Source organism: Ferrovibrio sp., assembly GCF_019636075.1.
Lineage (GTDB): Bacteria > Pseudomonadota > Alphaproteobacteria > Ferrovibrionales > Ferrovibrionaceae > Ferrovibrio.
This window is the reverse complement of sequence record NZ_JAHBYG010000010.1, coordinates 57672-98161: the sequence shown is the minus strand read 5'-3', so window position 1 is coordinate 98161 and position 40490 is coordinate 57672. Positions and strand designations below refer to the sequence as shown.

The following is a 40490-nucleotide window of genomic DNA, read 5'->3' as shown; positions in this document are numbered from 1 at the left end:
AGTTTTATGGGCTCAGGTCAGCAACAACAATGTTGGATGTCGAGAGGCTTCTTACTGCTGAAAACTATCCATGTATTTCGTATATCTTTGCACCCCCTTTATCATATCCTAATTGCTCAATGCGTTTAATCGGGGCTACAGAGCATCAATACTTTTTTTACAATGCGATAGACCGAACTGCAGTGGTACTTCCAACTGACAAAGTTGAGCTGCGCTCGTCGGATGTCGAAGACTCGCATGGACTATTTGATATGATATGGGCGGTTATCCGATTTCCATCGGAGGTTTGGTCAAATTTAAAACTGATCTGGTCGCTAATCATCGAATAGATACAAAGATGTTAGCATTGGACAATATTTAATGATTGATATCGCGCCGGTTGGCTTCGGTTTCTATATATTGATTATAAAACACAGATTTCCTTGGCAGTGTCTCACAGAAGCCCTAACCTGTTGGCATTCAAGGGGGAGGCTGCATGCATAGCGAGCATAACGCTAAAAGGGCGCGCAACTGCAAGATTGTTGCTACCTTGGGTCCAGCCAGTTCGCGGCCGGATCAGATCAAGGCCTTGGTGGAGGCCGGCGCGGATGTGTTCCGGCTCAATTTCAGCCATGGCAGCCACGACGATCACCGCCAGCGCATCCATGCCGTGCGGGCGCTGGAGCGCGAACTGAACCGCCCGATCGGCCTGCTGGCCGATTTGCAGGGGCCGAAGCTGCGCGTGGGGGTGTTTGCCAAGGGTGGCGCCGACCTGCCGGCGGGCAAGCTGTTCCGCCTGGATTCCGATCCGGCGCCGGGCGATGCCAACCGGGTCTGCCTGCCCCATGGGGAGGTGCTGCAAGCCCTGCAACCTGGCACCGATCTGCTGTTGGATGACGGGAAGCTGCGGCTCAGGATACGCCGGACCGGTGGCGATTGGGCCGAAGCCGAGGTGATCGTCGGCGGTTATCTGAGCGACCGCAAAGGCGTGAACCTGCCTGGCGTGGTGATTCCGATGAGCCCGCTTACGCCCAAGGATCGTGCCGACCTGGCGGTGGCGCTGGATATGGGTGTGGATTGGGTGGCGCTCAGTTTCGTGCAGCGCCCGGAAGATCTGATCGAGGCGCGCGGTTTGATCGGCGGGCGTGCGGCCTTGCTGGCCAAGATCGAAAAGCCGGCGGCGATTGCCTGCCTGGAGGAATTGGTCGCCCTGGCGGATGCGCTGATGGTGGCGCGCGGCGACCTGGGCGTGGAATTGCCGCTGGCCGAAGTGCCGGGCCAGCAGAAGCGTATCGTGCGGCAGGCCCGCCGGGCCGGCAAGCCGGTAGTGGTGGCCACCCAGATGCTGGATAGCATGGTGAAGGCGCCGGTACCCACGCGCGCCGAAGTGTCGGATGTGGCCACGGCGGTGTATGACGGCGCCGATGCGCTGATGCTGTCGGCGGAAAGCGCGTCTGGCGATTATCCGGTGGAATCGGTGGCCACCATGAATGCCATCGCCGAGCAGGTGGAGCGCGACCCGCTCTATCGCGGCATCATGGATGCCGAACATGCCAGCCCCGATGCCACATCCGCCGATGCCATCACGGCCGCCGCTCGCCAGGTGGCGGAAACCATCGGGGCTGCGGCCATCGTTACCTATACGATGTCTGGTTCCACGGCCCTGCGCGCGGCACGCGAGCGGCCGAAATCGCCCATCCTCTGTCTCACGCCTTCGCTGGCCACGGCCCGGCGATTGGCGATTGCCTGGGGCATCAATCCAGTGGTATCGCCAGATGCGGTGAATTTCGCAGACATGGTGATGCGTGCAGTGGGGCGGGCGCGTGAGAGCGGCCTGGCCAAGCTGGGCGACAGCCTGGTGGTTACGGCCGGCGTGCCGTTCGGAACCCCGGGCGCTACCAACGTGTTGCGGATCGCCAAAGTGGAATAGGCCAAACCCAAACACCTAAGGTCCAACGATGACCACGATCCTGATGCTGCTCGGCTCCAATGTGCTGATGACCTTTGCCTGGTATTGGCACCTGAAATATCCCGAGCAGATTCTGTGGAAGGTGATCCTGATCTCCTGGGCTATCGCCTTCTTTGAATATTGCCTGGCGGTGCCGGCAAACCGCATCGGATTTTCCAGCGGGTTCAGCGCGGCGCAATTGAAGATCACGCAAGAGGTGATCACACTGGCGGTATTCGCGGTGTTTGCGATTTTCTATCTCGGCGAACCGCTGAAATGGAATTACTTCGCGGCCTTCGCCTGCCTGGTGGCGGCGGTGATCTTCATCTTCAAATTCTGAAAGCCGCGGCCACCGCGTAGGTGGGGGCATCGCCGCAATCGCCTAAATCGTCACCACCGGGCTTGTCCCGGTGGTCCATGCCTGACCCAGCAAAGCTGTTGAAGGATGGATGCCCGTAACAAGTACGGGCATGACGGCTGTTGGAATGGCCGACGATTTTCCTGTGCGGCATGGCGCCGCATCAATACATATGCTGGCCGCCGTTGATGCTGAGCGTGGAGCCGGTGATGAAACCGCCTTCATCGGCCACCAGGAACAACACGCCGCGCGCGATTTCCTCGGCGCGGCCCAGGCGGCCCACCGGAATCTTCGCCACGATCTTTTCCAGCACATTAGCCGGCACGGCGGCCACCATCTCGGTATCGATATAGCCCGGCGCGATGGCATTCACGGTGATGCCGCGCGCCGCGCCTTCCTGCGCCAAAGCCTTGGTGAAGCCATGGATACCGGATTTGGCGGCGGCGTAATTCACCTGGCCATACTGGCCGGCCTGGCCGTTGATCGAGCCGATATTCACCACGCGGCCAAAGCCGCGTTCGCGCATGCCGTCGATGGTGGCGCGGCACATGTTGAAGCAGCCACCCAGATTGGTGTCGATCACTTCCTGCCATTGCGGCGGGGTCATGCGATGCATGGTGCCGTCGCGGGTGATGCCGGCGTTGTTCACCACAACATCCACCGGGCCGAGCTCGCGCTCCACTTTCTTCACGCCTTCCACGCAGGCGTCGTAATCGGCGACGCTCCACTTATAGGCCTTGATGCCGGTCTCGGCCTCGAAGGCGCGGGCCTTCTCCTCGTTGCCGGCATAATTGGCCGCCACCTTGTAGCCGGATTGGTGCAACAGTTTGGAAATGGCAGCGCCGATACCTCGGGTACCGCCGGTGACGATTGCTACGCGCGACATGAAGCCTCCTCGGGTTTTTTATTTGGCGTCGCAGTTACAAAACGATGGAGGCGCTCCCCAGCGCCCCTTCGCAGGGTGCAGCGCTTAATCGCGCTGCACGCACATGGCAATGCCCATGCCGCCGCCGATGCACAGCGTGGCCAGGCCCTTCTTGGCATCGCGGCGCTGCATTTCATACAGCAGCGTTACCAACACGCGAGCGCCGGATGCACCGATCGGATGGCCGATGGCGATGGCGCCGCCATTCACGTTCACCTTGTCGGTATCCCAGCCGAGTTCCTTGTTCACGGCGCAGGCCTGGGCGGCGAAGGCTTCGTTGGCTTCCACCAGATCCAGATCCTTGGTGGTCCAGCCGGCTTTCTTCAATGCCGCGCGGCTGGCCGGGATCGGGCCGGTGCCCATGATCTTCGGGTCCACGCCGGATTGCGCCCAGCTGACGATGCGGGCCAGCGGCTTGATGCCGCGCTTCTTGGCTTCCTCGGCGCTCATCAGCACCACGGCGGCAGCGCCATCGTTGATGCCAGACGCATTGGCGGCGGTCACCGAGCCATCCTTGGCGAAGGCGGGGCGCAGCTTGGCCATGGTATCGATGGTGGCGCCATGGCGGATATATTCATCGGCATCCACCACCACATCGCCCTTGCGGCCCTTGATGGTGACGGGCACGATTTCGTCCTTGAACTTGCCGGCCTTCTGCGCGGCCTCGGCCTTGTTCTGGCTTTTGACGGCGAATTCGTCCTGCTGTTCGCGGGTGATCTGGAACTGCATCGCCACATTCTCGGCGGTGTTGCCCATGTGATAGCCGTTGAAGGCATCCCACAAACCATCCTTGATCATGGTATCGACGAAGCCGAGATCGCCCATCTTGTGCCCGGCGCGCAGATAGGCGGCATGGGGCGCCTGGCTCATGCTTTCCTGGCCGCCGGCAACCACCACGGCGCTGTCGCCGTTCTTGATCGCCTGGAAACCCAAGGCCACGGCGCGCAGGCCCGAGCCGCACAGCATGTTCACATTCCAGGCCGGCACTTCATTGGGCAGGCCGGCATTGATCGAAGCCTGGCGGGCGGGATTCTGGCCCTGCGCTGCGGTGAGGATCTGGCCCATGATCACTTCCGACACATCGGCAGGCGCCACGCCGGCGCGCTGCAGCGCGCCTTCGATCGCCACCTGGCCGAGATAATGCGCCGGCACGCCGCTGAGCGAGCCGTTGAACGAACCGACCGGGGTGCGGGCAGCCGCTGCAATAACGATCTCAGTCATGACGAGTTCCTCCAAATAATGACTGGCTGTGGGATTGCTGCAACGATACCGGGTGTGATGGTGTTGCGGCAAGCCCCGGGGATACGTGCTGCAGCCGACCAAGGTCGCAGATTTATGCAGGTTTCGCGGTTTCCAGCAGCCAATCAGCCAGGGGTTGCCATAAACCCTGCTCGGCGCGCGGGCCCACCACCATGCCGATATGGCCGCTGGGCGCATCATGGCGCCGGGCATCGGGCAGGGCGCGCCACAGCGCTTCCGCGCCGGCTTTGGGCACCAGCTTGTCGCGTTCGGGCAATACCACCATGGCAGGCTTGCGCCATTCCGCCGGTTGCACAGGCTTGCCGGCCACCAGCCATTTGCTGGCTGCCGGTGTATTCTCGCCATACCATTCCAGCAGGCATTCGCGTGCCACCGGGCCGGCCAACGGGATGCCGTCATTCAGCCAGTCTTCCATCGCGGTGAAGCGCAAGGCGGCGTCTGAATCCGGTTCCAGCCGCGAGAACTGGCTGAATTTCTTCAGCGCGGTGAGGGGATCCAGCGCCCAGAAGAAGCTTTGCAGCATGTCCACTGCCATGGGCTGCGGTTTCTCGCCTGGTTTGGCGGGGGCAGGAGCCAGGATCGGCGCCAAGCTTTTCACCAGGGCCGCCTGATGCGCGCCGCCGGCATGGAAATCCCACGGCGTGGCCAGCAGCGCCAGAGCCTGCACGGCTTGCGGCGCGCGCAAGGCGGCAGCCAGCGCGAGATTGCCGCCCATGCAATAGCCCAGCAGCAGCACGGGCTTTCCATTGTCGCGCTTCAATCGTCGCAGCCAGCGCGCGATGCGTTCGATATAGGCGGTCAGGTCGAAATCCAATTCGGCTTCGCCCGGCTCGCCCCAATCCACCAGCAGCGGATGCAGGCCGCGCCGGGCCAGATAGGCCGCCAGGCTCTGGCCCTGGTTCGCACCTTGGCCGGGCGCCAGGTCCAGCACGTAATGCCGGTTGACCAGGGATGGCACCATCAGCACCGGCTGGCCATCGCTGCCGTAATGCCGGCCCAGATCCAGCACCCGCGCGCTGCCTTCAGACAGGATCGCCGGCGCGGTATCGGCGGGTCGGCGATAGGGCGTGTCGCGGTAGGCCTGAATGCCGGTATTCAGGGCTGTAAGGCGGTTCAGCGCTTCTTCGGCCAGGGCCTTGGCGAAGGCCTCAGCCGGCTGGCTGGCGAGGTTTTGGCGGAGCGCGTCTGCGGTGTCTGGGTGCGGGCCGCTGCCCGGCTTCCAGAGCGGCCAACCGAGCTTCACACTCGGCCAGGCGGCGAGCGAGCTCAGCAGGATCAGGTTGGCCGTTGCCAGATGCAGCGGCAGCGGGCGCGGGCCCGGCCTGGTTTTCGCCTGCGGTGGCGGATTCGTGGGGTTTTCCGGGCGCGGCATGGGGTGTCACCGCCGCCGCATGATGCTGCCAGAGGCCCATCCACAGTCCGGCCATCTCCACCAATTTCGGATCGGTGGCGATGAGGCTGGCCTGTTCCTGCCAGAGGTCGAGGAAACGTTTGGCAAGTGCGTTGGCATCGCTGGTTTCATCCATGGGCAGAGTATAGCCAAAGTGACCCGGGCTGCCAGCCGGAAAGCCCGGTTTTCGCATTGCGGGGGCCCGACCCTTGCGCCGCAGCATGATTGCGGGTGATATATGAGTAATCGTGCGACCTAGGGGAGCGAAGACTCGTGGCAGAGACGCAAAATCCGACCGCGGCGCCGGCAATCAAGATCAAGAAATATGCCAACCGGCGGCTTTATAACACCGCAACGTCGTCATACGTGACGCTGGAAAATCTTTGCCAGATGGTGAAGGACGGCCAGGATTTCGTGGTGGAAGATGCCAAGACCGGCGAGGATATCACCCGTTCGGTACTCACGCAGATCATCTTCGAGGAAGAGGGCAAGACCGGGCAGAATCTGCTGCCGATCGGTTTCCTGCGCCGCCTGATCAGCTTTTACGGCGACAGCCTGCAAACCCTGGTGCCCAGCTATCTGGATGTTTCGATGGCATCCTTCCAGCGCAATCAGGAACAGATGCGGCAATACATGGCCGAAGCCTTCGGCGAGATGTTTCCGTTCCGTGGCCTGGAAGAAATGGGCCGGCAGAACATGGCGATGTTCCAGCGCGCAATGAGCGTGTTCAATCCGTTCGGCACCATCGGCGGCGAGGCAGGCACCATGCCCGGCTCTGCCTCTGGAAATGCATCCAGTGCCTCACCGGGATCGGCGCCGGGTGCGCCCATCGCCGCGCGCCCGGAGCAGCGTTCGGCTCAGCAGCCGCCCGAAGTGGACGCGCTGAAACAGCAATTGGAAGAGTTGCGCCGGCAGGTGGAAACCCTTGCCCGCATCAAACCCTGATCCCCGGCCCTGATTTCAGGTTGCCTGCCGCCATATGACCGGTCATAGAGCGCCAAGTTGGCGGATTAATATAGCCCTTGCGCTGGGCCTTGGCTTCGGCGTGCTGATGCTGCTGTCTGCGGTGGCCTTCGGCATCGCCATGTTTTCCGGCCGTGCCAATACCGTCGATCTGCTGCGGGATCGCAACGAACGCATCATCGACCGCGCGGTGGAGCGGGTGCGCAGCCAGCTCGATCCGGTGCGTGAGCATGTGATCGGCCTGCGCAACCGCGTCGATCGCGGCGATATCGATCTCAACGATACGAACCGCCTGGCCGATTACATGACAGCGGTGCTGGATGGCCTGCCGCAGATCGATGCCGTGGGCCTGGTGCGCGAAGACATGACCGCCACGCGCGTGGTGCGCCATCTGAATGGCGGCACCCAGGTGATGCAGGGCGGGCTGTATGATTATCCCGGCGCCGAGGGCCGCGTGGCGGAAACCCGCAAGATGATCGAGCGCATGCGGGATGCCGGCCTGTCCAGCGACCAGGCGGTCTGGGGCGATTTGATCTGGGAGCCGGCGATACGCCAGCCGCTGGTGAATCTGCGCGCGCCGCTGCTGCGGGATGGCAAGTTCCTTGGCGCGACGGCGGCGGTGTTTTCGATCAATACCCTGTCGCGCCAGCTCAGCGCCGACAGCATCGCCGGCGAAAGCATGAATTTCATCCTGGTGGATCGATATTCGGTGTTGGCGCATCCCAGCCTGGTTTACGAGGATTACCACCTGTCGGTGGAAAAACCGATGCCGAATCTGGAGGAGATCAACGATCCGGTGCTGGCTCGGATATGGAGCGGCCGCAAGGATGTGGCGTCGGCGCGGGCCATCGTGCGCGATCGTGGTGCGCATCTGGCGGAAGCCGAGGGCCGGCTGTGGATGTTCGTCTATCGCGAATTGCCCGGCTATGGTTCGCAACCCTGGCTGATCGGTCGTTATTTCCCTCTGGAAGAGGTGGATAACGAGGTCGTGCGTCTGCAATGGGCGGCGGCGGTGGGCGCGGTGGGGTTGCTACTGTCTATCTTGGTGGCCTGGCGGCTGGGCCGCGCCATCGGCAAGCCGATCCGCGCAATGGCGGAAGCCGCCGATAATCTGCGCAGCCTGGAATTCAATTCGGCGCCGCTGCCGCGTTTGCGTTTGCGCGAACTCGACGAAGCCGCCCAGGCGCTGAATGCCGCGCATCAGGCGCTCAACTGGTTCGGCAATTACGTGCCGCGCAAGCTGGTGAACCGCCTGCTGCGCGAGGGCGAAGAGGCAGTGAAGGTTTCCAAGCAGCGCGATGTAACCGTGCTGTTCACCGATATCGTCGGCTTCACCGCGATGTCTGAAAACATGTCCGCGCAGGAAACCGCCGATCTGCTCAACGAGCATTTCGCCTTGATGGCGGCATGCATCGAGGCGGAAGGCGGGGTGATCGACAAATTCATCGGCGATGCCGTGATGGCGATCTGGGGGGCGCTGAAGCGCGACGAGGATCAGGCCGCCCATGCCTGCCGCGCCGTGGCCGCCATCCATACGGCGCTGATCGAGGATAATGCCGCCCGCCGCGAACGCGGCCTGCCGACGCTGCGCGTCCGCTGCGGCCTGCATACCGGGCCGGTGGTGGTGGGCAATATCGGCGCGCCGGGCCGGCTGAACTACACCGTGGTGGGCGACACGGTGAATATCGCCCAGCGGCTGGAGCAACTGGGCCGCGACCATATGGCGGATGAAGACGAAATCCTGGTGCTGGCCAGCGGTGCCACGGTGCGGGCCGCGATGCTGGAACCCGAACCGCCGCTGGTGGGGATGCTGGCTGTGAAGGGCCGCATCGGCGAGGTGGAGGTTTACCGGCTGAATGGGCGGTTGAAGGAGCCGTTGGGCGAAGCGCCCGAATGCAAATGAAGGGGGCTTAACCCCCTCTTAAGAGATTCAGGGCATGAGTCCGAAACCCGCCATGCTCGATCGTGTCGCAACAATATCGCAAACCCCGGTTCGGCCCGATGAAAGCCGGGCCAGGGTCAATCATGGCCCGCCGCGCGGGCCCAAGGTGGATTTCGCCGCCGCCGCCAAGCCGCAATCCGAGCCTGAGGCCCAGGCGGAAACCGCATCCCAGGCCGCACCGGATACCGCCGCCCAGGCCGCGACCGGTTTTCCCCATCTGCGCCGCCGCACTGACCTTGCGGAAACCGGCCTGGCTGAAACCGGCGCACCCGCCAGTAAGGCCGAAGCCGCCGATCTGCCGCCGCATCTGGAACGCCGCCGGGCTTGGCGCGAGGCCAAGGGCATCGGTACCTTCCATGCGCAGAATTTGGCCCAAAACCAGGAGAGCGTGCCCGATGCCGAACAGCGCGCGGCGGCGCATGGCCTGTATCGCCAATGGGGCGGGCGCGGGCAACTGGATATCGACCTTGCGCAGCGGATCAGCGTAACCGTATAAACGCGGTTCCTGTTCCTGGTTTTTTGCGGTTTTCAAATATGCAGTCTGAGCCTGTAGACCTTTTGGTCATAGGTGGCGGAGTGAACGGCACCGGCATTGCCCGCGATGCCGCCGGCCGCGGCCTGAAAGTGGTGCTTGCCGAACGCGGCGATCTGGCCGGCGCCACTTCGGCCGCCGCCACCAAGCTGATCCATGGCGGCCTGCGCTATCTCGAGCAATATGAATTCCGGCTGGTGCGCGAGGCATTGGGCGAGCGCGAGGTGCTGCTCAAGCTGGCGCCGCATATCATCTGGCCGTTGCGCTTCGTGCTGCCGCATCATCCCGGCCTGCGCCCGGCCTGGATGATCCGCATCGGGCTGTTCCTCTACGATCATCTGGCCCGCCGGGTCAGCCTGCCGGGGTCGGTCGGGCTGAAACTGACCGGGGATCCGCGCGGCGCACCGCTGAAGCCGGAATTCCGGCGCGGCTTCGAATATTCCGATGGTTGGGTGGACGATGCCCGCCTGGTGGCGCTCAACGCCATGAGCGCGCAGGAATTGGGCGCCGAAATCCTCACCCGCACCGCCGTCACCGCCGCGCGGCGCGAGAATGGCCAATGGCAGGCCACGCTCACCGATGCAGGCGGCAATACCCGCCAGGTGGCGGCGCGCGGCATCGTCAATGCCGCCGGGCCCTGGGTGCGCGACACGCTGATCGGGGCCTTTGGGCAACAGCCGAAAAACGGCATCCGCCTGATCAAGGGCAGCCATATCGTCACGCGCCGGCTGTTCGAGGGCGAGCATTGCTACATCTTCCAGAATGCCGATGGCCGCGTGCTGTTCGCCATCCCCTATGAACAGGATTTCACCCTGATCGGCACCACCGATGTGGCGCTGGATCATCTGGACGGTGCGGCGCATATCTCGGAGGCCGAGACCGACTACCTGATCGCGGCGGCCGGCGAATATTTCAAGGCGCCGATCACACGCGACATGATCGTATGGTCGTTTGCCGGCGTGCGGCCGCTCTATGATGATGGCGAGAACGATCCTTCCGCCATCACCCGCGATTACGTGCTGGACCTCGAAGGCGGCGCCGCGCCGCTGCTCTCGGTCTATGGCGGCAAACTCACCACCTATCGCCGCCTGGCCGAACATGCGATGGAAAAGCTGCAGCCTTTCTATCCCAAGCTCGGTCCCGGCTGGACGCATGGCAAGCCGCTGCCGGGCGGCGATTTCACCAGCTTCGAGGCATTGCTGGCCGATCTGCTGGCGCGCTATCCGCAACTCGATGCCGCATGGCTGCGTCGTCTGGCGCGTCGCCATGGCAGTCATCTGCCGGCCTTGCTGGGGGATGCGAAAACCATTGCCGATCTGGGTGAGGATTTCGGCGGCGGCCTGTATGCCATCGAAGTGGATTGGCTGATGCGGCGCGAATGGGCGTTAGATGCCGACGACGTATTATGGCGCCGCACCAAATGCGGCCTGCGGGTCACAGCCGCGCAGCGCGAAAGGCTGGCGGCCTGGATGGCGGATCGTGCGAGCGAAGGAGCGCGCCGATGAAGATCGCTATCGTCGGCGCAGGCGCGATCGGTGGCTATTTCGGCGGTGTGCTGGCCCGTTCGGGTGCGGAGGTAAGCCTGCTGGCGCGCGGCCCGCATCTGCAGGCGATCCAGGCCAGGGGGCTGCGGATACAGACCGCCGATGGCGAGGATTTCACCGTGCATCCCAAGGCCAGCGACGATCCGGCGGCGCTGGGCCGGCAGGATGTGCTGATCATCAGCGTGAAGGCACCGGCCTTGCCGGCCCTGGCACCGCAACTGGCGCCCATGCTGGGGCCGGATACCGCCATCGTCACCGCGATGAACGGCATTCCCTATTGGTATTTCCATGCCTATGCCGGGCCGGTTGCCGGGCGGCATCTGAAAGCCGTGGATCCCGATGGCGCGATTTGGCGCGCCTTGCCGCCCGAGCGGGTGATCGGCGGCGTGGTGCGGCTGCCATCCTCGGTGCCGGAGCCCGGCGTAATACGTGGGCTGACCAGGGCCAATCTGGCATTGGGCGAACCCGACGGCACGCAATCGCCGCGCCTTGCCAGCATTTCCCAGGCCTTGATGGCGGCGGGCATCAATGCGCCGATGCGCAGCGATATCCGCCACGATATCTGGGTGAAGCTGCTGGGCAACATGGCGTTCAGCCCGTGTTCGGTGCTCACCGGCGGCACCCAGGCGCAGGTCGCGGCCGATCCCGCCATGCGTGCGGTGCTCACGGCCCTGATGCGGGAAGGCCAGAGCGTGGGCGAGGGGCTGGGCATCCGTTTCGAGGTGAGCGTGGAGCAGCGCGTGACCGAAGGCGGCGGCGTGGCTTTGCATAAGCCATCCATGCTGCAGGATTGGGAAGCCGGCCGGCCGATGGAAATCGAAAGCATCATCGGCGCGGTGGCCGAACTTGCGGCCATGCAGGGCATCGCCACGCCCACCATCGCTATCGTTCTGGCTTTGCTGCGCCGCAAGGCGGCCCTGCAGCAGGCATAGCAGCAGCAAGCAAAGCATAGGAACGGCTCATGGATTGGCGCAGCCTTTCACCGGCGGAACTCGAGGCCCATTACAATCCGCGCATTGCCGTGCCGGATTTCGCGGTGCATTTCGAGGCCTACAAGACCCGCTCGGCGGAAACCCATAAACGCATCGGCGGGCAATTCGATCTGCGCTATGGCCCCGGTCCGCTGCAAACCTACGATCTGCATGTTCCGCCGCATGCCTTGGCAGGCGCCAAGGATGCGCCGCTGCTGATCATCGTGCATGGCGGCTATTGGCGCGGGCTGGATAAAAGCCTGCATGGTTTTCTGGTAGAGCCGTTTCTCAAGGCCGGCGCGGTGGTGGCGAATATCAATTACGATCTCTGCCCCGCTGTGTCGCTGGATGTGATCGTGCGGCAGACCCAGGAAGCCATTGCGCATCTGGCCGGCCAGGCGGCTGGCTTCGGCGCCGATCCGGCCAGGCTGTTCCTGCTCGGCCATTCCGCTGGCGCGCATCTTGCGGCTGCCGCCTATGCCTTGCCCTGGCCCAAGGATCTGGGCGCGCGGCCCAAACCGGCCGGTCTGGCGCTGGTATCGGGCGTTTACGATCCCGAGCCGGTGCTGCATGTTCCGGTGAATGCCGAGATCGGCCTGGATGGTGCCACCGCCAGGCGCAACAACGTGGTCGCCCAGCCGCTGCGCCTGCCGCAATCCCGTGTGCTGGTGGCGGTGGGCGATGCCGAACCGCAGGCCTGGATCGAACAGAGCCTGGATTTCCATTCCGCCTGCCGCGATGCCGGCACGCCGGCCGATCTGATGCGGATTTCCGGCGGCAACCATTTTTCCATCCTGTATGCGGCGGCCGAAGCGAACCAGCCGCTGGCATCGGCGCTGATCAGGATGATGGGTTTGTGATCGGCTTCAGTTGATCAACTGCGCATAAACCTCGCGCGCGATCGGCAGCATGGCATCGCGGCGCAACGGCCCCACCAGGGCATAGCCATAGCCGTTATCCACCCAGTAGAAGCCGGTGGCGCCATTCTCTTCCGTTACGCGGAAGCTGCTATCCTCGCCGGGCTCGCCATCGCGGATATACAGCGTCAGCCGTTCGCCGCGCGGATTTTCGTACATGAATTGCGCCGCCAGATCCTTGCGGCCTGCGGGCAGCAGGCGGCCGCCCACCAGATTGAAGCCGGCATTGCCCAGATAAGGCGCCTTCAACTGCGTGCCCAGCCGCTTCGACAGCCAGGCCACCAGATGCTTTTCTTCCGAGGCCGGCACCTCCACCGCATGCAAAACCTCGGCGGTGTAGATGGCATGGGCGCGCGCTGCCTCGCGCGGCAGCGGCGGCAGTGGATTGCCGCCGAAGCGAGCATGGCCCCACCAGCCCGCGCCGCCGCCGAGAATGGCCACCAGCAACAGCGCGGCCAGGCGCGGCGCGATGCTGCGGGCATGGTCCAGCAGGCTGGGCCGGGCAAATACCGCGCGCATCGCCGCCGGCACCGGCTCGGCTTCGTCCAGCGGGAAGGCGGCGCGCAAGGCATCGGCCTGCGCCGCCCAGGCTTCCACCTTGCGGCTCGCCTCGGCATCCTGCAGCAGATGCGCTTCCACGCGGGCGCGGTCGGCGGCTGTCAGTTGGCCATCCACATAGCCATGCAGCAGGGCGTCGTCGATGATGCTTTCGGGCTGGCTCATTTCACCCTCTTCAATCCTGGCCGCAGGCGCGGGCGGTTCGGATCGGCGCCGCTCTCGCCCGCCATCAGAATGCGCAGTCGCTCGCGCGCCCTGGTCAGGCGCGACATCACGGTGCCCAGCGGCACGCCTTGCGCCCGCGCTGCTTCTTCATAACTCAAACCCTCCACGCCGATCAGCAGCAACAGGCTGCGATGTTCGGGCGCCAGCATGTCCAGTGCGTTTTGCAGATCCTGCAATTCCAGTTTTTCCCATTGCCCGCCGCTCACCGCCGGGCCGGGATGATCCTCGTCCAGCATCGCCGCATCGGGGCGGATCGCCTCGCGCCGCAGCCGGTTGCGCCATGTATTGTGCAGAATGGCAAACAGCCAAGGCCTGAGCGCGCCATCATCGCGGCGCTGGTTCCAGGCCGCCAGGGCTTTGGTCAGGCAATCCTGCACCAGATCGTCGGCCGCCGCCGCATCGCGCAGCAGGCCGCGCGCATGCCGGCGCAGCCGGGGAATCTCGGCTTCGATGGCATGCGGGGCAGGGCGGCGGAAAGGCAGCATTGCGGGCATCTTACAAGGTAAGACAACCGAATGCCGGGTTTATTCCCGCCGCCCGATGATTGGCCCCGAAATCAGGGCCGCGCAATCAGGGCCAGAATCAGGGCCGCGCCACCCGCCAGATATTGTTGAAACCCTCTCCGGTGGTGTCGCCCGGCTTCTGATCCCGCATCCAGGTATAAAGCGGCTTGCCCTTGTAGGCCCATTGCTTGCCGCCATCGTCGCGGGTGATCACGCTCCAATCGCCGCTGGCGCTGGCGCCATCCGCTGCCATCAACGGCGGCCAGTTCTGTGCGCAGGGGCCGTTGCAGGCGGATTTTCCGGGCGTGCTGTCGCGGTCGAAGGTGTAGAGCGTCATGCTCTTGCCATCGACCAGCACCTGGCCGATGCCGGTATCGGCGGATTTGGCAGGCGCCATGCTGCCGGCACAGGCGGCAAGGCTGAAGGCCAGCATGGCGGCGGCCAGAATGGGTGCGGTTTTCATCGGGTGGGTTCCTTCCCAAAAAATGCAGTTGCCTATGGTTAGACAGTCCGACGCACAAAAAATTCCTCACCTCTCGCAAAAGAGTGAACTTGCCGAAAGGCCGAGGGCGGCCTACCATCATCGTCATGCGCAGACTCGCTGTCCTGCTGGTTTCGGCCCTGTTCATGCTGCCCTTGCCGGGTGTTGCGGCGGAGGCGGAAGGCCTTGATGCGCTGTTCGACAAACTCTACGAAACCGAAAATCCCATCGAGGCGCGCCAGATCGAACGCAAGATCTGGGAGGCCTGGAGCCGCTCGGAGTCCGATACGCTGAACACGCTGCTGGCCTCCGGCACCGAGGTGATGAATAGCGGCGATTATGCCCGTGCGGTCGCCATCTTCTCGGCGATGATCGACCTGAAGCCGGATTTCGCCGAAGCCTACAACAAGCGCGCCACCACCTATTTCCTGGCCGGCAATTACGCCGCTTCGGTTGCCGATGTTGAGCGCACGCTCAAGCTGGAGCCCCGGCATTTCGGTGCGCTCAGCGGCCTCGGCCTGATGATGGAGCGGCTGGATAACCTGCCCGAGGCGATCCGCGCCTATCAGCGCGCGCTGGCTGCCAATCCGCATATGCCGGAATTGCCAAGCCGGCTGAAGGATGTGCGCCGCAAGCAGGATGCCAGGGAATTGTAAGCGGGAATTGCCGCTGAACGTTTTTGCTGAAAATCTTTCGCCTCAGCCGTGATTTCGCCATGATTGCCGCGCAGGATCACACCCGTCATCACTCACGTGTCATGCGCCGGAGTTGCCGCGATGGCCAGGAATGTAGCGAACACCCAGAAAACCTCGAAGCCAGCCCTGGCGCTTATGGCGCTGGCTGCAACATTGTTGCTGTTGAGCGCCGCGCCGGCCAAGGCGGATAGTTTCTATTTCGGCTATTCCGGGGGCTATTACGGGCCGCCCGGGCATCGCTATCGCGGTCCGCCGGATCGTTATCGCTACAGCAATTGGGGCCCGCCGCCGGTCTATTACCGCGCGCCGCCGCCCCGGGTGGTCTATGTAGAGCCACCGCCGCCGCGCGTGGTTTATGTGCAGCCGCCCGTTCAGTATCAGCCACCTGTGCAATACCAGCAGCCGGTCATCTCAGCCGTGCCCAGCAGCCCGGTCTACCAGGCCAGCAACGGCCAGTATTGCCGCGAATACCAGAGCAGTGTGATGGTTGGCGGCGTGCCGCAGCCCAGCTACGGCACCGCCTGTCTGATGCCCGATGGCGTCTGGCGCGTGGTGAATTGATTCCGATCAGGTGATTCCGATCAGGGCCGGAAATCCATCGCCATGGTGTATTGATCGGCACGGGGCTGATGTTTCAGCCCATGTCGTACCGCCCAGCTTGCCATTTCGTGGTGCAGAGGAATCAGCGCGAGATCGTCCATGGCGATTTCCGTGGCCCGGATCAGCGCCAATTCCCGCTTGCCATCCTCCACCGTTGCCAAGGCTTCACCCAGCAAGCGATCGAATGCCGGGTTAGACCAACGGCCGCGATTTGAGCTACCCATTCCGCTCGCGCGGTCATATGTGGCAAGCAGGCCGCGCAAGGGTGAGGAAGGTTCGCCGGTGCCGGCGCCCCAACCCACCAGAAACAGGCTGAATTCCGGCTTCGACGCGCGGGTGACGAAGACATTCCACGGCATCACCTCCACCTTCGCATTGATGCCGGCCCGCGTCAGCATTGCGGCCACCGCTGGCAGAATCTGGCCGTCATTCAAGAACCGGTCGTTGGGGCCGTGCAGGGTGAGGGTGAAGCCATCCTTGTAGCCAGCTTCGGCCAGCAATCTGCGGGCTGTGCTCTGATCGGCCGGCATCGCCTTCAGGCGCGGGCTTACGCCAAACATGCCTTCGGGCAGCAATTGCGCGGTGGGGATAGCCTCGCCCTGCATGATCTGGCTTGCCAATGCATCGCGGTCGATGGCTTTTGAAATGGCCTGTCGCACTTTCAGGTCGCGCAGGGGATTCTTCGTCAGCGGAGTGCCGGTACCATCGGTGGCAAAAGGCGTGGTTTCCCGGCCGGTATCGGGAAACAGGAAAACCACTTTGTTGGATGTGGTGGCCGATATGGCAACTTTCTGATGTTGGCGCAGTTCGGATAGCATGGCCGGCGGCGGGGCTTCGATGGCATCCACATCACCCGCCAGCAGGCCGGCCACCCGGGCCTGGCCGTTGCGCATGAAGCGCAGTTCAACGCGCTCCCATGGCGGAGTGCCGCCCCAATAGCCAGGATAGGCCTGCAATTCGATGGCTTCGCCGCGCTTGAAGGAAACCAGGCGATATGGGCCGGTGCCGATGGCGGCACTGCCGCTGTTGAAATCCTCCGTGCTGGCCTGTTCGGCCCGCGCCGATATGATCGGTACCAGGCTAAGATCGTTGGGCAGCAGGGGATGCGGCTGCGCGGTGCTGAGCCGCAGGGTGAGGGGATCGACGATTTCGGCGGTTGTCACCGCGCGGGTATAAAGCGCGAAGCTGGAAGGGCTGTTAAGCACTTTCGGTGCGCGGGCCAGGCTGGCAACCACATCCTTGGCCGTGAAGTCGCTGCCATCGTGGAATTTCACGTTGGGCCGCAGCTTGATTTCCCAGGTCGTCGGATCGACGGGCGTCCAGCTCAAGGCCAGGCCAGGGCGCAGTTGCTGCCGTTCGTCCTGCCGGATCAGTGTATCGAATACATGGCGGGATGCGGCGTTGTTGGAACTGGTATTGTGGAAATGCGGGTCCATTGCAGTGATGTCGGTAGCCAGGCCGATACCCAGCCGGCCGCCATCAGCGCGGGCATCCGCGCAGGTAAGTCCCGCAAACAGCAATGCAACGCCGACCATCCCCGCAAAACCGCGCATCTATCGTCCCCCTTATTCTGTCTGGGCAAGGCAGACGGCAAAGTAATACGATTTTTTATTTTTTCATACATTAATTCGATAAGGCCGGCCGCATGGTATTCTGCCCGGGCACTTACCGGGGACCGGACATGGAACGTTTCACTGTTTCGCTGGATGGCGATTTGCTCGCCGAGTTCGACCGCTATATCGAAGGCAAGGGCTACGAAAACCGCTCCGAGGCGGTGCGGGATATCCTGCGTGAGCGGCTGCGTGCCGAGCAATTGGCGCCGAAGGCGGCGGTGGGCGATTGCGTGGCCTGCCTGTCCTATGTCTACAACCATCATGAACGCGAATTGCCCAAGCGGGTGATGGATGCCCAGCATGCCAGCCATGACCTTGTGCGCTCCACCATGCATGTGCATCTGGACCATGATTACTGTATGGAAATCGCCGTGCTGCAGGGGCCGACGCAGGCCGTGCACCGTTTCGCCGACGCGTTGATGGCGGAAACCGGTGTGATGCATGGCAAGCTGTCGGCGATCCCGGTCGACATGCATGTTGCCGGCGGGCAGGGCCACAAGCATCGCGGCCATGCTCTCCACAGCCATGCTAGGCCGAAGGTCTGATCCTGATTTTCCGGAAGGATTGCTGGCTGGGGCGGGAGGATTCGAACCTCCGCATGGCGGTACCAAAAACCGCTGCCTTACCGCTTGGCTACGCCCCAGCAGGCGGGCCGGAAGATAATCGGATCATTCCGGGATTTCCAGCCTCGGCACGGGGCTAAATAGGCCTTAAATCGCCGTTGCGGCTACCCACCAGGCGGGATGTGCGCGGCTCAGGCTCTGGGCGGCGATCTGCGCCAGGCGAGCCTCGCCGAACAGCCCGAAACAGGTGGCGCCGGAGCCCGATAGCCGGGCCAGCAGGCAACCGCCCTGGCCGCGCAAGGCCGCCAGCACGGGGTCGATTTCAGCCGCCAGGAAACGCGCCGGCGCTTCCAGGTCGTTACGCCGCGCGCGTAACTGGATCGCCAGATCGGCGGCGCTGGCCGGCGCTTCGCTGAGCGGTTGCGATGGCCCGAAGCGGCCACCCAGCGCCGCGAATACATCCTTGGTGGCCAGGCTCACACCGGGATTGGCCAGCACCAGCCAGCAGGCGGGCAGGGCGGGGGCGGGCTGCAATATGTCGCCGATGCCCTGCATCAGCATCGGCCGGTTTTGCAGGCAGACCGGAATATCCGCGCCGAGCCTGAGGCCGATGGCAGCCAGGGCTGCGTCATCGAGATCGAGGCGCCAGAGCCGGCGCAGGGCTTTCAGCGCAGCCGCTGCATCCGCCGATCCGCCGCCGATGCCGGATGCCACCGGCAGCCGCTTGGTGAGCGTGAGTTTGGCATGCGGCGCGATGCCGGCCTGTTCGGCCAGCGCGCGGGCGGCGCGCAGCACCAGATTGTTTGGCGTATCGCTGTTCAGCGCTGTGGCGAAAGGCCCGTCGATGGTCAGCGAGAGCTGATCGGCCGGCTCGGCAAGCAGGCTGTCGCAGGCGGCTTCATCTTGGGCGAACACCGCCAGGCTTTCCAACTGGTGATAGCCCCGGTGAGGGTCGTTTTGCCGCTTGCCGACGACATGCAGGAAAAGGTTGATCTTGGCGGGCGCGGCGAGGGCTAGGCCGCCGCTCACTTCGCCGCGACCGGATCGAGGCCGACTTCCAGCTTGCGCTTCACCTGTTGCTCAAGCTCGGCATCGGGCTTCAGGCCCAGGGCGCGGCGCCACTGGAATTGCGCCTCGGCGCGGCGGCCGACTTTCCAGTAAGCATCGCCCAGATGATCGGTGATCACCGGATCCGAGCCTTTCAGTTCCACCGCGCGTTCCAGATTCACCACGGCTTCCGGATAGCGGCCCAGCCGGTAATAGGCCCAACCCAGGCTGTCCACGATGGCGCCATCATTGGGCCGCAACGCCACGGCGCGCTTGATCATATCGGTGGCCACGTCGATATTGCGGCCCATATCCACCCAGGTATAGCCCAGATAGTTCAGCACCATCGGCTGCTCGGGCTGCAATTCCAGCGCCTTCTGCATGTCGGGCTCGGCCTTGGGCCATTGCTTCGAACGTTCATAGGCGATGCCGCGGGCGAACAGGATGAACCAGTGGCGCTGTTCCAGTTGCGGCACGCGCTCCAGCGCTGCGGTGTATTCCCGGGCGGCTTCTACCCACATTTCCGATTGCCGGTAGAGATCGCCCAGCGTCAGCAGCGGGCGGTAATCGTCGGGATTGGCGGCGGCGGTACGGCGCAGCATGCGCACGGCGGCCTCGCGTTCGCCCATCTCGTAGGTGCTCACCGCGATGCGGGTCTGCGCCATCTCGCCATACACGCCTTGCGGATTCACCTTGGCATAGGTGTCGATGGCGCGTTGCCAATGCTTGCGCGATTCGTAGATGTCGCCCAGCAGCACACGGGCATCATCCATGTCGGGCCGCAGGGTCAGCGCCAGTTGCAGATGCAACTCGGTCAACTCGCCGCCATCGTTGCGGCCGAAGGCATTGGCGGCGGCATACAGGCTTTCGGCGAAACCATCCTGGGCATTGCCCACCAGCGGCGCCAGGGTTGTGGCATTCTGCGGACCCAGCAGCCGCTTCATCGCAGCCTGCAGGGTGGCATTCTCGGGGCTGAGATCGAGGCTGCGCTGCACCAGGGCGCGCGCTTCCTCGGTGCGGCCCATGCGTTGCAGCAGGCGGGCATAGCCATCGGTTTGCCGCGCCCCCACCCGTTCGGGCGTTTCGGCGGCGGCGGCATACACTGCCAGCGCCTCGTTGCTCAGGCCCAGGGCTTCCAGCAGCAAAGGCTTGAGATGGTCATGCACACCGCCGAATAGCGGGTTGCGGTCCAGCCGCGCCAGCGCCGCCTTGGCGGCATCGGCATTGCCCTTGCCCACTTCGGCCCAGGCGGCGATCAGCGGATTGAACGCGCCATGAATGCCGCCTTGCGGGCCGCTGGCCACCATCGCCAGGGCGGCATCGTAATCCCGCCGCAAGATCGCATTGCTGGCAATCGCCATGCGCGCCATATGGTCGTTCGGATTCAGCACCAGCAGGGCAGGCGCCAGTTCCATTGCCTTGGGCGTGTTGCCGGCGGCCAGCAGCGACAGGAAGGCGCCTTGCACCACCTGTGCGTTGTTGGGATCCAGCGCCATGGCGCGCTGGTAATAGGCGGCGGCGGCGACGTAATCGCGGTTCAGCCGGGCATGGCGCGCGGCCAGGAAATGGCCATAGGCGGAATCCACTTCCTGCGGCGGCAGTTGGTAGGGCGTGCTGTCGCTGTAAACCCGCTGGCTCGGCGGTTTTGCGCAACCGGCCAGCAACAACGCCAGGCCCGCCATGGCAAGCGGCATGCCCAGGCGCGAAATCCGCCGGGGCAGGCGGAAGCGGGCGCTAGGGCCGGCATGCTGCATGGGTACGGGCTGCATGGATGCGTGCTGCGTGGATATTTGCTGCATGGATACTGTCTTGCCCATCAACACCCTCTTACCGAAGCCAGACTCGCAGCCGCCTTCAAACAACCTTGCAAACAGCATAGCGCTGCGCTGCGGGCAATTGATATCACATATTCGGATAGTTGGGGCCGCCGCCGCCTTCGGGCACGACCCAGTTGATATTTTGGGCGGGATCCTTGATGTCGCAAGTCTTGCAGTGAACACAATTTTGCGCGTTGATCTGGAAGCGCGGGTTACTCCCATCGGCATCGCGCAGCACTTCATACACGCCAGCCGGGCAATAGCGCTGCGCCGGCTCGTCATACATCGGCAGATTCTTGGCGATCGGAATGCTCGGATCCTTCAGCCGCAGGTGGATCGGCTGATCCTCCTCATGGTTGGTCGACGACAGGAATACCGAAGACAGCTTGTCGAAGCTCACCTTGCCATCCGGCTTCGGATAGACGATCGGCTTGCATTGCGCGGCCGGCTTCAGGGTTTCAAAATCCGCCTTGCCGTGCTTCGAGGTCCAGGGCACCAGGAAGCCCAGGCCCAGGTCGTTCAGCCACATATGGATGCCGCCCACCATGGTGCCCAGCCACATGCCGTATTTCAGCGCGGGCTTCACGTTGCGCACCTTCCACAGATCCTTCCAGGTCCAGCTGGCGCGCACGGCCTCCGGATAGGCGGTCAACTCGTCGCCGCCCTCGGAGCCGTTCTTCAATGCATCGAATGCCGCCTCGGCGGCCAGCATGCCGGTCTTCACGGCATTATGGCTGCCCTTGATGCGCGGCACGTTCACGAAGCCGGCCGAACAGCCGATCAGCGCGCCGCCCGGGAAGGTGAGTTTCGGAATCGATTGCAGGCCGCCCTCGTTGATGGCGCGCGCGCCATAGGCGATGCGTTTGCCGCCCTCGAAGAAATGCCGCACGCTGGGATGGGTTTTGAAACGCTGGAATTCATCGAAAGGCGAGAGATAGGGATTTTCGTAATTCAGGTTCACCACGAAACCCACGGCCACCTGGTTGTCTTCCAGGTGATACATGAAGCTGCCGCCGGCAGTGCGGCTATCCAGCGGCCAGCCCTGGGTGTGCACCACCAGGCCGGGCTTATGCTGGGCCGGGTCGATCTGCCACAATTCCTTGATGCCGATGCCGAATTTCTGCGGCTCCACGCCCTCGCGCAGCTTGTATTTGGCCTGAATTTCCTTGGCCAGCGAGCCGCGCACGCCTTCGGCGATCAGCGTATATTTGGCGCGCAGTTCCACGCCCGGCGTGTAGCTGCTTTTGTGTTCGCCGTCGCGGCCGATGCCCATGTCGCCGGTGGCCACGCCCACCACTTCGCCCTTGTCGCCATACAGCACTTCGGCCGCCGCGAAGCCCGGAAAGATTTCCACGCCCAGTTCTTCCGCCTGACTCGCCAGCCAGCGGCACACGTTGCCCAGCGAGACGATGTAGTTGCCGTGATTGTTCATCAGCGGCGGCAGCATGAAATTCGGCACCGGAATGTGGTTCGCTTCGGTCAGGATCATGAAGCGGTCGTCGGTCACCGGCGTGTTGAGCGGTGCGCCCTTTTCCTTCCAGTCCGGGATCAACTCGTTCAGGCCGATCGGGTCCACCACCGCGCCGGAAAGAATATGCGCGCCGACTTCCGAACCCTTTTCGATCACGCAGACCGAGATGTCGTGGTCATGCTCGGCGGCGAGCTGCTTCAGCCGGATGGCGGCGGACAGGCCGGACGGACCGGCCCCAACCACCACCACATCATATTCCATCGTTTCGCGTTCCATCGCTTCCACCGGGGCTTAGGATGGCCAGAATGCTGGCCGAGATTGCTGACAGGGGTTGCGAACCTGGGATGCAGATCCGGCTGCCAGCTTGACTATATGCCTCTGCTTACCAGACAATACCGGCCAAGCCAACGGCGCGGGCAGCGGCCAAACCAAGGGGCCGGACCTTATGCATACCAATGATTTAAACCCGGAAAGCGGGTCCGGCGGCCATCTGCCGCAAGGGAATGAGGGGGCGATGCCTGCCTGGGCCGGAGAAAGCCTGAGCGCCGGCGCCCTGCTGCGGTTTTATATCGATGCCGGTGCCGATGAATGCATCGGCGATGTGGCGCTGGATCGTACGCAACTTGAACGTAAGCCGGCCTCCGAGTCTGCGGCCCGGGCCGCTGCCAAAGCCACCGGCCATTCGGGGGGCGGCCAAGCTGGTGCTGCCGCCGAACCCCGCTCTGCGGCCATGCGCGCGCCGCCCGACCGCATGGCGGCCACGCCGGCCATGCTGTCGGCCCAGGCGATGCAAACCGCAGCCAGCCAGGCCGCGCTGGCCTGCCGCGACATTCCGGTATTGGCCAAGGCGGTGGCGGCGTTCGATGGCTGTGCGCTGAAGGCCACGGCAACCAACACGGTGTTCGCGCGCGGCAACCCGCAGGCTCCGGTGATGCTGATCGGCGAGGCGCCGGGGCGCGAGGAAGATGCCCAGGGCAAGCCGTTCGTGGGCGAAAGCGGGCGGTTGCTGGATCGCATGCTGGCCGCCATCGGCCGCAGCGAGGACGACACCTATATCAGCAACGTGATCTTCTGGCGGCCGCCCGGCAACCGCGATCCCTCGCCGGAGGAAATCCTCGCCTGCAAGCCATTCGTAGAGCGCCATATCGCCCTGGTGAAACCCAAGCTGCTGGCTTTCGTCGGCCGCCATGCCGCCGCCACCCTGCTTGGCACCACAACCGGCATCACCCGGCTGCGCGGCAATTGGCAGACCTATCGCCTGCAGGATCCCGATTTCGGGGCGATGGAGATTCCGGCCTTGCCGATGCTGCACCCGGCCTATCTGCTGCGTCAGCCCGGCATGAAGCGCGAGGCCTGGCGCGACATGCTGGCACTGGCCGAGAAACTGCAACAGCTGGACCATTAGCATGTTCTACGGCTGGGTGGTGGTCGCGGCGGTTTTCACCCTGCTGTTTGTCGGGTTTGGCGCCACCTATACATTCCCGGCATTCTTCGAACCGCTGCAACTGGAATTCGCCGCCACGCGCGGCACCATATCGCTGGTTTTCGGTTTTGCCGGCTTCCTCTATTTCATCCTGGGCATCCTCAGCGGGCCGCTGGCCGATCATTACGGCCCGCGCCGGGTGATCGGCTTCGGCGTGCTGTGCATGGCGCTGGGCCTGGCCGTTGCCGGCATGGCCGATAGCCTGATTGTCGTGCTGCTGGCCTATGGCCTGGGCGTGGGCGTGGGCATGGGCTTCATCTATGTGCCGGCCATCGGCACGGTGCAGCGCTGGTTCGTGGCCCGGCGCGGCCAGGCATCGGGCTATGCCGTGATGGGGATCGGGCTTGGCACCATGGCGATGCCGCCATTGGCTGCCTGGGTGATCGATGGCCTGGGCTGGCGGCAAAGCTATCTGCTGCTGTCGGTCGGCTTTCTGCTGTTGGCTGGGGCCGCCACGTTGGTGATGCGCGCTTCGCCGCAGGCCATGGGGCTGGCACCCGATGGCGCTGTAGCGCGCCCCGCCGCTGCCGGCGCGTCTGCGCCGCTGCCCGGGTTCACCCTGGCCCAGGCATTGCGCCATCCGGTTTTCTGGTGGCTGTATCTGGCTTCCGCGCTGTGTTGTATCGGCACCTTCGTGCCCTTCGTGCATCTGGCTGCTTATGCCCAGGATCAGGGTCTTACGCGCGGGCAGGGGGTATGGCTGGTCGGGTTGATCGGCGTAGGCTCCACCCTGGGCCGTTTCGTGCTTGGCGGGCTGGCCGATCGCATCGGTCGCAGCCGCAGTTTCGCCCTGGTGATTCTCGGCGCGGGGGTCATGCTGGGGTATTGGCTGCTGGCCAGCAGCTTCCTGGCCCTGGCGCTGTTCGCCATCGGCTTCGGCATCGTCTATGGCGGCTTCGTGGCCCTGGCGCCGGCCTATATGGTAGACCTGTTCGGTGCCCGTGCGGCCAGCGCGGTGATCGGCGCGCTCTATACCAGCGTGGCTTTCGGCACCCTGGTGGGGCCCACCCTGGCCGGTATGGCCTTCGATCATTGGGGCAGCTATGCCGTGCCGATCCTGGCTTGCGCGATTTCCTGCCTGATCGGTGCCGGCATAGCCGCGCTGCTGCCCGCACGGCTGGCTATACCGGAGGAGCAGGCTCGCTAACTGAGGCGCATGCGCGCAAAGGTTGATAAATCCACACTTGCTGCCCTTGCTGCAATCAGGTAACCAAGGCCGCGATGGGCAGCAACCGGATCAGAAAAATCTTCCCGCGAGGCCGTTTCACCGCAATAGCGGGCCTGTTGGCCTGCCTACTGTTGCTGCCGGCCGGGCTGGTGCTTGCCCAGCCCCAAGACGGGCTGCCGCAGGTGCTGAGCAACGAGGATGCCGAACGCTATGGCCGCATCTTCGAATTGCAGGCTGGCGGCGACATGGCGGCGGCCGAACGCGAGTTGAAGCGGATCAAGGAACCGGTGCTGCGCGGCCATGTGCTGCAGCAGCGCTATCTGCATCCCAGCGCCTATAATGCCAGCTATGCCGAATTGCTGGCCTGGATGCAGCAATACCGCGATCATCCCGGCGCCGAGGAAGTCTATCGCCTGGCTTTGCGCAAGAAGGCCCGCAAGGACAAGGCGCCGCCGGCGCCGGTGGGCGCCGAACTGGGTGATTTCAGCGGCGATCCCGGCAGCGTGGCCACGGCGCGCTCGCGCCCGCAGCCGAAGGAGCGCGACCCGGCCAGCGCGCGGATGATTGCCGCGGCGGAGGTTGAATTCCTGCAATTGCTGCGGCGCGACCGGCTTGCCCAGGCCGAGGCCTTGCTCAACAAGCCCGATATCCGCAGCCGGCTTTCGGCCTCTGAATATGATGATTGGCGCCGCCGCCTGGCCTGGGTGCGCTTGCTGGATGGCGACGATGAAAAGGCGCTGGAACTTGCCGCCGCATCCGCCCGCCGTTCCCGCGCCAGAGTGCCCGAAGCCGATTGGGTGGCCGGTCTGGCCGCCTGGCGGCTGGGGCGTTACGACAATGCCGCGCATCATTTCGAGCATCTGGCTTTCTCGCAAACCGCTTCCAACTGGGACAAGGCGGCCGGCGGCTGGTGGGGCGCGCGGGTGATGCTGCGCCTGCGCCAGCCCGGCGAAGCGCTGCGCCTGTTGCAGGAATCCGCCAGCCAGGAACGCACCTTCTATGGCCTGCTTGCGCTGGGCCAACTGGGCCAGGAACCGCAGCTATCCTGGGATCCGCCGCCGCTTGCCGCCGAGGATGTGGACAAGCTGCTGAAGATGCCCGCCGTGCGCCGCGCCATCGCACTGAGCGAGACCGGCGAGGCGGTGCGGGCAGACCGCGAAATCGCCCGGCTATTCGCACAATCCAGCGATCAATTCGCCGCCGCCCTGCTTGGGCTGGCCGGCCGCTTGCAGGCCCCGGCCTCGGCCATGCGCATCGGCCTGGCCTGGCGCAGCGTGAAGGGCGAGGCCTACGATATCGCCATGTATCCGCTGCCGCCCTGGGAGCCGGAAGGCGGCTTCGTGCTGGATCGTGCGCTGATCTTTGCCTTCATGCGCCAGGAAAGCGCTTTCAATCCGCGCGCCCAGAGCACGGCCGGCGCCACCGGCCTGATGCAGTTGATGCCGCGCACGGCAGGCTCGATGGCCGGCGATTCCTCGCTGCGCAGCAAGAATGGTCGCCACAAGCTTTATGCGCCGGAATACAATATCGAACTCGGCCAGCGCTATTTGCAGCATCTGCTGGAAATGCCGATGATCCGCGGCAACCTGTTCCATCTCGCCGCCGCCTATAATGGCGGGCCGGGCAACCTGCAGCGCTGGCTGCGCGAGAACAAGACCGACGATCCGATGCTGTTCATCGAAACCATTCCGCTGTCGGAAACCCGCACCTTCGTGCAGCGTGTGTTGACCAATCATTGGATTTACCGCGACCGCATCGGCCAGCCGCGCGACAGCCTGCTTTCCGCCGTGAGCGGCAGTTGGCCGGTTTATCGCGCCCATGATAGTATGTCGGCCCCGGATAATCAGACCGCCGCCAGCCAGACTACAGCCAGCCAGGCCGCCGAAAAGAAACCATAGAGCTTGCCATGTCGGAACGCGCCTTCATTCCCGTCCGCATCGCCGTGCTGACGGTGTCAGACAGCCGCGGTCTCGCGGATGACAAATCCGGCCAGACCTTGGTGGATCGTCTCACGGAGGCGGGCCATGAACTGGCCGCGCGTGCCATCGTCACCGACGATATCCCGGCCATCCAGGCGCAGCTGACGCAGTGGATCGACGATCCGGCAGTGGATGTGGTGATCTCCACCGGCGGCACCGGGGTGACCGGCCGCGACGTGACGCCCGAGGCTTTCGAAGGGCTCTACGAAAAGCCGATCCCGGGCTTCGGCGAAGTGTTCCGCATGCTCAGCTTCCAGAAGATCGGCACCTCTACCATCCAGTCGCGCGCCACTGCCGGGGTCTGCCGGGGCACCTATCTGTTCGCCTTGCCGGGCTCGCCAGGCGCCTGCCGCGATGGCTGGGACATGATCCTGAAGGACCAGCTCGACTACCGCTTCAAGCCGTGCAATTTCGTCGAGCTGCTGCCCCGCCTGCGCGAGCATGAGCGCCGCAAGCCGAGTTGAGAGAAAAATCGACAAAGTCCTATAATTTCGATTTTTGTTCTTTTTATCGTTTTCTCGCCATCCAAACCGGCCCTATGCATCAGGCATAAACTGGTGCTTACCCCGGGGCCGGTATTGGCTTAATCGGATCGGGTCTTCAGCTTAGGAAACCCGTATCCATGTCCGATATCGTTATCCGCCCGGTGGCTGCCCAGGAGCGCCGGCAATGGGAGCCGCTCTGGCTCGGCTATCTCGCGTTTTACGAAAAAACCGTGCCCGACGCAGTGACCGATTTCACCTGGCAGCGCCTGGTCGATCCCGCCCATCCGATTGAAGGCCTGATCGCCTGGCAGGGCGATGTCGCGCTGGGGCTGGTGCAATATCTGCTGCATCCTTCCACCTGGAACCGGGGCGGCAATGTGTATCTGCAGGATCTGTTCGTGCAGCCCCAGGCGCGCGGCAAACGCATCGGCCGGCGCCTGATCGCCGCCGTTACCGAGATATCCAGGGCCAAGGGCGCTGGCATGCTGTATTGGCAGACCGAGGAATTCAACGGCACCGCCCGGCGGCTCTACGAACGCGTGGCCAAGCGCGCGCCCTTCGTGCGCTACAATATCGAGCTTTAATACGGCTTGGTTTTCCGGGAAGCATTATTGGTTTTCCGAGAAGTGATAGTTCTTGAATTGTTCTTTTGGCTGTGGCATGCTTCCGGCTATGGCCAAATTCACCGAGCGCGCGATTTCCACCCCCGCCGACCAGGCGCATCCCGATGCGCGGCGCGGCCGGGGCGCGGTGTCGAATGTGCGCAGCCGCTACGATGCCGAGGATCGCCAGCGCGAGGATGACGGCTGGGGCAGCCTGGAGGAGGCCGCGCCGCGCAAGACAAGGCTGCATGACGACAGCAGCCGCAGCATCATTGCCTGGAACACATCGCCCGACATTCCGTTCGATCGTTCGATCAACCCCTATCGCGGCTGCGAGCATGGCTGCGTGTATTGCTTCGCGCGGCCCAGCCATGCCTATCTCGGTTTCTCGCCCGGCCTGGATTTCGAGACCGAGATCATGGTGAAGCGCGATGCGGCCGTCTTGTTGCGCAAGGAACTGGCGGCGCGTTCCTATCGTTGCGCCGTGATGTCGATGGGGTCCAACACCGATCCCTATCAGCCGGTGGAGCGCGAACTCGGCATTACCCGCTCGATCCTGGAAGTGTTGCGCGAGACGAAGCATCCGCTCGGCATCGTCACCAAGAACTTTCTCGTCACGCGCGATATCGACATCCTGGCCGACATGGCGCGCCAGGGCCTGGTGAAAGTATTCGTTTCGGTCACCACGCTGGATCGCAAGCTGGCCCGGGCCATGGAGCCGCGCGCCTCCACGCCGCCGAAACGGCTGGAGGCGATAAGGCTATTGGCGGAAGCCGGTATTCCGGTGGGCGTGATGGCGGCGCCGATGATTCCTGCGCTCAACGAGCATGAGATCGAACGCATCCTGGAAGCCAGCTATGCGGCCGGTGCGCGCGAGGCCGGTTTCGTGATGCTGCGGCTGCCTTTCGAGTTGAAGGAATTGTGGCGCGAATGGCTGGCCGAGCATTATCCGGATCGCGCCGCACGGGTGATCAAGCAGGTGCAGGCGGTGCGCGGCGGCCAGGATTACGAAGCCGATTTCGGCCGGCGCATGCGCGGCGAGGGGCCGGTCGCCGATCTGATCGCCCAGCGTTTCCAACTGGCCTGCCGCAAACTGGGTTTCAACGAACGGCGCTGGCATTTGCGCACCGACCTGTTCGCGCCGCCGGCTGCCGATAGCCGCCAGGGCAGTCTTTTCTAACAATCTCAATGCGTGATGGCGCCTTGGATGATATCGGGCAGCAGGGCAAGCTGGCCCAGCGCGCGTTTCAGCCGCGTCACCTCGCGCCGGCTCAGGCCATGCACATCCACGCGGCTGGAAGGCGGTTCGCCCTTGGCGATATCCTCGATCTGCTGGCGCAGCACGCGGCCCAGGATCAACTCATGGGCATCGAGCAGGCGGGTGAGATCCTCCTCGCCGATCAGGCCGCGCGCGGCGGCCAGCATCAGGCGCTGGCGTGTGGCGGTGGCGGGTAGCGCAAGCTTCAGAGCCAGCAGGCGCGCCGCGCTGACCAGTGGCAGCAGGCCACCCAGTTTCAGGTCCACGCGGCCATCCTTTTCCACCAGCCGGCCGAACAGCCCGATGGCCGGATGCAGTTGCGCCGCCTGTTCGGCCAGCAGCCGCAGGAAAAGCGGCGACCGCGATGCGGCTTGCAGCGCCTGCAGCCGCAAATCCTGCGCCAGCGCGGCATCGCCATAGAGCGGCTTCAGGTCGTAGAAGATATCCACGTTCAGCAGCATGGCCGCCGAATGCCGGCCGATCCATTCGCCGATGCGCTGGCGCCAGGCCTGCATGTCGCCGCGCCAGATGGCGTTCTTGGCCATCACGCCGCCCTTGCAATAGGGAATGCCGGCGGCATCCAGCAGATCGGCGATCAATTCACCGGCACGGGCATACCAGGCATCGTCGGCAGCATTGCCGCCATGCACGATGGCATTGTCTTGATCGGGCTTCAGCAGGCTTTCGCCGCGCCCGCCCGAGCCCAGCATCAGCAAACACCAGGGCGCCGGCGCCGGGCCGAGTTCGGCGTTGAGGCGTTTTTCCACCAACGCGGCGGCGCGGCTGGTGATATCGGCATAGATGCCGCTGATTGCCGCTGCCACTTCATGGGCGGCCAGCTTCTCGGCCATCAGCAGCCGCGCCAGATCGGGCAGGGCGGCGCGCGCCTGGCCAAGCTGTTCGGCGCTGGTGGCGGTATCCAGACCGTCGATGATGCTCTGGGTTTCGGCGGCACGCTGGCGCAGCAGGGCGCGCGCGGAAACCACGCCGATATAGCCGCCCAGTTCGTCCACCACCGGCAGATAGCGCAGATTCAGCCGGCGCATGCGGCCGATGGCGCGGAACAGCTGGGCATCGCCGGCCATGCTGGCAATGGTGCGCGTCATCAACCCGCCCACCGGCAGGGTGGCGGCGGCTGTGCCATGAACGGCCAGGGCGCGGGTGAGGTCGCGTTCGGTGAGAATGCCGGCCACACAATCCTTTTCGGTGATCAGCAGCGCGCCGACATTCTCGCGGGTCATCAATTGCGCGGCTTCGGCCAGCGCGGCTTCGGCGGGCAGGCGGAAAGGCGGGCTGCGCATCACCTCGGCCAGGGTCTTGCGATAGGGCGCAAGATCGAAGCTCACGCCAAGCATGTCGCCATCAGCCATGCGGCACCACCAGATCCATCGCCCAGCCGGCGGAAAGCTGGTTCTGCAGCAGATCGCGCCGCCGCGCCATCAGGCTGCGGGCCTGCCCCAATGTGCCGATGCCCTGGCTTTGCATGGCGCGCAGCAGGGCACACCAGATCGCGCCTTCGGCGGTGGCATCGGCCAGCGCGTTATGCCGGTGCAGGATCACCACGCCATATTCCTCCGCCATGCTTTCCAGCGTGTAGCTGCTGAGGCGCGGTTTCAGCCCGGCATAGAGCAGGCCGATATCCAGCGCGGCGGCCGGCGGATGAAATGGAATGCGGGCGCGTTCGGCTTCCTGCCGCAGCAATGCCAGGTCGAAACCGATATTGTGGCCCACCAACACGCGATGGCGCCAGAAGCCGCGCAGCACCGGCCAGATCAGCCCGAAGGACGGCGCGGTGGCCACATCGGCATCGCGGATGCCATGGAATTTCGTTGAAGCCGGCGGGATCGGTCCGCCCGGATAGACCAGCAAATCCAGCGGCAGGCCGGTATCCAGATGGCCGCCATCGCCGCGCAGCCCGGCCACCGCCACCACGCGGTCGCGCAGCGGATTCAGGCCGGTGGTTTCGGTATCCAGCACCGCGACCGGAATATCCTCCAGCCCACGGTTTGCCGGTATGGCATCGGCTTGCTGCCGGCGGCCGCGTCGCGCTCGGCCCACAGCCACTTTCAAGCGGCGGCGCAAACCGGTAACGAAGCGCCCGCCCGCCATGGCGGTTTCAGACCAACGCCGCCAGCCAGGCCCGCAACGGCTCTGGCTGCAGTCGCTTGGCCATGCCATCGCGCAAGGCCACGATATGAAAGCCCAGATCGCCGGCAATCACTTCCAGGTCGTTGCGGATCAGCCGGTTATGCAGCGGCATGTATTCCATGATCGAGGCGGCGGTATCCTTGCAGATCACCGCCGGATGCAGCGGTGCCGCCATCCGGCTTTGGGCGAAGCGGGTGTTGAACTGCTCCAGGCGGTCGGCCCAGCCTTCCTGCTGGCGATGCACCGGCACATGCTCGTTCAGAATATCGGCATAGAGCCGCCGCAAGCCATCCGCCACCTTGGCTGCCTGTGCCGCATCGGCGGGGCGCAGCACGCCTTCGGCCATGATGGTGCAATCGGCCAAGGTCTGCGCGAAGGCCTCCCAGCGGCAGATGTCCATGCCCTGGCGGAAGGCGTCTTCCTTCATCAGCTTTTCAAAGGCCAGCAGGGTTTTCACCCGGGCGAAACCGGTCACGGTCTTTTGCGCCAGGTAGGATGCCTCGCCGGCCAGAAAGTCACGGAAGCCGGGGCCGTCGCCTATCACAGGCGGGAAGAAGAACTCCCATCCACGGGATAGCCAACCCTGCTTCCGCGCCGCTGCGGGCATTGAAAGATCGGTCATTGTCCCTCCCTTAATCCTTTGATTTTGTTGGTATTCGACCTTGGTCTAATGGGAGACTCGTTTACGCGACGGTTATAGTCGGCAGAACTAGGGAAGGGAATCGACGCTATTCTGTCAATCCATGTCCCTGGTCCACGACAAGAAAAACACATGCCGGGCCGGCTTTCGCAAGGGCCAGACGGCTAAAGCAAGGGGCAGGAGCAAAATGTCGCAACTTACTCCGGAAAAGGCGCAGGCCTATTGGTCCCGTACATCGGGATTGATGTGGACCATGCTCGCCATCTGGTTCTTTTTCGGCTTCGTGGTGCATCTGTTTGCGCCGCAGCTGAACGGGATCCGCATTCTGGGCTTTCCGCTCGGCTTCTACATGGCCGCGCAGGGCTCGCTGATTGCCTTCGTCGTTTCGTTGTTCTGGTTTGCACGCAAGCAGAACGACATCGATGAAGAATTCGGCGTGGCTGAAGAAGAATAAGAGGGGGAAACACAGCCATGGCGAACAACTCGCAATCCGGCGGCGGATTCATCAACAACCTGGGCAAGATCTACGGTCTCTATACCGGCGGTTTTGCCGGTTTCGTGATCTTCCTCGCAATCCTCGAACAGATGGGCGTCTCCAATCAGGTGATCGGCTATCTCTTCGTGTTCCTCACCATCGGCGTTTACGCGCTGATCGGTATCATCTCGCGCACTGCCGAGATGGGTGAATACTACGTGGCGGGCCGCAGGGTGCCGGCGCTCTACAACGGCATGGCCACCGGCTCCGACTGGATGTCGGCGGCGTCCTTCATCGGCATGGCCGGTTCGCTCTACCTGTTGGGTTACGATGGCCTTGCCTTCGTGCTCGGCTGGACCGGCGGCTACCTGCTGGTGTCGATCCTGCTGGCGCCTTACCTGCGCAAGTTCGGCCAGTACACGGTGCCCGACTTCCTCGGCGCCCGTTACGGCGGCAACCTGGCGCGCTTCTGCGGCGTGATCGTGCTGATCTCCGCGTCCTTCACCTACGTGACGGCGCAGATCTTCGGCGTGGGCATCATCGCCTCCCGCTTCCTCGGCATCTCGTTCGAGTTGGCGGTGTTCGTCGGCCTGGCCGGCATTCTGGTCTGCTCGATGCTGGGCGGTATGCGTGCGGTCACCTGGACCCAGGTGGCGCAGTATATCATCCTGATCATCGCCTACCTGATCCCGGTGGTTATCCTTTCGGCCAAGGTTACCGGCGTTCCGATCCCGCAGCTGATGTATGGTCAGGCGCTGGAAAAGATCGAGGTGATCGAGAAGACCCTGGGTGTTGTGAAGGGCCATACCGCGGCCTTCTCCAATGCGCAGGGCGTGATGAACTTCACCGACGGGTTGAACTTCTTCGCGCTGATCTTCTGCTTGATGGTTGGCACCGCTGCCCTGCCGCACATCCTGATGCGCTATTTCACCACGCCCAGCGTGCGTGAAGCCCGTCAGTCTGTCGCGTGGTCGCTGTTCTTCATCTTCCTGCTTTACTTCACGGCGCCGTCTTACGCCGCGTTCGCCAAGCTGGAAGTGTATCAGAACGTGATCGGCCAGCAGATCACCGCCCTGCCGGGCTGGGTGCAAAGCTGGGGTGCCATCGGTCTGGTGGGCGCTTGCGATGCTGCGAATGCCGATACCATCTACGCGCTCTGCAAAGGCGTGAAGGGTAACGCAGACGGTATCCTGCAGCTCAACGAGTTCCGCATCCATACCGACGCCATCGTGCTTGCCACGCCGGAAATCGCGGGTCTGCCCTATGTCATCGCCGGCCTGGTGGCCGCTGGTGGCCTGGCGGCTGCGCTCTCGACCGCCGACGGCCTGCTGCTGGCCATCGCCAACGCGCTCAGCCATGACATCTACTACCGCATGGTTGACCCGCATGCGCCGACCGCCCGCCGCCTCATCATCAGCCGCGTGCTGCTGATCGTTGTGGCTATCGCGGCGGCCTATGTGGCATCGCTGAAGCCTTCCACCATCCTGGCGATGGTGTCGTGGGCCTTCTCGATCGCCGCATCGGGCCTGTTCCCGGCATTGGTGATGGGTATCTGGTGGAAGCGTACCAGCAATACCGGCGCGGTTGCCGGCATGATCGCTGGCTATGGCGTCTGCCTGTACTACCTGATCACCACGCAGTTCTATGGTGCTCCGCTCTGGTTCGGCGTGCGCAACATCTCCTGCGGGTTGTTCGGTATCCCGGCGGCGTTCATCGTCACCTACGTGGTCAGTCTGATGACGGCTGCTCCCTCCAAGGAGATGCAGGACTTCATCGACTCCATCCGCGTACCGGCTGGCGATGTGAAGCTGGCCCGTACCGAGGATGCCATCTCGCATTGATCAAAGAATCGCCCAGGCCGGATCGGGCAACCGGCAGCGTCTGGGCGGTGATTTGAAAACTGCGATGATTTGAAAAGAGCGGCGGGGATCGTATACTGATCCCCGCCGTTTCTTTGTGTTCCATCCCCTTTCAGCCGAGCGTACATGGCCCAAACTCAGCCCGACTTCTTCTGGAGCTTTCTGCCCTATTGGGCCGTTGCCTATATTCTGGCGATGATCGGCTGGACCGCCGTTGGCCGCTTCATGATGAGCGCCTTTCTGCCGCCAGACAGCCCGAACTACATCTTCCGCTTTTTCCGGCTGTTGACCGAATGGCCGCTGCAGGCGATTGCCTTCATCACGCCGCTGATCCTGCCGCCGAAATTCCTGCCGCTGGTGCTGGCCTTATGGGCTTTCATGCTGCGCTACGTGGCCCATGTGGTGTTTGCCAATTACGGCATGGCGCCCGGCCTGGGAGTGAGCTGAGATGAACCCGCAGACCCTTTTCGTTGCCGTGATGGCGGTAACCCTGCTGAATGGTTTCGTGTCGCCGGTGTTGCCGCTGGTCTTCATCTGGTCGCCGGTCTGGCTGCCGGAATTCGCACCGAAAACGCCTGAAGCAATTCTCTACGGCACTTCGCTGATCGTTTCGCTGGCCACGTTGCTGCTGTCTGGCGTGCCGGCGGCATTGTTCGAGCGCATCACCGGCCGCGAAGGCAGTGACGCTACCTCGATGATGATCTGGCTGGGGGCTGCGCTGCTGATCACGGCGCCTGGCCTGGTCTGATCCGACAGGAGCGCGATGGAGCCGGAACCGTTCGATCAGCGTGTAAGGCGACTGGCGGTTCTTTCCATCGGGCGCGGCTGCTTTTTCGCGGCCCTGGCGATCTGGTGCGTGATGATCGGCTTGATATCCGAGCCGCAGCAGGCCATGCGTGCCGGCGGGCTGCTCAGCCTGCTGGTTTGCTGCGTGCTGCTGCTGAAGGCGCAAACCGCACTCAAGCGTTCGTTCCGGCATACCGAAGTGTGGATCCTGCTGGATCGCAAGCTGCCGGTGGCCGCCGAAGCGGCGCAGCGGGTTATCAGCGCGGTGCTGCGCGAAACCTATCTGCGCTATGCGGCATATGCCGGCGCGATCGGTGCGGCGTTTCTGCTGCTCAGTGTGCTGGTTCTGCTGGGCGGCCGTCTGCTGCGCTGAGGCCGGCTCAATCCCGGCGCCAAAGCGGCCACATCACACGGGGATGCACACCCATCGGGTAGCGCATCATCAGCAGCAGGCAAAAGCCCAGCAGCGGCCAGAAAACCCAAAGGCTGCGCGGGCTGGTGGCCAGATTGATCAGCAGCAGAAACAGCCCCAGCACGGCAAAGCGCCAGGCCATCTGCCGCCATTTGCGAATCCGGGTGGCTTCGTCGGCCTGGGTGGCTTCACCAGTTTGGGCAGCTTCACCGGCCTGGGCGGGCCGGCCGCTTGCGGGTTCCGGCTGGGGCGTAACAGGCGGCTGGCTGGCTTTGGCCGGCGCGCTGCCTTCCACCATGATGCGATAGGCCGGCACCGGCTCGGCGATATTCTTGATTTCGCGCGAGCCGATGAAATCGAAGCCGAAATCCAGCTTCTTGCGCACCTGCTCGAACACCGCGCCAGAGATGCACACGCCACCCGGCTCGGCCAGGGATTCCAGGCGCGCGGCGATGTTCACGCCGTCGCCATAGAGGTCGGTGCCGTCCACCATCACATCGCCCAGATTGATGCCGATGCGGAACAACATCAGCGGCGCGGCGGGTTGTTCTGTACGCAAGGCGGCATTGCGCTGATTGATGCGGCGCTGCGCCGCCACGGCCGCGAATACCGCTTCAACCGGGGAGGGGAAATCGGCCAGCAGGCCATCGCCCCAGGTATTCACCACACGGCCATGATGCTGCTCGATCTCGGCGATCAGGTCGGCACGATAAAGCTTCAGGCGGCCCACGGTGGCCACCTCGTCGGCCTCCACCAGGGCGCTGTAGCCCTGCACATCGGCGCAGAAGATGGTGGTCAGCTTGCGCGGCAGACTGTGGTCATGCCCGGTATGGGATGAGGCGGGGCCGGGATCGGTCATCGGACGGCTTCCTGAGGGCGCGCTTGAGGCGGAGGCGAGGGCAGTATACGCCCGATCCGGCCAAGTCGGCGAGGGGCCTTAAGCGCCAGGAATGTGATGGCCGTTATACCTGATCCGTCACCAGTATAGGGCCGGTTAGGCCCTACTTGCTGCGCGGGCGGGCGGATTCGTGGCTGTTTTCAACCACGTTGATGGCATCGGAGCTCGAGCAGACCCAAAACACTTCGGCGTCTTCCAGCCCATGGGCCAGGCAGACATGGCCCATTGTGCTGTCGAAATACACGCAATCGCCGGGCTCCAGGATCACCTCTTCGTAGAATTCGGTGATCAGCCTGATGCGGCCGGTGAGGACATATATGACCTCTTCGCCCTCATGCTTGATCAGCGGGCTGAAATCCTTCCATTCCCGCTGCTTGATGCGTGCCTTCAGGGGGATGATGCGCTTGCCGACCACATCGGTGCAGAGCATCTCGTAATTATAGGTCTCGGTTTCGAAAACCTTGCCCTGGCCAAGCCGTGTGATGGAACGCCGGCCATGGGGCGAAAGCTGCGGCTGGTCGGAGAACAGCACCGCGATATCCACATCCAGGCCGCGCGCCAGCCGGATGATGTTTTCGTAGGTTGGCGAGAGCCGGTTATTCTCCACCTTGGAAAGCGTGGCCACGGCCAGGCCGGAGCGGTTGGCGACATCCTTCAGCGTCATGCGCTTGGATTGCCGGATGCCGCGAACCCTCGATCCGAGATCGACATGACTGCCCTGCACCGGCTGAACTCCCGTATTAGGGGAGGCGTCGGCCGATTTCACCAGTTTCGTGCGAGGGAGTTGATTCATGCGAGATATGTCTGCCCGGCGGCCTTTGAGTTCTCGTCACCGCCCCTAAAAGAAGAATCGGCGGTCCGCCTAGCGTCCTCCGCCTCACTAGATATCGGATTCGAAATTTTTTCAAGGCAGTCGAAACTGATGCCGGTTTAACCATCGGTTTGCGATTTTTTTCTCCGAATTTTAAATAACATTATGTTTTAAATAATATTTTTTGACAGGCGGGGATTTTTTGGATAGCCCAACAAACGGGCGGACTATTAAAAAAGCCGCCTAAAATATTCCCAATTTTGATATTAATTTTCGTATTGGAAAATTTTTGTCGTAATGATAACTATGCCGGCACGAACCGGTTACGCCCGTAATCGCTGTTTATTCGCCGCGGGGCTTATCCCGCCAATGAGGGGAACCAACCAGAATGCCAGTCGACGCTCAGTCTCTGCATGCAGACGCCATCATCATCGACCCGGTTTGTCCGCTGTTGCACCAGAAGGACATGCTCGATGTTTACAAGAAGGGTGGGTTGACCGCGATTGCCCCCACCGTTGGCGGTTGGGAGAATGCCGCCACCACCATGCGCGGCCTGGGCAGCTGGGTGCAGTATATCCGCGAACGCGGCGATGCCATCCTGGTGCGCAGCGCGGCGGATATCGAAGAGGCCAAGCGGACCAACAAGATTGGCGTGATCTTCCACTTCCAGGGCACCGACCCGCTGGAAGACAGCCTTGATCTGGTGGATGCCTACAAGTCGCTTGGCGTGGGCATGATCCAGCTGACCTACAATGTGAAGAACCGCGTGGGCGATGGTTGCGAAGAGCGCACCGATGCCGGCCTGAGCAAATTCGGCCTGAAGGCCATCGCTCGCATGAACCAGGCGCGCATCATCGTGGATTGCTCGCACACCGGCTATCGCACCACGATGGATGCTTTCGAGGCTTCCTCGGCGCCCACGGTGTTTTCCCATGCCAATCCGCGTGCGGTGTATGGCACGCCGCGCAATGTGTTGGACGAGCAGATCAAGGCCGCCGCGGCCACCGGCGGCCTGACCGGCATCGTCGGCTTTCCGCCCTTCGTGGCCGCCGACAAACGCCCGACCCTGGATCAGTTCATCGACCATATCAGCTATGTGGCCGATCTGGTCGGCATCGACCATGTTGCGCTCGGCATCGACTATTTCCTCGGCCAGTCGCCATACACGCCAGACGATGCGGCGATGAAGTTCTACGAGGAAACGATTGCCTCGGGCCGCTGGACGCCCGCTGCCTACCCGCCGCCGCCTTACTATTACCCGGAAGGGATCGGCACGCCGGACCAGATGCCGAACTTGACCGCGGCCCTCGTGAAGCGCGGCTTCAACGAAGCCGATATCCGCAAAATCCTGGGCGGCAACTGGATGCGGGTATTCCGCGCCGTATGGGGCAGCTAAGCCCGAACCGAACCTCAAGAAACGCTCACTCATCGCTTAACAGAAACGGGGATTAGAAATGCGCTTTCGGATACTGAACATTGCCACGGCAATCGCCATTGCCTCCGTGTCTGGCCAGGCCATGGCCGGCAAGGCCGACGACACTCTGAATGTTGCCTTCGAAGAAGAAGTCAGCACGCTGGATGGCTATAAGGAAATCTCCCGCTCGGGCCTCATTCTGGCTCGCATGCTCTACGACAACTTGCTGATGAAGGACCTCAAGACCGGCGAATTCCGCCCGGCGCTGGCAGAGTCCTACACGGTCGTGGATGACAAGACGATCGACTTCGTGATCCGCAAGGGCGTGAAGTTCCACGATGGCAAAGAGCTGACCGCCGATGACGTGGAATACACCCTCAATCAGGTGACCAAGAAGGAATACAACACCCGCTACCAGATTACGGTGAACTGGATCGACGTGGTGGAAAAGACCGGCCCGTATTCGGTCCGGGTTCGCATGAAGTCGGTATACCCGCTGGCGCTGGAAATGTTGGCCGGCCCGCTGCCGATCTACCCGAAGCATCATCTCGAAGCCGTTGGCTCCGCCGGCATGTCGGCAAAGCCGATCGGTACCGGGCCGTATCGTCTGGTTGAGATGACAACCGGCACCCGCTTCGTGCTGGAGCGTTTCGACCAGCATTATGCCGAAAGCCCGAAGGGCCGCCCGGCCATCAAGCGCATGGTTGCCAAGGTTCTGCCAGAAGCGAATGTGCAATATGCCGAACTGATGAATGGCCAATTGGATTGGATCTGGCGCGTGCCGCATGATGCCGCCAAGCGGCTGTCGGCCCGGCCGAACCTGACCGTGAAGAGCGCGCCGATCCTGCGCTTTGCCTTCATGGGCATGAATCCCAACTATAATGGCGGCAATAGCCCGATAGCCGATGTGCGCGTGCGACAGGCCATCAATCATGCCGTGAACAAGGAAGACATAATCAAGGCCCTGGTGGGCGGTGCGGCCGCATCGATTGCCACCGCTTGCCACCCGATTGCGTTCGCCTGTTCGCAGGATGTGACTAAGTATGCCTACGATCCGAAAAAGGCCAAGGATCTGCTCGCAGCGGCCGGTTATCCCAACGGGTTTCCGCTGGAACTGCTGACCGCGACCAGCTTTCCCCGCGCGCAGGTGGAGGCCATTGCCGCCAATCTTACCGCCGTTGGCATCAAGGCCAGCATCAACGAGCAGCAATCGGCCGTGATGCGGACGAATTATATCGAAGGCAAGGCGCCCACCTATCTGTCCAGCTGGGGCGCTTACGGCATTGCCGATGCCGGCCTGGGGACCAGCCCGTTCTTCGGCGGCACCGGTGATGACGTAGTGAAAGACCCGCAGGTGATCGCGGAAGTGAAAATCGCCGATACCACGCTGGATCGCGATGTGCGTAAAAAGCATTACGAAACGGCGCAGAAGCGGGTTGCCGATCAAGCCTATTGGCTGCCGCTATGGGCGTTCAGCGTCAACACGGCGCAAAGCAGTAATCTGTCGCTGGATGTCGATCCGGATGAGTTCGTGCCGTTCTACAAGGCTGCCTGGAAGTAAAAATACGGAAATGCCACCGGCGGGATGGTATCCTGCCGGTGGTCGATTGCAGCATGTGAGGCAGAATGTATCGTTATATATTGCGCCGGTCGCTGTCGGGAATCTTGCTCATCCTGGCTGTATCGCTGGCAACCTTCTTCCTGATGTTTGCCGGCGGCGACCCGGCAACGCGCATGGCCGGAGAATCCGGCAGCATGGCCGATGTGATC

General features: G+C 63.3%; 40 protein-coding genes and 1 tRNA gene (1 of these 41 only partly in view). 25 read left to right on the top strand and 16 right to left on the bottom strand.

The features are described from left to right. Positions 1–475 precede the first annotated feature (475 nt). Both pyk and KF827_RS06845 read left to right on the top strand, forming a co-directional pair. Positions 476–1909, top strand: coding sequence for a pyruvate kinase (pyk, locus tag KF827_RS06850; protein ID WP_291002387.1), 1434 nt, complete (start codon positions 476–478; stop codon positions 1907–1909). Positions 1910–1937: 28 nt separating this feature from the next. Further along, positions 1938–2267 (top strand): DMT family protein, encoded by a 330-nt coding sequence (locus tag KF827_RS06845; RefSeq protein WP_291002383.1) that lies wholly within the window; start codon positions 1938–1940, stop codon positions 2265–2267. A gap of 181 nt (positions 2268–2448) precedes the next feature. Here the strand turns inward: KF827_RS06845 and phbB are convergent, their stop codons facing one another. From phbB to KF827_RS06830, 3 genes are all read right to left on the bottom strand, one after another. After that, complete coding sequence (phbB, locus tag KF827_RS06840) at positions 2449–3171, bottom strand: acetoacetyl-CoA reductase (RefSeq protein ID WP_291002379.1); 723 nt, start codon at positions 3169–3171, stop codon at positions 2449–2451. An 84-nt stretch (positions 3172–3255) separates the two neighbouring features. Further along, complete coding sequence (locus KF827_RS06835; RefSeq protein ID WP_291002376.1) at positions 3256–4431, bottom strand: acetyl-CoA C-acetyltransferase; 1176 nt, start codon at positions 4429–4431, stop codon at positions 3256–3258. 112 nt (positions 4432–4543) lie between these two features. After that, entirely contained in the window at positions 4544–5842 is a 1299-nt protein-coding gene (locus KF827_RS06830; protein WP_291002373.1) for an alpha/beta fold hydrolase, read from the bottom strand. A gap of 291 nt (positions 5843–6133) precedes the next feature. Here KF827_RS06830 and phaR point away from each other — a divergent pair, with 291 nt between their 5' ends. The 6 genes from phaR to KF827_RS06800 are packed head-to-tail and all read left to right on the top strand — an operon-like array spanning position 6134 to position 12672. After that, a complete protein-coding gene (gene phaR, locus KF827_RS06825; RefSeq protein WP_291002370.1) occupies positions 6134–6805 on the top strand; it encodes a polyhydroxyalkanoate synthesis repressor PhaR in 672 nt (223 codons plus the stop codon). A 34-nt stretch (positions 6806–6839) separates the two neighbouring features. Then, complete coding sequence (locus KF827_RS06820; RefSeq protein WP_291002367.1) at positions 6840–8726, top strand: adenylate/guanylate cyclase domain-containing protein; 1887 nt, start codon at positions 6840–6842, stop codon at positions 8724–8726. A 34-nt stretch (positions 8727–8760) separates the two neighbouring features. Beyond that, a complete protein-coding gene (locus tag KF827_RS06815) occupies positions 8761–9261 on the top strand; it encodes a hypothetical protein (protein WP_291002364.1) in 501 nt (166 codons plus the stop codon). A gap of 38 nt (positions 9262–9299) precedes the next feature. Beyond that, complete coding sequence (gene glpD, locus KF827_RS06810; protein ID WP_291002361.1) at positions 9300–10802, top strand: glycerol-3-phosphate dehydrogenase; 1503 nt, start codon at positions 9300–9302, stop codon at positions 10800–10802. Next, positions 10799–11773, top strand: coding sequence for a 2-dehydropantoate 2-reductase (locus KF827_RS06805; protein WP_291002357.1), 975 nt, complete (start codon positions 10799–10801; stop codon positions 11771–11773). The genes glpD and KF827_RS06805 overlap by 4 nt, the downstream gene beginning before the upstream one ends. Before the next feature lie 29 nt (positions 11774–11802). Then, positions 11803–12672 carry an alpha/beta hydrolase gene (locus KF827_RS06800; protein ID WP_291002354.1) on the top strand — a complete coding sequence of 290 codons (870 nt, stop codon included), beginning with the start codon at positions 11803–11805 and terminating at the stop codon, positions 12670–12672. A 6-nt stretch (positions 12673–12678) separates the two neighbouring features. On the opposite strand, the gene KF827_RS06795 is transcribed toward KF827_RS06800, so the two are convergent. From KF827_RS06795 to KF827_RS06785, 3 genes are all read right to left on the bottom strand, one after another. Then, entirely contained in the window at positions 12679–13452 is a 774-nt protein-coding gene (locus tag KF827_RS06795) for an anti-sigma factor (RefSeq protein ID WP_291002351.1), read from the bottom strand. Then, positions 13449–13997 (bottom strand): RNA polymerase sigma factor, encoded by a 549-nt coding sequence (locus tag KF827_RS06790; protein WP_291002348.1) that lies wholly within the window; start codon positions 13995–13997, stop codon positions 13449–13451. Before KF827_RS06790 ends, KF827_RS06795 begins: the two co-directional genes overlap by 4 nt. Before the next feature lie 97 nt (positions 13998–14094). Then, complete coding sequence (locus KF827_RS06785; RefSeq protein WP_291002345.1) at positions 14095–14478, bottom strand: hypothetical protein; 384 nt, start codon at positions 14476–14478, stop codon at positions 14095–14097. A gap of 125 nt (positions 14479–14603) precedes the next feature. Here KF827_RS06785 and KF827_RS06780 point away from each other — a divergent pair, with 125 nt between their 5' ends. Together KF827_RS06780 and KF827_RS06775 are read left to right on the top strand one after the other, a co-directional pair. Further along, complete coding sequence (locus KF827_RS06780; protein WP_291002342.1) at positions 14604–15152, top strand: tetratricopeptide repeat protein; 549 nt, start codon at positions 14604–14606, stop codon at positions 15150–15152. A 120-nt stretch (positions 15153–15272) separates the two neighbouring features. Next, positions 15273–15752, top strand: a complete 480-nt coding sequence (locus tag KF827_RS06775) for a hypothetical protein (protein ID WP_291002339.1) — start codon at positions 15273–15275, stop codon at positions 15750–15752. 20 nt (positions 15753–15772) lie between these two features. Here the strand turns inward: KF827_RS06775 and KF827_RS06770 are convergent, their stop codons facing one another. Beyond that, a complete protein-coding gene (locus tag KF827_RS06770; RefSeq protein WP_291002336.1) occupies positions 15773–17344 on the bottom strand; it encodes an ABC transporter substrate-binding protein in 1572 nt (523 codons plus the stop codon). A 128-nt stretch (positions 17345–17472) separates the two neighbouring features. Here KF827_RS06770 and nikR point away from each other — a divergent pair, with 128 nt between their 5' ends. After that, positions 17473–17949, top strand: a complete 477-nt coding sequence (nikR, locus tag KF827_RS06765) for a nickel-responsive transcriptional regulator NikR (protein WP_291002333.1) — start codon at positions 17473–17475, stop codon at positions 17947–17949. Positions 17950–17972: 23 nt separating this feature from the next. On the opposite strand, the gene KF827_RS06760 is transcribed toward nikR, so the two are convergent. The 4 genes from KF827_RS06760 to KF827_RS06745 form a co-directional block, all read right to left on the bottom strand. Beyond that, a tRNA-Gln gene (locus KF827_RS06760) sits at positions 17973–18047 on the bottom strand. Between the two features lie 67 nt (positions 18048–18114). Continuing rightward, the gene (locus KF827_RS06755; protein WP_291002330.1) at positions 18115–18996 is read right to left on the bottom strand and encodes a 4-(cytidine 5'-diphospho)-2-C-methyl-D-erythritol kinase; all 882 of its coding nucleotides are present in this window, start codon (positions 18994–18996) and stop codon (positions 18115–18117) included. Beyond that, complete coding sequence (locus KF827_RS06750) at positions 18993–20783, bottom strand: tetratricopeptide repeat protein (RefSeq protein ID WP_291002327.1); 1791 nt, start codon at positions 20781–20783, stop codon at positions 18993–18995. The genes KF827_RS06755 and KF827_RS06750 overlap by 4 nt, the downstream gene beginning before the upstream one ends. Positions 20784–20916: 133 nt before the next feature. Continuing rightward, positions 20917–22578, bottom strand: coding sequence for an electron transfer flavoprotein-ubiquinone oxidoreductase (locus KF827_RS06745; protein WP_291002324.1), 1662 nt, complete (start codon positions 22576–22578; stop codon positions 20917–20919). A gap of 238 nt (positions 22579–22816) precedes the next feature. Between KF827_RS06745 and KF827_RS06740 the strand changes: the two genes are divergently transcribed. From KF827_RS06740 to KF827_RS06715, 6 genes are all read left to right on the top strand, one after another. Beyond that, positions 22817–23707 (top strand): uracil-DNA glycosylase, encoded by an 891-nt coding sequence (locus KF827_RS06740; protein WP_291002321.1) that lies wholly within the window; start codon positions 22817–22819, stop codon positions 23705–23707. 1 nt (position 23708) lies between these two features. Further along, positions 23709–24932, top strand: coding sequence for an MFS transporter (locus KF827_RS06735; protein ID WP_291002318.1), 1224 nt, complete (start codon positions 23709–23711; stop codon positions 24930–24932). 137 nt (positions 24933–25069) lie between these two features. Continuing rightward, entirely contained in the window at positions 25070–26851 is a 1782-nt protein-coding gene (locus KF827_RS06730; RefSeq protein WP_291002316.1) for a lytic transglycosylase domain-containing protein, read from the top strand. Between the two features lie 8 nt (positions 26852–26859). Then, complete coding sequence (gene moaB, locus KF827_RS06725) at positions 26860–27396, top strand: molybdenum cofactor biosynthesis protein B (protein ID WP_291002314.1); 537 nt, start codon at positions 26860–26862, stop codon at positions 27394–27396. A gap of 158 nt (positions 27397–27554) precedes the next feature. Next, positions 27555–28001, top strand: coding sequence for a GNAT family N-acetyltransferase (locus tag KF827_RS06720; RefSeq protein WP_291002312.1), 447 nt, complete (start codon positions 27555–27557; stop codon positions 27999–28001). 88 nt (positions 28002–28089) lie between these two features. Next, the gene (locus tag KF827_RS06715) at positions 28090–29199 is read left to right on the top strand and encodes a PA0069 family radical SAM protein (protein ID WP_291002309.1); all 1110 of its coding nucleotides are present in this window, start codon (positions 28090–28092) and stop codon (positions 29197–29199) included. Between the two features lie 5 nt (positions 29200–29204). Here the strand turns inward: KF827_RS06715 and KF827_RS06710 are convergent, their stop codons facing one another. The 3 genes from KF827_RS06710 to KF827_RS06700 are packed head-to-tail and all read right to left on the bottom strand — an operon-like array spanning position 29205 to position 32047. Next, positions 29205–30647, bottom strand: coding sequence for a DUF294 nucleotidyltransferase-like domain-containing protein (locus tag KF827_RS06710; RefSeq protein WP_291002304.1), 1443 nt, complete (start codon positions 30645–30647; stop codon positions 29205–29207). Continuing rightward, entirely contained in the window at positions 30640–31386 is a 747-nt protein-coding gene (locus KF827_RS06705; protein ID WP_291002301.1) for a 3'-5' exonuclease, read from the bottom strand. The genes KF827_RS06710 and KF827_RS06705 overlap by 8 nt, the downstream gene beginning before the upstream one ends. Before the next feature lie 7 nt (positions 31387–31393). Then, on the bottom strand, positions 31394–32047 hold the full coding sequence (locus KF827_RS06700) for a hypothetical protein (protein WP_291002298.1): 654 nt from the start codon (positions 32045–32047) through the stop codon (positions 31394–31396). Between the two features lie 205 nt (positions 32048–32252). Between KF827_RS06700 and KF827_RS06695 the strand changes: the two genes are divergently transcribed. From KF827_RS06695 to KF827_RS06675, 5 genes are all read left to right on the top strand, one after another. Continuing rightward, positions 32253–32519, top strand: a complete 267-nt coding sequence (locus KF827_RS06695) for a DUF4212 domain-containing protein (protein WP_291002295.1) — start codon at positions 32253–32255, stop codon at positions 32517–32519. Between the two features lie 17 nt (positions 32520–32536). Then, on the top strand, positions 32537–34381 hold the full coding sequence (locus tag KF827_RS06690; protein WP_291002292.1) for a sodium:solute symporter family protein: 1845 nt from the start codon (positions 32537–32539) through the stop codon (positions 34379–34381). 144 nt (positions 34382–34525) lie between these two features. Continuing rightward, positions 34526–34846: a hypothetical protein gene (locus KF827_RS06685; RefSeq protein WP_291002289.1), complete on the top strand. Its 321-nt coding sequence runs from the start codon at positions 34526–34528 to the stop codon at positions 34844–34846. A gap of 1 nt (position 34847) precedes the next feature. Continuing rightward, positions 34848–35147 (top strand): hypothetical protein, encoded by a 300-nt coding sequence (locus tag KF827_RS06680; protein WP_291002284.1) that lies wholly within the window; start codon positions 34848–34850, stop codon positions 35145–35147. A 15-nt stretch (positions 35148–35162) separates the two neighbouring features. Continuing rightward, a complete protein-coding gene (locus tag KF827_RS06675; RefSeq protein ID WP_291002282.1) occupies positions 35163–35558 on the top strand; it encodes a hypothetical protein in 396 nt (131 codons plus the stop codon). Between the two features lie 7 nt (positions 35559–35565). On the opposite strand, the gene KF827_RS06670 is transcribed toward KF827_RS06675, so the two are convergent. After that, the gene (locus tag KF827_RS06670; protein ID WP_291002279.1) at positions 35566–36456 is read right to left on the bottom strand and encodes an adenylate/guanylate cyclase domain-containing protein; all 891 of its coding nucleotides are present in this window, start codon (positions 36454–36456) and stop codon (positions 35566–35568) included. Positions 36457–36598: 142 nt separating this feature from the next. Continuing rightward, on the bottom strand, positions 36599–37288 hold the full coding sequence (locus tag KF827_RS06665) for an XRE family transcriptional regulator (RefSeq protein WP_291002277.1): 690 nt from the start codon (positions 37286–37288) through the stop codon (positions 36599–36601). Positions 37289–37694: 406 nt separating this feature from the next. Here KF827_RS06665 and KF827_RS06660 point away from each other — a divergent pair, with 406 nt between their 5' ends. From KF827_RS06660 to KF827_RS06650, 3 genes are all read left to right on the top strand, one after another. Then, entirely contained in the window at positions 37695–38702 is a 1008-nt protein-coding gene (locus KF827_RS06660; RefSeq protein WP_291002274.1) for a dipeptidase, read from the top strand. Between the two features lie 58 nt (positions 38703–38760). Continuing rightward, positions 38761–40281: an ABC transporter substrate-binding protein gene (locus tag KF827_RS06655; protein ID WP_291002271.1), complete on the top strand. Its 1521-nt coding sequence runs from the start codon at positions 38761–38763 to the stop codon at positions 40279–40281. Positions 40282–40346: 65 nt separating this feature from the next. Next, positions 40347–40490, top strand: the start of a protein-coding gene (locus KF827_RS06650; RefSeq protein ID WP_291002268.1) for an ABC transporter permease. It continues 774 nt past the right edge of the window; 144 of the gene's 918 nt are visible here — the first part of the coding sequence; its start codon is at positions 40347–40349; its stop codon lies beyond the right edge, outside the window.

Excerpts from the sequence above, each read along its gene's own strand:
- KF827_RS06735 (WP_291002318.1), top strand. The coding sequence starts at position 23,709 with ATGTTCTACGGCTGGGTGGTGGTCGCGGCGGTTTTCACCCTGCTGTTT.
- KF827_RS06815 (WP_291002364.1), top strand. The coding sequence starts at position 8,761 with ATGAGTCCGAAACCCGCCATGCTCGATCGTGTCGCAACAATATCGCAA.
- KF827_RS06705 (WP_291002301.1), bottom strand. The coding sequence starts at position 31,386 with ATGGCGGGCGGGCGCTTCGTTACCGGTTTGCGCCGCCGCTTGAAAGTG.
- KF827_RS06795 (WP_291002351.1), bottom strand. The coding sequence starts at position 13,452 with ATGAGCCAGCCCGAAAGCATCATCGACGACGCCCTGCTGCATGGCTAT.
- KF827_RS06655 (WP_291002271.1), top strand. The coding sequence starts at position 38,761 with ATGCGCTTTCGGATACTGAACATTGCCACGGCAATCGCCATTGCCTCC.
- KF827_RS06780 (WP_291002342.1), top strand. The coding sequence starts at position 14,604 with ATGCGCAGACTCGCTGTCCTGCTGGTTTCGGCCCTGTTCATGCTGCCC.
- KF827_RS06775 (WP_291002339.1), top strand. The coding sequence starts at position 15,273 with ATGGCCAGGAATGTAGCGAACACCCAGAAAACCTCGAAGCCAGCCCTG.
- KF827_RS06740 (WP_291002321.1), top strand. The coding sequence starts at position 22,817 with ATGCCTGCCTGGGCCGGAGAAAGCCTGAGCGCCGGCGCCCTGCTGCGG.
- KF827_RS06710 (WP_291002304.1), bottom strand. The coding sequence starts at position 30,647 with ATGGCTGATGGCGACATGCTTGGCGTGAGCTTCGATCTTGCGCCCTAT.
- glpD (WP_291002361.1), top strand. The coding sequence starts at position 9,300 with ATGCAGTCTGAGCCTGTAGACCTTTTGGTCATAGGTGGCGGAGTGAAC.
- KF827_RS06770 (WP_291002336.1), bottom strand. The coding sequence starts at position 17,344 with ATGCGCGGTTTTGCGGGGATGGTCGGCGTTGCATTGCTGTTTGCGGGA.
- KF827_RS06835 (WP_291002376.1), bottom strand. The coding sequence starts at position 4,431 with ATGACTGAGATCGTTATTGCAGCGGCTGCCCGCACCCCGGTCGGTTCG.
- moaB (WP_291002314.1), top strand. The coding sequence starts at position 26,860 with ATGTCGGAACGCGCCTTCATTCCCGTCCGCATCGCCGTGCTGACGGTG.
- nikR (WP_291002333.1), top strand. The coding sequence starts at position 17,473 with ATGGAACGTTTCACTGTTTCGCTGGATGGCGATTTGCTCGCCGAGTTC.
- KF827_RS06845 (WP_291002383.1), top strand. The coding sequence starts at position 1,938 with ATGACCACGATCCTGATGCTGCTCGGCTCCAATGTGCTGATGACCTTT.
- phbB (WP_291002379.1), bottom strand. The coding sequence starts at position 3,171 with ATGTCGCGCGTAGCAATCGTCACCGGCGGTACCCGAGGTATCGGCGCT.
- KF827_RS06685 (WP_291002289.1), top strand. The coding sequence starts at position 34,526 with ATGGCCCAAACTCAGCCCGACTTCTTCTGGAGCTTTCTGCCCTATTGG.
- KF827_RS06785 (WP_291002345.1), bottom strand. The coding sequence starts at position 14,478 with ATGAAAACCGCACCCATTCTGGCCGCCGCCATGCTGGCCTTCAGCCTT.
- KF827_RS06830 (WP_291002373.1), bottom strand. The coding sequence starts at position 5,842 with ATGCCGCGCCCGGAAAACCCCACGAATCCGCCACCGCAGGCGAAAACC.
- KF827_RS06695 (WP_291002295.1), top strand. The coding sequence starts at position 32,253 with ATGTCGCAACTTACTCCGGAAAAGGCGCAGGCCTATTGGTCCCGTACA.
- KF827_RS06700 (WP_291002298.1), bottom strand. The coding sequence starts at position 32,047 with ATGACCGATCTTTCAATGCCCGCAGCGGCGCGGAAGCAGGGTTGGCTA.
- KF827_RS06820 (WP_291002367.1), top strand. The coding sequence starts at position 6,840 with ATGACCGGTCATAGAGCGCCAAGTTGGCGGATTAATATAGCCCTTGCG.
- KF827_RS06800 (WP_291002354.1), top strand. The coding sequence starts at position 11,803 with ATGGATTGGCGCAGCCTTTCACCGGCGGAACTCGAGGCCCATTACAAT.
- KF827_RS06670 (WP_291002279.1), bottom strand. The coding sequence starts at position 36,456 with ATGACCGATCCCGGCCCCGCCTCATCCCATACCGGGCATGACCACAGT.
- KF827_RS06715 (WP_291002309.1), top strand. The coding sequence starts at position 28,090 with ATGGCCAAATTCACCGAGCGCGCGATTTCCACCCCCGCCGACCAGGCG.
- KF827_RS06805 (WP_291002357.1), top strand. The coding sequence starts at position 10,799 with ATGAAGATCGCTATCGTCGGCGCAGGCGCGATCGGTGGCTATTTCGGC.
- KF827_RS06720 (WP_291002312.1), top strand. The coding sequence starts at position 27,555 with ATGTCCGATATCGTTATCCGCCCGGTGGCTGCCCAGGAGCGCCGGCAA.
- KF827_RS06675 (WP_291002282.1), top strand. The coding sequence starts at position 35,163 with ATGGAGCCGGAACCGTTCGATCAGCGTGTAAGGCGACTGGCGGTTCTT.
- KF827_RS06680 (WP_291002284.1), top strand. The coding sequence starts at position 34,848 with ATGAACCCGCAGACCCTTTTCGTTGCCGTGATGGCGGTAACCCTGCTG.
- KF827_RS06790 (WP_291002348.1), bottom strand. The coding sequence starts at position 13,997 with ATGCTGCCTTTCCGCCGCCCTGCCCCGCATGCCATCGAAGCCGAGATT.
- KF827_RS06745 (WP_291002324.1), bottom strand. The coding sequence starts at position 22,578 with ATGGAACGCGAAACGATGGAATATGATGTGGTGGTGGTTGGGGCCGGT.
- KF827_RS06665 (WP_291002277.1), bottom strand. The coding sequence starts at position 37,288 with ATGAATCAACTCCCTCGCACGAAACTGGTGAAATCGGCCGACGCCTCC.
- KF827_RS06690 (WP_291002292.1), top strand. The coding sequence starts at position 32,537 with ATGGCGAACAACTCGCAATCCGGCGGCGGATTCATCAACAACCTGGGC.
- KF827_RS06750 (WP_291002327.1), bottom strand. The coding sequence starts at position 20,783 with ATGCAGCCCGTACCCATGCAGCATGCCGGCCCTAGCGCCCGCTTCCGC.
- KF827_RS06660 (WP_291002274.1), top strand. The coding sequence starts at position 37,695 with ATGCCAGTCGACGCTCAGTCTCTGCATGCAGACGCCATCATCATCGAC.
- pyk (WP_291002387.1), top strand. The coding sequence starts at position 476 with ATGCATAGCGAGCATAACGCTAAAAGGGCGCGCAACTGCAAGATTGTT.